At 72.9% G+C, this 55294-nt stretch carries 53 protein-coding genes (2 of these 53 only partly in view); 16 read left to right on the top strand and 37 right to left on the bottom strand.

Going from position 1 to position 55294, the window contains the following annotated elements; all coding sequences use genetic code 11:
- Positions 1-1046, top strand: the 3' portion of a protein-coding gene (locus tag R2D22_RS20955; RefSeq protein WP_318105851.1) for a citrate synthase 2. 55 nt of this gene lie to the left of the window's left edge; only the last 1046 of its 1101 coding nucleotides appear in the window; the start codon falls outside the window, past its left edge; it ends in the stop codon at positions 1044-1046.
- On the opposite strand, the gene R2D22_RS20950 is transcribed toward R2D22_RS20955, so the two are convergent.
- The 13 genes from R2D22_RS20950 to R2D22_RS20890 all read right to left on the bottom strand — a co-directional run bounded on the left by R2D22_RS20950 (position 1025) and on the right by R2D22_RS20890 (position 15140).
- Positions 1025-2065, bottom strand: a complete 1041-nt coding sequence (locus R2D22_RS20950; RefSeq protein WP_318105849.1) for an isopenicillin N synthase family dioxygenase — start codon at positions 2063-2065, stop codon at positions 1025-1027. The genes R2D22_RS20955 and R2D22_RS20950 overlap by 22 nt on opposite strands.
- 258 nt (positions 2066-2323) lie before the next feature.
- Entirely contained in the window at positions 2324-2602 is a 279-nt protein-coding gene (locus R2D22_RS20945) for a DUF6422 family protein (RefSeq protein ID WP_318105847.1), read from the bottom strand.
- Positions 2603-2613: 11 nt separating this feature from the next.
- Positions 2614-3669 (bottom strand): hypothetical protein, encoded by a 1056-nt coding sequence (locus R2D22_RS20940; RefSeq protein ID WP_318105845.1) that lies wholly within the window; start codon positions 3667-3669, stop codon positions 2614-2616.
- Positions 3670-3764: 95 nt separating this feature from the next.
- Positions 3765-4343, bottom strand: coding sequence for a TetR/AcrR family transcriptional regulator (locus tag R2D22_RS20935; RefSeq protein ID WP_318105843.1), 579 nt, complete (start codon positions 4341-4343; stop codon positions 3765-3767).
- On the bottom strand, positions 4331-5038 hold the full coding sequence (locus R2D22_RS20930; RefSeq protein ID WP_318105841.1) for an enoyl-CoA hydratase family protein: 708 nt from the start codon (positions 5036-5038) through the stop codon (positions 4331-4333). Before R2D22_RS20930 ends, R2D22_RS20935 begins: the two co-directional genes overlap by 13 nt.
- Before the next feature lie 16 nt (positions 5039-5054).
- A complete protein-coding gene (locus tag R2D22_RS20925) occupies positions 5055-6629 on the bottom strand; it encodes a 4-coumarate--CoA ligase family protein (protein WP_318105839.1) in 1575 nt (524 codons plus the stop codon).
- 61 nt (positions 6630-6690) lie between these two features.
- A complete protein-coding gene (locus R2D22_RS20920) occupies positions 6691-7827 on the bottom strand; it encodes an acyl-CoA dehydrogenase family protein (RefSeq protein ID WP_318105838.1) in 1137 nt (378 codons plus the stop codon).
- Positions 7824-9734 carry an ATP-binding protein gene (locus R2D22_RS20915; protein WP_318105836.1) on the bottom strand — a complete coding sequence of 637 codons (1911 nt, stop codon included), beginning with the start codon at positions 9732-9734 and terminating at the stop codon, positions 7824-7826. Before R2D22_RS20915 ends, R2D22_RS20920 begins: the two co-directional genes overlap by 4 nt.
- 11 nt (positions 9735-9745) lie before the next feature.
- On the bottom strand, positions 9746-11344 hold the full coding sequence (locus R2D22_RS20910; protein ID WP_318105834.1) for an acyl-CoA carboxylase subunit beta: 1599 nt from the start codon (positions 11342-11344) through the stop codon (positions 9746-9748).
- On the bottom strand, positions 11341-13017 hold the full coding sequence (locus R2D22_RS20905) for an acyclic terpene utilization AtuA family protein (RefSeq protein WP_318105831.1): 1677 nt from the start codon (positions 13015-13017) through the stop codon (positions 11341-11343). The genes R2D22_RS20910 and R2D22_RS20905 overlap by 4 nt, the downstream gene beginning before the upstream one ends.
- Before the next feature lie 251 nt (positions 13018-13268).
- On the bottom strand, positions 13269-14057 hold the full coding sequence (locus R2D22_RS20900) for a TIGR03084 family metal-binding protein (RefSeq protein ID WP_318105829.1): 789 nt from the start codon (positions 14055-14057) through the stop codon (positions 13269-13271).
- Between the two features lie 95 nt (positions 14058-14152).
- The gene (locus R2D22_RS20895) at positions 14153-14335 is read right to left on the bottom strand and encodes a DUF1272 domain-containing protein (RefSeq protein WP_318105827.1); all 183 of its coding nucleotides are present in this window, start codon (positions 14333-14335) and stop codon (positions 14153-14155) included.
- A 181-nt stretch (positions 14336-14516) separates the two neighbouring features.
- Positions 14517-15140, bottom strand: a complete 624-nt coding sequence (locus R2D22_RS20890) for a TetR/AcrR family transcriptional regulator (RefSeq protein WP_318109892.1) — start codon at positions 15138-15140, stop codon at positions 14517-14519.
- Between the two features lie 105 nt (positions 15141-15245).
- Here R2D22_RS20890 and R2D22_RS20885 point away from each other — a divergent pair, with 105 nt between their 5' ends.
- Entirely contained in the window at positions 15246-15674 is a 429-nt protein-coding gene (locus R2D22_RS20885; protein WP_318105825.1) for a VOC family protein, read from the top strand.
- A 40-nt stretch (positions 15675-15714) separates the two neighbouring features.
- Here the strand turns inward: R2D22_RS20885 and R2D22_RS20880 are convergent, their stop codons facing one another.
- The gene (locus R2D22_RS20880; RefSeq protein WP_318105824.1) at positions 15715-16653 is read right to left on the bottom strand and encodes an EamA family transporter; all 939 of its coding nucleotides are present in this window, start codon (positions 16651-16653) and stop codon (positions 15715-15717) included.
- 153 nt (positions 16654-16806) lie between these two features.
- Between R2D22_RS20880 and R2D22_RS20875 the strand changes: the two genes are divergently transcribed.
- Positions 16807-17664 carry a LysR family transcriptional regulator gene (locus R2D22_RS20875; protein WP_318105822.1) on the top strand — a complete coding sequence of 286 codons (858 nt, stop codon included), beginning with the start codon at positions 16807-16809 and terminating at the stop codon, positions 17662-17664.
- Here R2D22_RS20875 and R2D22_RS20870 read toward each other — a convergent pair.
- Positions 17648-20431 (bottom strand): FAD-binding and (Fe-S)-binding domain-containing protein, encoded by a 2784-nt coding sequence (locus R2D22_RS20870; RefSeq protein ID WP_318105820.1) that lies wholly within the window; start codon positions 20429-20431, stop codon positions 17648-17650. The two genes, R2D22_RS20875 and R2D22_RS20870, sit on opposite strands and share 17 nt — an antisense overlap.
- Positions 20432-20482: 51 nt before the next feature.
- Here R2D22_RS20870 and serC point away from each other — a divergent pair, with 51 nt between their 5' ends.
- Complete coding sequence (gene serC, locus R2D22_RS20865; protein WP_318105818.1) at positions 20483-21601, top strand: phosphoserine transaminase; 1119 nt, start codon at positions 20483-20485, stop codon at positions 21599-21601.
- Positions 21602-21672: 71 nt separating this feature from the next.
- Here serC and R2D22_RS20860 read toward each other — a convergent pair whose 3' ends face one another.
- Positions 21673-22491 carry an ABC transporter permease gene (locus R2D22_RS20860; protein WP_318105815.1) on the bottom strand — a complete coding sequence of 273 codons (819 nt, stop codon included), beginning with the start codon at positions 22489-22491 and terminating at the stop codon, positions 21673-21675.
- Entirely contained in the window at positions 22488-23477 is a 990-nt protein-coding gene (locus R2D22_RS20855) for an ATP-binding cassette domain-containing protein (RefSeq protein WP_318105812.1), read from the bottom strand. The genes R2D22_RS20860 and R2D22_RS20855 overlap by 4 nt, the downstream gene beginning before the upstream one ends.
- Before the next feature lie 77 nt (positions 23478-23554).
- On the opposite strand from R2D22_RS20855, the gene R2D22_RS20850 reads away from it, so the two are divergent.
- A complete protein-coding gene (locus tag R2D22_RS20850; RefSeq protein WP_318105809.1) occupies positions 23555-24313 on the top strand; it encodes a TetR/AcrR family transcriptional regulator in 759 nt (252 codons plus the stop codon).
- On the opposite strand, the gene R2D22_RS20845 is transcribed toward R2D22_RS20850, so the two are convergent.
- The 3 genes from R2D22_RS20845 to R2D22_RS20835 form a co-directional block, all read right to left on the bottom strand.
- The gene (locus R2D22_RS20845; protein WP_318105806.1) at positions 24285-25283 is read right to left on the bottom strand and encodes a YncE family protein; all 999 of its coding nucleotides are present in this window, start codon (positions 25281-25283) and stop codon (positions 24285-24287) included. The genes R2D22_RS20850 and R2D22_RS20845 overlap by 29 nt on opposite strands.
- A gap of 92 nt (positions 25284-25375) precedes the next feature.
- Positions 25376-25945: an RICIN domain-containing protein gene (locus tag R2D22_RS20840; protein ID WP_318105804.1), complete on the bottom strand. Its 570-nt coding sequence runs from the start codon at positions 25943-25945 to the stop codon at positions 25376-25378.
- A gap of 69 nt (positions 25946-26014) precedes the next feature.
- The gene (locus tag R2D22_RS20835; protein WP_318105803.1) at positions 26015-27049 is read right to left on the bottom strand and encodes an AraC-like ligand-binding domain-containing protein; all 1035 of its coding nucleotides are present in this window, start codon (positions 27047-27049) and stop codon (positions 26015-26017) included.
- Between the two features lie 147 nt (positions 27050-27196).
- Between R2D22_RS20835 and R2D22_RS20830 the strand changes: the two genes are divergently transcribed.
- Complete coding sequence (locus tag R2D22_RS20830; protein ID WP_318105800.1) at positions 27197-27886, top strand: GDSL-type esterase/lipase family protein; 690 nt, start codon at positions 27197-27199, stop codon at positions 27884-27886.
- Between the two features lie 31 nt (positions 27887-27917).
- Here R2D22_RS20830 and R2D22_RS20825 read toward each other — a convergent pair whose 3' ends face one another.
- Genes R2D22_RS20825 through R2D22_RS20810 form a run of 4 tightly spaced genes read right to left on the bottom strand, consistent with a single transcriptional unit; the run spans position 27918 to position 31517 of the window.
- A complete protein-coding gene (locus R2D22_RS20825) occupies positions 27918-29093 on the bottom strand; it encodes an ABC transporter permease (protein WP_411977155.1) in 1176 nt (391 codons plus the stop codon).
- Between the two features lie 26 nt (positions 29094-29119).
- Entirely contained in the window at positions 29120-29875 is a 756-nt protein-coding gene (locus tag R2D22_RS20820; RefSeq protein WP_318105795.1) for an ABC transporter ATP-binding protein, read from the bottom strand.
- Entirely contained in the window at positions 29872-30969 is a 1098-nt protein-coding gene (locus tag R2D22_RS20815) for a peptidoglycan-binding domain-containing protein (protein WP_318105793.1), read from the bottom strand. The genes R2D22_RS20820 and R2D22_RS20815 overlap by 4 nt, the downstream gene beginning before the upstream one ends.
- The gene (locus tag R2D22_RS20810) at positions 30966-31517 is read right to left on the bottom strand and encodes a hypothetical protein (RefSeq protein ID WP_318105790.1); all 552 of its coding nucleotides are present in this window, start codon (positions 31515-31517) and stop codon (positions 30966-30968) included. The genes R2D22_RS20815 and R2D22_RS20810 overlap by 4 nt, the downstream gene beginning before the upstream one ends.
- A 208-nt stretch (positions 31518-31725) precedes the next feature.
- Here R2D22_RS20810 and R2D22_RS20805 point away from each other — a divergent pair, with 208 nt between their 5' ends.
- Both R2D22_RS20805 and R2D22_RS20800 read left to right on the top strand, forming a co-directional pair.
- Positions 31726-32382: a response regulator transcription factor gene (locus R2D22_RS20805; RefSeq protein ID WP_318109890.1), complete on the top strand. Its 657-nt coding sequence runs from the start codon at positions 31726-31728 to the stop codon at positions 32380-32382.
- Positions 32379-33554 carry a sensor histidine kinase gene (locus R2D22_RS20800; RefSeq protein WP_318105788.1) on the top strand — a complete coding sequence of 392 codons (1176 nt, stop codon included), beginning with the start codon at positions 32379-32381 and terminating at the stop codon, positions 33552-33554. Before R2D22_RS20805 ends, R2D22_RS20800 begins: the two co-directional genes overlap by 4 nt.
- Here R2D22_RS20800 and R2D22_RS20795 read toward each other — a convergent pair.
- Both R2D22_RS20795 and R2D22_RS20790 read right to left on the bottom strand, forming a co-directional pair.
- Positions 33551-34003, bottom strand: coding sequence for a GNAT family N-acetyltransferase (locus R2D22_RS20795; protein WP_318105787.1), 453 nt, complete (start codon positions 34001-34003; stop codon positions 33551-33553). The two genes, R2D22_RS20800 and R2D22_RS20795, sit on opposite strands and share 4 nt — an antisense overlap.
- Before the next feature lie 32 nt (positions 34004-34035).
- Positions 34036-34446 carry a carboxymuconolactone decarboxylase family protein gene (locus tag R2D22_RS20790; RefSeq protein WP_318105784.1) on the bottom strand — a complete coding sequence of 137 codons (411 nt, stop codon included), beginning with the start codon at positions 34444-34446 and terminating at the stop codon, positions 34036-34038.
- Positions 34447-34481: 35 nt separating this feature from the next.
- Between R2D22_RS20790 and R2D22_RS20785 the strand changes: the two genes are divergently transcribed.
- The gene (locus tag R2D22_RS20785; protein ID WP_318105782.1) at positions 34482-35000 is read left to right on the top strand and encodes a MarR family winged helix-turn-helix transcriptional regulator; all 519 of its coding nucleotides are present in this window, start codon (positions 34482-34484) and stop codon (positions 34998-35000) included.
- A 54-nt stretch (positions 35001-35054) separates the two neighbouring features.
- On the opposite strand, the gene R2D22_RS20780 is transcribed toward R2D22_RS20785, so the two are convergent.
- Entirely contained in the window at positions 35055-36071 is a 1017-nt protein-coding gene (locus R2D22_RS20780) for an SGNH/GDSL hydrolase family protein (RefSeq protein ID WP_318105780.1), read from the bottom strand.
- 242 nt (positions 36072-36313) lie between these two features.
- Between R2D22_RS20780 and R2D22_RS20775 the strand changes: the two genes are divergently transcribed.
- Positions 36314-38140 carry a S8 family peptidase gene (locus R2D22_RS20775; RefSeq protein ID WP_318105778.1) on the top strand — a complete coding sequence of 609 codons (1827 nt, stop codon included), beginning with the start codon at positions 36314-36316 and terminating at the stop codon, positions 38138-38140.
- A gap of 74 nt (positions 38141-38214) precedes the next feature.
- Here the strand turns inward: R2D22_RS20775 and R2D22_RS20770 are convergent, their stop codons facing one another.
- Together R2D22_RS20770 and thpR are read right to left on the bottom strand one after the other, a co-directional pair.
- Entirely contained in the window at positions 38215-39207 is a 993-nt protein-coding gene (locus R2D22_RS20770; protein ID WP_318105776.1) for an aldo/keto reductase, read from the bottom strand.
- A gap of 145 nt (positions 39208-39352) precedes the next feature.
- Positions 39353-39982 (bottom strand): RNA 2',3'-cyclic phosphodiesterase, encoded by a 630-nt coding sequence (gene thpR, locus R2D22_RS20765; RefSeq protein ID WP_318105773.1) that lies wholly within the window; start codon positions 39980-39982, stop codon positions 39353-39355.
- Positions 39983-39991: 9 nt separating this feature from the next.
- Here thpR and R2D22_RS20760 point away from each other — a divergent pair, with 9 nt between their 5' ends.
- Positions 39992-40522 (top strand): GNAT family N-acetyltransferase, encoded by a 531-nt coding sequence (locus R2D22_RS20760; RefSeq protein WP_318105770.1) that lies wholly within the window; start codon positions 39992-39994, stop codon positions 40520-40522.
- A 57-nt stretch (positions 40523-40579) separates the two neighbouring features.
- Here the strand turns inward: R2D22_RS20760 and R2D22_RS20755 are convergent, their stop codons facing one another.
- Positions 40580-41935: an MFS transporter gene (locus R2D22_RS20755; RefSeq protein WP_318105767.1), complete on the bottom strand. Its 1356-nt coding sequence runs from the start codon at positions 41933-41935 to the stop codon at positions 40580-40582.
- A gap of 28 nt (positions 41936-41963) precedes the next feature.
- Positions 41964-42407, bottom strand: a complete 444-nt coding sequence (locus R2D22_RS20750) for a MarR family winged helix-turn-helix transcriptional regulator (RefSeq protein WP_318105764.1) — start codon at positions 42405-42407, stop codon at positions 41964-41966.
- A 121-nt stretch (positions 42408-42528) separates the two neighbouring features.
- Between R2D22_RS20750 and R2D22_RS20745 the strand changes: the two genes are divergently transcribed.
- Positions 42529-42759, top strand: a complete 231-nt coding sequence (locus R2D22_RS20745) for a ribbon-helix-helix protein, CopG family (protein WP_318105762.1) — start codon at positions 42529-42531, stop codon at positions 42757-42759.
- Here the strand turns inward: R2D22_RS20745 and R2D22_RS20740 are convergent.
- Positions 42752-44215: an NCS2 family permease gene (locus R2D22_RS20740; RefSeq protein WP_318105760.1), complete on the bottom strand. Its 1464-nt coding sequence runs from the start codon at positions 44213-44215 to the stop codon at positions 42752-42754. The two genes, R2D22_RS20745 and R2D22_RS20740, sit on opposite strands and share 8 nt — an antisense overlap.
- A gap of 141 nt (positions 44216-44356) precedes the next feature.
- Between R2D22_RS20740 and R2D22_RS20735 the strand changes: the two genes are divergently transcribed.
- Positions 44357-44635, top strand: coding sequence for a DUF2530 domain-containing protein (locus R2D22_RS20735; protein WP_318105758.1), 279 nt, complete (start codon positions 44357-44359; stop codon positions 44633-44635).
- Positions 44636-44722: 87 nt separating this feature from the next.
- Positions 44723-47194 (top strand): HAD-IC family P-type ATPase, encoded by a 2472-nt coding sequence (locus tag R2D22_RS20730; RefSeq protein ID WP_318105756.1) that lies wholly within the window; start codon positions 44723-44725, stop codon positions 47192-47194.
- On the opposite strand, the gene R2D22_RS20725 is transcribed toward R2D22_RS20730, so the two are convergent.
- The 3 genes from R2D22_RS20725 to R2D22_RS20715 all read right to left on the bottom strand — a co-directional run bounded on the left by R2D22_RS20725 (position 47191) and on the right by R2D22_RS20715 (position 49240).
- Positions 47191-47688 carry a DUF6114 domain-containing protein gene (locus tag R2D22_RS20725; protein WP_318105755.1) on the bottom strand — a complete coding sequence of 166 codons (498 nt, stop codon included), beginning with the start codon at positions 47686-47688 and terminating at the stop codon, positions 47191-47193. The genes R2D22_RS20730 and R2D22_RS20725 overlap by 4 nt on opposite strands.
- A 2-nt stretch (positions 47689-47690) precedes the next feature.
- A complete protein-coding gene (locus R2D22_RS20720; protein ID WP_318105752.1) occupies positions 47691-48326 on the bottom strand; it encodes a DUF6230 family protein in 636 nt (211 codons plus the stop codon).
- A gap of 182 nt (positions 48327-48508) precedes the next feature.
- Positions 48509-49240 carry a TetR/AcrR family transcriptional regulator gene (locus R2D22_RS20715; RefSeq protein ID WP_318105751.1) on the bottom strand — a complete coding sequence of 244 codons (732 nt, stop codon included), beginning with the start codon at positions 49238-49240 and terminating at the stop codon, positions 48509-48511.
- 340 nt (positions 49241-49580) lie between these two features.
- Between R2D22_RS20715 and R2D22_RS20710 the strand changes: the two genes are divergently transcribed.
- Entirely contained in the window at positions 49581-50249 is a 669-nt protein-coding gene (locus R2D22_RS20710) for a Tat pathway signal sequence domain protein (RefSeq protein ID WP_318105750.1), read from the top strand.
- A gap of 29 nt (positions 50250-50278) precedes the next feature.
- Here R2D22_RS20710 and R2D22_RS20705 read toward each other — a convergent pair whose 3' ends face one another.
- Both R2D22_RS20705 and R2D22_RS20700 read right to left on the bottom strand, forming a co-directional pair.
- Entirely contained in the window at positions 50279-53482 is a 3204-nt protein-coding gene (locus R2D22_RS20705) for a sacsin N-terminal ATP-binding-like domain-containing protein (RefSeq protein ID WP_318105748.1), read from the bottom strand.
- Positions 53483-53647: 165 nt separating this feature from the next.
- Positions 53648-54577: a DUF3027 domain-containing protein gene (locus tag R2D22_RS20700; RefSeq protein ID WP_318105745.1), complete on the bottom strand. Its 930-nt coding sequence runs from the start codon at positions 54575-54577 to the stop codon at positions 53648-53650.
- Positions 54578-54932: 355 nt separating this feature from the next.
- On the opposite strand from R2D22_RS20700, the gene R2D22_RS20695 reads away from it, so the two are divergent.
- Positions 54933-55294: the 5' end (the start) of an MFS transporter gene (locus tag R2D22_RS20695; RefSeq protein ID WP_318105742.1), read on the top strand. The gene runs 1009 nt beyond the window's last position; 362 of the gene's 1371 nt are visible here — the first part of the coding sequence; its start codon is at positions 54933-54935; its stop codon lies beyond the right edge, outside the window.

Genomic DNA, 55294 nt, shown 5'->3' with positions numbered 1-55294 from the left:
CCGAACCGGACAAGGAGGGCGGCGCGCTCCGGTACCGCGGCGTCGACATCGAGGACCTGGTCGGTCATGTCTCGTTCGGCAACGTCTGGGGCCTGCTCGTCGACGGCGCGTTCAACCCCGGCCTGCCGCCGGCCGAGCCGTTCCCGATCCCGGTGCACTCCGGTGACATCCGGGTCGACGTGCAGTCCGCACTGGCCATGCTCGCCCCCGTCTGGGGCCTGCAGCCGCTGCTCGACATCACCCCCGAGCGGGCCCGCGACGACCTCGCCCGCGCGGCCGTCATGGCGCTGTCGTACGTCGCCCAGTCCGCCCGCGGTCAGGGCCTGCCGATGGTCCCGCAGAGCGAGATCGACAAAGCCGAGTCCGTCGTCGAGCGGTTCATGATCCGCTGGCGCGGCGAGCCGGACCCGAAGCACGTCAAGGCCGTCGACGCGTACTGGACGTCGGCCGCCGAGCACGGCATGAACGCCTCCACGTTCACCGCCCGCGTCATCGCCTCCACCGGCGCCGACGTCGCCGCGGCGCTGTCCGGCGCGGTGGGCGCCATGTCCGGTCCGCTGCACGGCGGCGCCCCGTCCCGCGTCCTCGGCATGATCGAGGAGATCGAGCGGACCGGCGACGCCACCGCGTACGTGAAGAAGGCCCTGGACAAGGGCGAGCGCCTGATGGGCTTCGGCCACCGCGTCTACCGCGCCGAGGACCCCCGCGCCCGCGTGCTGCGCCGCACCGCCAAGGAGCTGGCCGCGCCGCGCTTCGAGGTCGCCGAGGCGCTGGAGAAGGCCGCCCTGGAGGAGCTGCACAACCGCCGCCCGGACCGCGTCCTGGCGACGAACGTGGAGTTCTGGGCGGCGATCATGCTGGACTTCGCCGAGGTGCCGGCGCACATGTTCACCTCGATGTTCACCTGCGCCCGTACGGCCGGCTGGTCGGCGCACATCCTGGAGCAGAAGCGCACCGGCCGCCTGGTCCGCCCGTCCGCGACGTACATCGGCCCAGGCCGCCGCAGCCCTCAGGAGATCGAGGGCTACGCCGACATCGCCGGCTGAGTCTCCTGCAGGAGCAGGTCGGCGTGGTGGCGGGCGGCGACCAGCGGGTGGGCGCGCAGCTTGCCCTTCAGCTCATTGCGGCCGTACTCGGCGAACAGCGGGTTCGCCGGGTCGGCCGTGATGCCGGGGGCGTCCGAGGCGTACGGGAACGGCACCGGAGCGATCCGGGCGTCGAGCCGCGGGTTGTAGAAGAACGGCACGGAGAACCGCTCGGTCGCCCCGGGCGGGGACACCACGCGGTGGCTGGTCGCGACCAGGTAGCCGTTGGTGGCGACCTCGAGGAGCTCGCCGAGGTTCACGACGAACGCGCCGGGCAGCGGCGGCACGTCGTGGAACTTCCCGTCCTCGCGCAGCACCTGGAGCCCGCCGACCTGGTCCTGGAGCAGCAGGGTGAGGAAGCCGTAGTCCTTGTGGACGCCGACGCCCTGGTCGTCGCCGTCGCCCGAGCTGCCCGGGTAGCGCACCATCTTCAGGTGCGGATGTGCCTGGTCGCCGAAGATGTCGTCGTAGAACCGCGGCGGTGCGCCGATCGCGGCGAGCAGTTCGTGCAGCAGCCGTTCGGCGACCGCGCTGAGCCGGTCGATCCAGTTCAGGGCGGCGGTGCGCAGCTCGGGGAGCGCGGCGGGCCACTGGTTCGGGCCCTGCAGCCACCAGTACGCGGGCTCGCCGGGGCCGGGGACGTGCGCGGCGCGCTCGGCGCCTATGTCGAGCTGGTCGCGCCAGTCGCGGGAGCCGCCGGTGCGCTCGTCGCCGATCCGGGTGTAGCCGCGGAAGTGCGGCGAGTTCACGTTGTCGAGGGCGAGCCGGGCGGGCTCCGGCAGCGCGAAGAAGGCCCGCATGGCGTGCTGCAGCGCCTCGGTCTCGGCCTCGGTCACGCCGTGTCCGGTGAGCTGGAAGAAGCCGACCTGGTGCGCGGCGCTGTGCAGCTGCGCGTGCAGCAGCCGACGGGCCTGCGGTCCGCGGTCGGCGGCGGAGAGGTCGATGATGGGGAGCTGCGCGTACGACTGGGTGTGCGTCATGGTTGCATCCGCGGGGTGTACGGGTCCCGGGGCGGCCGCTACGGGGTGGGGCGGGGGCTCCGGGTGCCAGGTGGTGAAAGGGGCTCCGAGATCAGACGGAGCGCCGACAGCCCATGGCCGTGACGCGGACGAAGTCCACGTGGCGGCGGCGTACGAGCGAAAGCATGGACCCAGCGTACTGCGGCCCGCCCGAAACGCGTGTGGCGCGCGTCACGACCAGCTCCCCGCCCCTTCCGGACAGCCGGGCGGACCTTCCCCTCAGGACCCGAGGTGGTCGGACGACGCATGCCCGCACGGACCGCTCGAGCCCCCTTCGGGGCCGACGACGTTGTTCGTGCAAGCCCCGCCGTCGCCCGCGTAGTCCGAACACGCACACTCGGCGCAGGGGCTGCTGAACCAGCCGTCGGGAAGATCCACGCTCGACTCTCTCAGCATCGCCGCGCCCTCCTGCCGGGCGCTGATGACCACGAACGCGGCCTTGTTCAGGACAACGGACTGTTCGTCGGTGAGGTCTTGCCGACGCTGATGGGCAGACATGCGCTCACTCCTCATCCCGTACCCCGCGCGTACTTGAGGGCGCCCCCGCTCACATAGGCGAGGTGGGCCGTGCCGGACCCGTCGTACGCCAGGGACGGCCAGGCGGCCGGCGCCGTGTCGACGGTCTGCACTTCCCATGTGTCGTTCGCCGTGCGCACGGCGAAGCGCAGCCCGCTGTGCTCGTACGCGACCCGTAGGGCGTGGGTGGGGGTGGCCGCCGTCGAGGGCCTGGCGCCGCGCGGCACGTCGGCCGCCACGACCTCCTTGCGGGGCGGTGGTTCGTCCCGGTCGCGGATCCACACGGTGACGCACTTGTTCGTGACGTCGTAGTAGCCGACGGCATCGCGCCCGACGAGCCCAGGGGCCATGGAAGCGCACTCACCCAGGCCCGTGCCGTCGCCGACGACGTTCTTCTCCCAGGCGAACTCGCCCTGGACGGCGAGTTTGAGGCGCTGGAACTCGCCTGCACGGTCGTCGAAGTAGGCGATGCTGATCGTCTCGTCGGCGTCGAACACCAGCGACGTGTACAGACCGGCGTCGTGCGGGGAGTCGGGGTTGTCGACTTCCTTCACATGCCCCTTCCACGTCACGTGCCCGTCGTCGTCGGGAACCTTCGCCGCGTATCCCAACCCGGTGTGGAACATGTCGTGGTAGGCGAGGTGTGGGGTGTCCTTGAGGCCGCTGCCGAAGCGGTCGGGGTGCAGGCCCAGCGAGATGTGGCGGGCGCCGCGCGGATGGATCCCGCCCTGGGTCGGGACCTCCTCGAAGGACCACGCGCCGTTCCGGACACCGTAGATCAGGTGGTCGTCGCCGAGATCCCGGTAAGCGATGTGGGGGTTTCCCTGGGAGTCGAGGGCCAGGCAAACCCTGTCGTCGTCGCCTCCCGCGTCGTTGCCGGCCGGCAGGGTCTCACGGACCCATCCGGCCGCCTCCTTGCGGGCGTACTTGATACGGCCCGTGGAGTCGGTGTACACGATGTGCGGCACACCGGTCCTGCTGAGTGCCAAGGTGAGCTGTCCTCTCACCGAGGCGGGGTCCACCGTTTCCTTCTGGAACGTGACAGCCATATGTCCCACGCTAAGCCCGGGCATCCCCGCGCGCCCGCCGAAGCGTCGCCGGGCGCAGACACCGGGCCACGAGCGTGTCGCGTCTCCTGCAGTGCTTATCCCAGCGCCTCGTCGACCAGCGTGGCCCACTGGGCCACCACCCTGGCCCGGCGGGCCGAGTCGTCGGTGAGGAGGGTGGCGAGCCCCAGGCCGCGGGCCATGTCGAGGAGGCCCTGGACGGTCTCGCGGACACCGGGGACGGACTCGTCGGCGCCGAGGAGTCCGACGGCGATGCGGTGGGACTCGCGGCCGACCCGGGCCTCGAGCTCGGTGACCCGGGCCCGGAGCTGGTCCTCGTTGGAGGCGGCGACCCACAGGTGGAGCGCGGCCCGGAACAGCGGGCCGGTGTACAGGTCCACGACGGCGGCGACGACCTCGCGGCGGTCCCGCGCGGCCACGGACTTCAGGGCCTGCGAGCGTTCCTCGGCGACGTACTCGACGGCCGCGGTGAACAGGTCCTCGCGGGTCGGGAAGTGGTGCTGGGCCGCGCCGCGCGAGACCCCGGCCCGCTCGGCGACGACCGAGACCGTGGAGCCCGCCCAGCCGTACTCGGCCAGGCAGGCCACCGCGGCCTCCAGGAGCCGCTGCCGGGTGGCGCGGCTCCTGTCCTGCTTGGGTGCGGTCACAGCCGCCATTCGGGGTCCCGTCGTTCGAACAACGCCGTCATGCCCTCGCGCGCCTCCGCGGAGGCGAACAGCGTCGCCGATCGCTGGACGAGATCTTCCGCGTCGCGCTCGAAAGCCTCCAGGACTCTAGCCGTGAGCAGTCGTTTCGCCTCCCGCAGCCCCTGCGGCGAGGCTCCCCGCAGGCCGTCGAGGACGGCCTCCAGGTCGGTGTCGGGGGCGGTCACCAGGCCCATCGCGACCGCCTCCGCCAGACCGAACCGCTCTCCGGTCAGGTAGTACCGGGAGGCCGCCCGCGGCTCCAGCTTCGGCAGCAGCGTCAGCGAGATCACCGCGGGCGCCACCCCGATCCGGACCTCCGTGAGCGCGAAGTCCGACCGCTCCGACGCGACGACCACGTCGCACGCGCCGAGCAGCCCGAGCCCGCCGGCCCGTACGTGTCCGTCGACGACGCCGACCACCGGCTTCGGCAGCTCCACGATCTGCCGCATCAACTCCACGTAGGCGTACGGGCTGGGCGGCGCCTTCAGGTCCGCGCCCGCGCTGAACGTGTTGCCGGTGTGGGTCAGCACCACCGCCCGCACGGCCGGGTCCTTCGCGCACGCCTTCAGGCCGTCCGCGAGCCCGGCGACCAGGGCCGCCGAGAGCGCGTTGCGGTTGGCCGGCGAGTCCAGGGTCAGCGTGGCGATGCCGCGCTCCAGCTTCATGCGCGCTCCCTCGGTGTCATTCGCGCTCCCTCAGTTCACGGCGGAGGATCTTCCCGGACGCCGCCTTCGGCACCGCGTCGATGAACTCCACCCGACGGACCTTCTTGTACGGGGATACCTGCCCGGCCACGAACGCGATCACGTCCGCCTCGGACAGCCCGTCGGCGCCCGGCTGCCGCACCACGTACGCCTTCGGGACCTCGTTGCCGTCCTCGTCCGGCACCCCGATCACCGCCGCGTCCGCGACGCCCTCGTGGGTGAGCAGCAGCGCCTCCAGCTCGGCCGGGGCGACCTGGAAGCCCTTGTACTTGATGAGTTCCTTGACCCGGTCGACGACGTACAGCCAGCCGTCCTCGTCGACCCGGCCGATGTCGCCGGTGTGCAGCCAGCCGTCCTCGTCGATCATCGCGGCGGTGGCGTCGGGCCGGCCGAAGTAGCCCTTCATGACCTGCGGGCCGCGGATGGCGACCTCGCCCTCCTCCCCCGCGGCGGCGTCCTTCGAAGGGTCGTCGAGGGACAGGATGCGCATCTCGGTGGAGGGCAGCAGCTTGCCGACCGTGCCCGGTGGCGGGTTCTCGGCGGTCAGCGGGACGACGTGGGTGCCGGGCGACAGCTCGGTCATCCCGTACGCCTGCCGGACCGGCAGCCCGAGCCGCGCCGCGCACGCCTCGGCGAGCGACGCGTCGAGCGGGGCGGCGGCGCTGACGATGTACTCCAGCGACGACAGGTCGTACTGCGCGACGGCCGGGTGCTTGGCGAGCGCGAGGACGATCGGCGGGGCGACGTACAGGCCGTGGATGCGGTGCTCCTGGATCGCCCCGAGGAACTGGTCGAGGTCGAAGCGGGGCAGCACGACGACGGTGGCGCCCTTGCGCAGCGGGGCGTTCATGAGGGCGGTGAGCCCGTAGATGTGGAAGAACGGCAGGACGGCGAGGATCCGGTGGCCCGGGTCCATCGTGATGAACGGTTCGAGCTGGGCCAGGTTGGTGCCGATGGAACGGTGGGTCAGCATCACGCCCTTGGGCACTCCGGTGGTGCCGGAGGAGTACGGCAGCGCGGCGATGTCCTCGGCCGGGTCGATCGCGATCTGCGGGTCGGGCGCGGTGGAGGCCAGGAAGGACTGCAGCGACCGGTGGTCGTCCGAGGTGTCGCAGACGAATATCTCCTGGACGCCGCCCGCGATCTCGGCCGCCCGGCGGGCCGTCTCCGCGAGCGGTGAGACGGTGACGATCCAGCGGGCGGAGGAGTCCCGCAGCTGCTTGCCGAACTCCTCCGCCGTGGCCAGCGGGTGGATCGTGGTGACGGACGCGCCGGCCCGGGTCGCCGCGTAGAACGCGATCGGGAACAGCACGGTGTTGGGGCTGTGCAGCGCGAGCACGTCGCCCTTGCGGACGCCCGCCTCGGCGAGACCGGCGGCGACCCGCCGGTGGAACGCGTCGACCTGGGCGTACGTGAGGGTGAGCGCCCCGGGCCCGCCGGACCCGTCGATCAGCGCCGGGGCGTCGCCGCGCCCGGCGGCCTCGCCGAGGACCGCGTCGTGGATCGGGAGGGACAGGGCCGGAACGTCCGCGTACTCGCTGTTGAACACCATGCGTGCCCCCTGGGAGTGGGATGAGTGGCGCCGGAACTCGTGGGCGTCAGAATCCCCCCTGTCAGTACGACTTGGGGAGACCCAGGGACTGGTGGGACACGAAGTTCAGGATCATCTCCCGGCTGACCGGCGCGATCCGGGCGACGCGGGCGGCCGTGATCAGGCGGGCGAGGCCGAACTCCTTGGTGAGGCCGTTGCCGCCGAGGGTGTGCACGGCCTGGTCGACTGCCTTCACGCAGGCCTCGGCGGCGGCGTACTTGGCCATGTTGGCGGCCTCGCCCGCGCCCATGTCGTCGCCCGCGTCGTACAGCGCGGCGGCCTTCTGCATCATCAGCCGGGCCAGCTCGAGCTCGATGTGGGCCTGGGCGAGCGGGTGCGCGACGGCCTGGTGGGCGCCGATCGGGGACTTCCAGACCTGGCGCTCCTTGGCGTACTTCACGGCCTGCGCGAGCGCGTAGCGGCCCATGCCGATCGCGAACGCGGCGGTCATGATGCGCTCCGGGTTGAGCCCGGCGAAGAGCTGGAGCAACCCGGCGTCCTCGTCGCCGACGAGGGCGTCGGCGGGCAGGTGGACGTCGTCGAGGGTCAGCTCGAACTGCTTCTCCTCGGCGCGGAGTTCCATCTCGATGTGGCGGCGCCCGAACCCGGGGGTGTCGCGCGGCACGATGAAGAGGCAGGCCTTGAGGTTGCCGGTGCGGGCGTCCGACGTGCGGCCCACGATCAGGGTCGCGTCGGCGATGTCGACGCCGGAGACGAACACCTTGCGGCCGTTCAGGACCCAGCCGTCCTCGGTGCGGGTGGCGGTGGTGGTGATGCGGTGCGAGTTGGAGCCGGCGTCGGGCTCGGTGATGCCGAAGGCCATGGTGCGGGAGCCGTCGGCGAGGCCGGGGAGCCATTCCCGCTTCTGCTCCTCGGTGCCGAAGCGGGAGATGACCGTGCCGCAGATGGCGGGCGAGACGACCATCATCAGCAGCGGCGCGCCGGCGGCGCCGGCCTCCTCCAGGACGATGGACAGTTCGGCCATGCCGCCGCCCCCGCCGCCGTACTCCTCGGGCAAATTCACCCCGAGGTAGCCGAGCTTGCCGGCCTCCGCCCACAGGGTGGCCCGGTCGAAGCCGGGACCGTGGCGGTGGCCGAGCGCGGAGACGGCGGCGCGGAGCGCGGTGTGCTCGGGGCTCTCGATGAGGCTGCTGGTCACTGCTGTTCCTCCTGTACGACGGCGAGCAGGGCACCGACCTCGACCTGGCGGCCGGGGACGGCGTGGAGCGCGGTGAGCGTGCCGGAGGCGGGTGAAGCGATGCGGTGCTCCATCTTCATGGCCTCCAGCCAGAGCAGGGGCTGCCCGGCGGTGACCCGGTCGCCGGGCGCGAGGCCGTCGGCGACGCGGACGACGGTGCCGGGCATGGGCGCGAGGAGCGACCCGGGTTCCCGCTGGTCGGCGGGGTCGGTGAAGCGGGGGCGGGCGGCGAGCCGGTGCGGGCCGACGTGGACGGTGCCGTCCGGGTACATGGCGACGTCGAAGTCCCTTACGACGCCGTCGACTTCGAGCCGGACCCGGTCGGGAGCGGCGGCGACGACGCGTACGCCCTCGGGCGCGGTGACGACGGGCCCCCGGCGCCCGTGCCGGTACCGCACCTCGTGCTCCCCGTAGGCCTTCACCTGGTCCTGCGAGGCGAGGTTCCGCCACCCGCCGCCGAACCGCCCGGCGTTGCGCGCCGCGTCGGAGAGCGCCGCGGCGACGGCGGCGTACACGGCGCCGCCCCGGGGGCGGGTCAGCGCGTCCAGGTTCCGCCCGTAGAACCCCGTACCGAGCCGGGCGGGGTCCCGGAACTCCGGGTGCCGCAGCGAGGTGACGAGCAGGTCCCGGTTGGTGACGGGACCGTGCACGGCGGCCCGGTCGAGCACGTGCGCCAGCTTCCGCACGGCCTCGTCCCGCGTGGCCGCGTGCACGACGATCTTCGCGAGCATGGCGTCGTAGTGCACGGGGATGACGTCCCCGGAGGCGTAACCGGTGTCGACGCGGACGACCACCCCTTGTGGGTGCGTTCCGCTCAAGGGCCCCGCGTCACCACGTCCAGGGAACTCCAGGCGGTGCAGGACCCCGGTCTGGGGCGTCCACCCGGAGGCGGGGTCCTCCGCGTAGAGCCGGGCCTCGATCGCGTGGCCGCTCGGCAGCGGCGGATCGGCGGGCAGCGGCGTGCCTTCCGCGACCGCCAGCTGCAACGCGACGAGGTCGACCCCGTACACCTCCTCCGTCACCGGGTGCTCCACCTGAAGCCGCGTGTTCATCTCCAGGAAGTGCGCGCGGCCGTCCGCGACCAGGAACTCCACCGTGCCCGCGCCCACGTACCCGACCGCCTTCGCGGCCGTCGCGGAGCGCTCGTACAACTCGTCGACGAGCGCGGCCGGCAGGCCGGGCGCGGGGGCCTCCTCGATGACCTTCTGGTGACGCCGCTGGAGCGAGCAGTCGCGGGTGCCGAGCGTCCAGACCGTGCCGTGCGCGTCGGCGAGGACCTGCACCTCCACGTGCCGGCCGTCCTCCACGTACGGCTCGACGAACACCTCGCCGTCCCCGAACGCGCTCGCCGCCTCCGCCGAGGCGGCGGCCAGCTCGCCCCTCAGCGCGTCCAGGTCGCGGACGATCCGCATCCCGCGCCCGCCGCCGCCCGCCGCCGCCTTCACCAGGACCGGCAGGTCCGCGTCCGTCACGTCGCCGGCCGCCAGCGGCGCGATGCCCATCAGTTCCTTCGCCCGGGTCTTCGAGGCCATCGCCTCGATCGCCTCCGGCGGCGGCCCGATCCACACCAGGCCCGCGTCCCGCACGGCCCGTGCGAAGTCCGCGTTCTCGGAGAGGAATCCGTACCCCGGGTGCACCGCGTCCGCGCCGGCCGCGAGCGCCGCGGCGACCACCAGGTCGCCGCGCAGGTACGTGTCCGCGGACGCCGCCCCCGGCAGCCGTACCGACGCGTCGGCCTCGCGTACGTGCAGGGCGTCCGCGTCCGCGTCGGAGTACACGGCGACGGTCGCGATGCCCAGCTCGCGGCAGGTCCGGAAGACCCGGCAGGCGATCTCGCCGCGGTTCGCGACAAGGACAGTGGAGATCATCGGAGCAGCCCTCACATTCGGAAGACGCCGAAGCCGCCGCGCGCGCCCTCGACCGGTGCCGTGTGGATCGCGGACAGGCACAGCCCGAGGACCGTGCGGGTGTCGCGGGGGTCGATCACGCCGTCGTCGTACAGCCGCCCGGACAGGAACATCGGCAGCGACTCGGACTCGATCTGCGCCTCGACCATCGCGCGCAGCCCGGCGTCCGCCTCGTCGTCGTACGGCTGCCCCTTCGCTGCGGCCGAGGCGCGCGCGACGATCGACAGCACGCCGGCGAGCTGCTGCGGGCCCATGACGGCGGACTTGGCGCTCGGCCAGGCGAACAGGAACCGCGGGTCGTAGGCCCGACCGCACATGCCGTAGTGCCCGGCGCCGTACGACGCGCCCATCAGCACCGACAGATGCGGGACCTTCGAGTTCGACACCGCGTTGATCATCATCGCGCCGTGCTTGATGATGCCGCCCTGCTCGTACTCCTTGCCGACCATGTAGCCGGTGGTGTTGTGCAGGAAGAGCAGCGGGATGTCGCGCTGGTTGGCGAGCTGGATGAACTGGGCCGCCTTCTGCGACTCGGCGCTGAACAGCACGCCCTGAGCGTTGGCGAGGATGCCGACGGGGTAGCCGTGCAGCGACGCCCAGCCGGTGACCAGGCTCGGCCCGTACAGCGGCTTGAACTCGTCGAAGTCCGAGCCGTCGACGATCCGGGCGATGACCTCGCGCGGGTCGAACGGGGTCTTCAGGTCGCCGGGCACGATGCCGAGGAGTTCGTCCTCGTCGTACTTGGGCGGAGCGGATGCGAGGGGATCCGGGTGCGCCTTGCGGTGGTTGAGCCGGGCGACGATCCGGCGGGCCTGGCGCAGCGCGTCCGCCTCGTCGACGGCGTAGTGGTCGGCGAGGCCCGAGACGCGCGCGTGCATCTCCGCGCCGCCGAGCGACTCGTCGTCGCTCTCCTCGCCGGTCGCCATCTTCACCAGCGGCGGACCGCCGAGGAAGACCTTCGACCGCTCCTTGATCATCACGGTGTGGTCGGACATGCCGGGCACGTACGCGCCGCCCGCCGTGGAGTTGCCGAAGACGACCGCGATGGTCGGGATGCCGGCCGCCGAGAGCCGGGTGATGTCCCGGAACAGCCCGCCGCCCGGGATGAAGATCTCCTTCTGGGACGGCAGGTCAGCGCCGCCGGACTCGACGAGCGCGATGCACGGCAGCCGGTTCGCGTACGCGATCTCGTTGGCCCGCAGCGCCTTCTTCAGCGTCCACGGGTTCGAGGCCCCGCCGCGCACGGTCGGGTCGTTGGCGGTGATCAGACACTCGACGCCCTCGACGACGCCGATGCCGGTGACGATCGACGCGCCGACCGGGTAGTCGCTGCCCCAGGCGGCGAGCGGCGACAGCTCCAGGAACGGCGTGTCCGGGTCGATCAGCAGCTCGATCCGCTCGCGGGCGAGCATCTTGCCGCGCTTGCGGTGCCGTTCGGTGTACTTCTCACCGCCGCCCGCGAGCGCCGTGGCGTGCTCGGTGTCGAGCGCGGCGAGCTTGTCCAGCATGGCGGCGCGGTGCGCGGCGTAGTCGGGTCCGGCCGTGTCGAGGGCCGAGGCGAGCACGGTCACAGGAGGTCCTCCGGTACGTCGAGGGCGCGGGAACGGAGCCATTCGCCGAGCGCCTTGGCCTGGGGGTCGAAGCGGGCCTGCGAGGCGACGCCCTGGCCGAGCAGCCCGGCGACGGTGAAGTTGACCGCGCGCAGGTTCGGCAGGAGGTGGCGTACGACGGTCAGCTCCGCGGTCTCCGGCAGGAGTGCGCGGAACCGGTCCTCGGTGAGGGTGTGCGCGAGCCAGCGCCAGGCCGCGTCGGTCCGCACCCAGACGCCGACGTTCGCGTCGCCGCCCTTGTCGCCGCTGCGGGCTCCGGCGACGAGGCCGAGCGGCACCCGCCGGGTCGGCCCTGCGGGCTGGGGTTCGGGCAGGTCGGGCGTGGGGACGGGCTCCAGCTCGCGGGTGTGCGCCGGTACGGGGATCGGCTGCCGGGTCCCGTCGGGCAGCACGGCCGTGTGCGCGACGTCCGCGGCCGGTACGTACACGGCCTCGAAGACCCCGTACGGCGCGCCCTTCCCCGGCGGGGCGGTGACGTGGAAGCCGGGGTAGCTGGCGAGCGCCAGCTCGATCGCCGCGCCGGACAGCGAGCGCCCGACGGCCTCGGGGTCCTGGTCGCGCACGACGAGCCGGAGCAGGGCGCTGGCGGTCTCCTCGGTGTCCGCGTCGGGCCGGTCGGTCCGGGCGAGTTCCCATCGGACGTCCGCCGGGCGGGACTTGGCGCGGCCGAAGGCGTCCTCGACCTGGTCCTGCACCAACTGTGCCTTGGCCTCGACGTCGAGACCGGTGAGCACGAAGACGACCTCGTTGCGGAAGCCGCCGAGCCGGGTGCGGCCGGCCTTGAGTGCGGGTGGCGGGGCCTCGCCGCGCACTCCGTCGATCCGAACCCGGTCGGGGCCGTCCTGGGTGAGCCGTACGGTGTCGAGCCGGGCGGTCACGTCGGGCCCCGCGTACCGGGCGCCGGCCGTCTCGTACAGCAGCTGCGCGGTGACGGTGCCGACGTCGACGAGGCCGCCGGTGCCGGGCTGCTTGGTGATCACGCAGCTGCCGTCCTCGTGCAGCTCGGCGACGGGGAAGCCGGGGCGCCTGACGTCGTGCCCGGTGAAGAAGGAGTAGTTGCCGCCGGTGGCCTGCGTACCGCACTCCAGCACGTGCCCGGCGACGACCGCGCCGGCCAGCCGGTCGTACTCCTCCGGGCCCCAGCCGAAGTGCCACTGCGCGGGCCCGGTGACGAGCGCGGCGTCGGTGACCCGGCCGGTGACGACGACGTCCGCGCCGGCGGCGAGGCATGCGGCGATCCCGGCGCCGCCGAGGTAGGCGTTCGCGGTCAGCACCCCGTCCCCGGCGGGGAGCTGGTCGCCCTCGACATGGGCGACGCGGGTGGGCAGGCCGAGCCGCTCGGCGAGGGCGCGCAGCGCGTCGGCGAGCCCGGCGGGGTTGAGCCCGCCGGCGTTGGTGACGATGCGGACGCCGCGCTCGTGGGCGAGGCCGAGCCCCTCCTCCATCTGCCGGAGGAAGGTCTTCGCGTAGCCGGTGGCCGGGTCCTTCAGGCGGTCGCGGCCGAGGATGAGCATGGTCAACTCGGCGAGGTAGTCGCCGGTGAGGACGTCGAGCTCGCCACCGGTGAGCAACTCGCGAACGGCGTCGAAGCGGTCGCCGTAGAAGCCGGAGGCGTTGCCGATGCGGAGGGCCATCAGGGGGTGCCTTTCGGATCAGGCCGGATCAGGGAGCGGCGTCTGGTGCACTGCGCTCGCTGCGCTCGCTCCGTCTCGGCTCCCTGATTCGTCCTTCGGATGCCGAGCGCGATCGCAAGGCGGAGGAGGGAGCCGACGCGGAGCGTCGGCGACTGACGACAACGCGGCGTGGGGGTGCCGCCCGTGCCCGAAGGGCTACGGGGGAGTGCGTGCCAGGCGCCGCGAGCCCGGCATGATCCGGAAGGCACCCCCTAGCCCTCCTTGGGTGTGCGGCCGGGGCCGGCGGGACCGGCGAAGGCCTGCGCGATGTCGAGCCACTGCTCGGCGTCGCCGCCGTGCGCGACGAGGGCGGTGTCGGCGCGGTGCACCCGCTGGGTGACGAGGAGGCAGAAGTCGAGGGCGGGCCCGGTGATCCGCTGGGCGGCGTCCTCGGGTCCGTACGCCCACTGCTCGCCGTCGGGGCCGGTCAGCTCGATGCGGAACGGCGCGGCAGGCGGGGTGAGGCCGCGGACGAGGTACGCGTAGTCGCGGGCGCGCAGGCCGATCCAGGCGACGTGGCGGAGCCGGGCGGTGGGGCGGCGGACGACGCCGAGGGCGTCGGCGATGTCCTGGCCGTGCGCCCAGGTCTCCATCAGGCGCGCGGTGCCCATGGACAGGGCGCTCATCGGCGGCCCGTACCAGGGGAAACGGCTGCCGGGCGGGGCCGCGCGCAGCACGTCCTGGAGCCGCTCGCGGACCTCGCGCCACTGGGCGAGGAGTTCGGCGGGCGGGAGGGCGGCGCCCTCCTCGGCCCCCTGGTCGACGAAGCCGCCGGGGTCGGCGAGCGCCTTCTCCGTCTCGGCGGCGAAGGCGTCGGCGTCGGTGGCGGCGAGCAGGGCGGCCCGGTCGGTCCAGGCGAGGTGGGCGATCTGGTGAGCGATCGTCCAGCCCGGGGCGGGGGTGGGCGTGGCCCATCCGGCGTCGTCCAGCGTGGCGACGAGCCGGTCGACCTCCTCGCTCTCGCTGCGCAGATCGTCGAGGACGACGGCAGGGTCGGACACGGTGCGCTCCCCTCGGCAGGGTGGGACACGGGCGTGTGCCGAGGAGCATGGCAGCGCGGCGAGAAACAATCAAGCATGCTTGCTTTATTGACTGGTCAGGTCGTGGCGCGGCGCGGCCGGGGCACGAGCTCGCCACCGCAGTTGGGGCACACGTCGTCCATGGCCTCGCTGCAGGCCACGCAGAAGGTGCACTCGTACGTGCAGATCCGGGCGGGGCCGTCGGCGGGCAGGGTCGTCTTCTCGCAGCGTTCGCAGATCTCGCGCATTTCCAGAGCCATGGCTCGATCCTGGCCGTGCGCGGCCCGCAGGACAGCCCGCATCCGGGCCGAAGATCGCCAGGATCGGGCCGGGACGGGGAGCCCGGGCCCTGCGGGGATCCGGACCCGGGCAGGAGCCCCCGGGCCCTGGCAGGGACCCCGTGACCTGCCAGGTACCCCGAGCGCTCAGGGCCTCGGACGCTCAGGACATCGGACGCTCAGGGTCCTCTCGGCGGATACCGGCCAGCAGGCCGTCCAGGGCGCTCACCGTGAGCTCCAGCGCCTCGGGCGTCCCGCTTCGGGCCAGCCACAGCGCTGCCTCGTTCATCGCCCCCGACAGCAGGCGCGCGAGCGGCTCGACCGGCTGCTCGGCGACGATCCCGGCCTCGATCAGGGCCGTCAGGGCCTCGGTCAGATGCCGGGCCGAGGACTCCTCGTCCATGGCGCGCCACTTGTCCCACCCCAGTACGGTCGGCGCGTCGACCAGCACGATCCGCCGTACGGCCGGGTCGGAGCCGGCCGCCAGAAAGGCCCGGCAGCCGGCGCGCAGCTGCTCCCAGGGATCGTCGTACACCTCCGCGGCCGCCGCGACCCGCTCGCCCAGGTCACGCTGGACCTCGGCGACGACGGCCTCGAAGAGCCCCGCCTTGCTCTCGAAGTGGTGATAGGCGGCGCCCTTGGTGACCCCGACGGCCCGGGCCACCTCGGCCAGGACCACGCCGTGGTACCCGTCGCCGGCGAACCTCCGCCGCCCTTCGGCCACCAGCGCCCGCCGGGTCGCCGCCCGCTGCTCCGCCCTGCTGCCCGCCGCCCGCTCGTCCGGCATCGCCACGCACCGCCCTTCCCATTTCACATACCCCGGGTATGCTAGCCGTACGGTTCACATACCCCAGGTATGCGAAATGGTTCGCACGTACCGAGGAGTCATGTCATGAAGTCCGAGCTCGACAGCTTCTACCCCGTCATCTGCACCCGCGACGTCGCCGCGGCGCGCGACTTCTACACCCGCCACCTCGGCTTCACGGCGACCTTCCAGGCCGACTGGTACGTGAGCCTGCGCCGCCCCGACGCGCCTCACTACGAGCTCGCGCTGCTCGACCACCGCCACCCGACCCTCCCGGAGGGGTACCGCAATCCGACCCGGGGCGGCCTCCTGCTCAACTTCGAGGTGCCGGACGTGGACGCGGAGCACCGTCGGCTGGTCGGCGAGGCGGGACTGCCCGAAGTCCTCCCGCTGCGCACCGAGGACTTCGGGCAGCGGCACTTCATCGTCGGCGCCCCGGACGGGGTGCTCATCGACGTGATCACCACCACCCCGCCGACCGACGAGTACGCCGGTCAGTACACCTCCACCCAGTAGCCCCGTCCGCCGACCGACCCTGCTGCGGCGGCGCGGCCGCCTACTTCGCCGGGGCGCGGACCGACTTCACCTGCGTGCGGACCGCGCCGATGCTGGCGGCGATGACCAGGGCGATCGCGAGCGCGTCGGTCCCGGACAGCGCCTGGCTCAGGACGAGGAAGCCGGCGGTGGCCGCGATGGCCGGTTCGAGGCTCATCAGGACGGCGAAGGTGGGCGCGGGCAGCCGGCGCAGGGCGAGGAGTTCGAGGGTGTACGGAAGTACGGACGACATCAGCGCGACGGCGAGGCCGAGACCGATCGTCGAGGGGACGAGGAGCTTGTCACCGGCCTCGGCGATGCCGAACGGCAGGCTCAGGACGGCGCCGAAGGCCATGGCCAGGGCCAGGCCGTCGGCCTGCGGGAAGCGCCGTCCGGTACGGGCGCTGAAGACGATGTACGCCGCCCACATCGCGCCCGCCGCGAGGGCGAAGGCCGCGCCGAGCGGATCGAGCCGGTCGAATCCGCCGCCGCCGAGCAGGACGACGCCGCCGAGGGCGAGCCCGGCCCAGAGGAGGTTGACGAGGCGGCGCGAGGCGATCACGGAGAGGGCGAGCGGTCCGAGCACCTCCAGGGTCACCGCGGCGCCCAGCGGGATCCGGTCGGCGGCCTGGTAGAAGAGCATGTTCATCCCGGCCATGGCGGTGCCGAAGGCGACCACGGTGCCCCAGTCTGCGCGGCCGTAGCCGCGGACCTTGGGCCGGCAGACGATCAGCAGGACGGCGGCGGCGAGGATGAGCCGCAGCGTGACGACACCCAGCGCGCCGGCGCGCGGCATCAGCAGCACGGCGACGGCGGACCCGAACTGCACGGACAGTCCACCGGCGACGACGAGCGCGACGGGCCCGAGCCGGGTGGCCCTCGTCGGGGCGGCGACCGCTCCCGGCGCGGCGGCGGCTTCGGGTACGGAGACGGCGGCGATGTCCTTGACCGGGCTGTCCACCGGCTCACTCCTTGCATGGCGCACGAGACGAGTCCACTCAATTGGACCTCAAGTCCAGAATAGTGAACCTGTCAACAGTTCTTCCGGATTCACGCTACGACCCCCCGCGCGCCGGGTGAAATGCCGATTGGGCTGCGATTATGCTCCGTACGCATGAGCATCGAGCTCCGTCACCTGCGCTGCTTCCTCGCCATCGCCGAGGAGGGCAACCTGACCAGGGCGGCCGCCCGGATGCACCTGACCCAGCCCGCCGTCTCGCGGACGCTGGCCGCCCTGGAGAAGCACCTCGGCGCGCGGCTCGTCGACCGCTCCACGCACCACTTCGCGCTCACGCCGGAGGGCCGCGCCTTCCACGACCGGGCCGCCACGGCCGTCGCGGCCTTCGACGCGGCGGCGGACCCGGAGCGGCTGCGGCACCGCCCGCTGCGGCTCGGCCACGCTTGGTCGGCGTTCGGGCCGTACACCACCCCGCTGCTCCGGCGTTGGCAGCGCGAGCACCCCCGGACCCCGCTCGAACTCCTCCGCATCGACGACCGCACCGCCGGTCTGACCCGCGGCGAGGTCGACGCGGCGCTGCTGCGCGGTCCGGTGGACACCCCGGGCCTGGCCACGGTGCAACTCGCGACCGAGCCGCGGATCGCAGCGGTCCCGGCGGACAGCCCGCTGGCCGCCCGGGAGACGCTGACGCTCGCGGACCTGGCGCCGGAGACCGCGATCCTCAACCCCGTGTCGGGCACCACCACCCTCGACCTCTGGCCGCCGGACGCCCGCCCCTCGGCGACCGTGACGGTCGCCAACACCGACGACTGGCTCACCGCGATCGCCGCCGGCCGCGGCATCGGGGTATCGGCGGCCTCCACCGCCGAGATGCACCCCCACCCCGACGTCACCTACCGCCCCCTCCCCGACGCCCCGCCCGTCCCCGTCCTCCTCGCCTGGCGCGACGCCGCACCCCACCCGGCGACGGAGGCCCTGGTGGCCCTGGCCCGGGAGATCAGCGGGACGGGATGACATCTCCCGGCAGCGCCTCCGCCAGGACCTCCGCGAGGTGTCGGGCGCGGCGGGCCGTCAGGTGGGCCAGTTGGGTGCGGCAGGAGTAGCCGTCGGCCAGCAGGACCGCGTCCTCGGCCGCCTCGCGGACCGCCGGGAGGAGTTGGTCCTCGGCGCAGGCGACCGAGACCCCGTAGTGGCCGGGCTCGAAGCCGAAGTTGCCGGCCAGGCCGCAACAGCCGCCGCTCAAGTCGCCCGACAGGCCCGCTCGTGCGCGCAGTCGCCGGTCCGCCGCGTCACCCAGGACCGCGTGCTGGTGACAGTGGGTCTGGCCCACGGCCTGCAGGTCGAGGCGCGGCGGCTCCCAGTCCGGCGCGAACTCCTCCAGCGTCTCCGCGAACGTCCGTACCGACGCGGCCAGTTGCGCCGCCCGCGCATCCTCCGGCAGCAGTTCCGGGAGGTCCGTACGGAGGGTCGCCGCGCACGACGGCTCCAGGACCACGACCGGCCGCCCGAGCGCCCCGGCCATCGTGTCCAGTGTCCGGCGCATCACCTTCCGCGCCCGGTCGAGCTGCCCCGTCGAGACGTACGGCAGGCCACAGCACACCCGTCCCGGCGGCAGCCCCGCCTCGATCCCGGCCGCGTCGAGGACCCGTACCGCCGCCTCGCCCACCTCCGGCGCCAGGTGGTTCGTGAAGGTGTCCGGCCACAGGAGGACGTCGCCGCCGGTCCGCCGCCGCCCGAACCGCGACACGAAACTCCGCGCAGCCACGCGCGGCAGCTCCCGCTCCGGCGTCACCCCGGCCAGCCGCGCCGCGAACGGCAGCCGCGCCCCGGCCGCCACCAGCCACCGGCCCCGTGCCAGCCACTCCGGCAGACGGCCCACCGTCCAGTGCGAGCGCGGCCGCCGCCACGGCCGGCCCGCGTAGTAGCCCGCCGTGAACTCCGCCTTGTACGCGGCCATGTCCACGCCCACCGGGCAGTCGCTCCGGCAGCCCTTGCACGACAGGCACAGGTCCAACGCCTCCCGGACCTCCTCCGAGCGCGCCCCTTCCGTGATCACCTCGCCGAGCGCCATCTCGTGCAGCAGCCGCGCCCGGCCGCGCGTCGAGTGCCGCTCCTCCCCCGTCGCCCGGTACGAAGGGCACATCAACCCCGGGCCCGAACTCGGGCCCTCCACCCGGCACTTCGCGACCCCCACGCACCGCGCGACCTCCCGGCCCGGGCCCACCACCGGCAGTCCCGCGAACCGCAGCCCCTCGTCGAGCCGCCCCGGCCGCACCAGCATCCCGGGGTTCAGACCCCCGGCCGGGTCCCACAGGTCCTTCACCTCGCCGAAGAGCCCGACCAGCTCCGCCCCGTACATCCTCGGCAGCAGCTCCGCCCGCGCGACCCCGTCCCCGTGCTCCCCCGACAGCGACCCGCCGTGCGCGACCACCAGGTCCGCCACCTCCTCCGAGAACCGGCGGAAGTCCCGTACCCCCTGCCCCGTGAACAGGTCGAAGTCGATGCGGACATGGATGCAGCCGTCGCCGAAGTGCCCGTACGGCGCCCCGCGCAGGCCGTGCTCGGCCAGCAGGGCCCGGAAGTCCCGCAGGTAGGCGCCCAGTCGGGCCGGCGGCACCGCGCAGTCCTCCCAGCCGGGCCAGGCCTCCGTCCCGTCCGGCATCCGCGTCGCCGTGCCCGCCGCGTCCTCCCGGATCCGCCAGAGCGCCCGCTGCCCGGCCGGGTCCGTCACCACGGCCGCGTCCAGCGCGTCCGCGGCCCGGACCAGCGCCCCCGCCGCGTCCCGGCCGTCCACCTCGCAGAACAGCCACGCCCCGCCCCGCGGGAGCCCTTCGACGCCCCGTACGAGGTCCGCAGCCATGCCCTCCACGGTCAGCGGCGCGCACTCCAGCAGCCCCGCCGCCGCGTCCGCCGCCGCGCTCTCGTCCGCGTACCCGAGCACCACGAGGACCGGCGCGGCCGGCAGCGGCACCAGCCGCACCGTCGCCTCCGTCACCACCCCGAGCGTGCCCTCGCTGCCGCAGAACGACCGGGCCACGTCCGCGCCCCGCTCCGGCAGCAGCGCGTCCAGCGCGTACCCGGAGATCCGGCGCGGCAGCCCGGCCGGGTAGCCGGTCCGCAGCGCCGCCAGGTTCCGCCCCACCAGCTCCCGCAGCCCGGCCGGCGCGCCCCGCCAGTCCCGGCCGAGCCGCAGGCGCTCGCCCCCGTACGTGAGGACGTCGAGCCCCGTCAGGTTGTCGGCGGTCGTGCCCCAGGCAACCGAGTGCGCCCCGCAGGCGTTGTTGCCGATCATGCCGCCGAGCGTGCAGCGGCTGTGCGTGGACGGGTCCGGCCCGAAGGTCAGGCCGTACGGGCGGGCCGCCTCCCGCAGCCGGTCGAGCACGACCCCGGGCTGGACGACGGCCGTCCGCGCCTCCGGGTCGACGGACACGATCGTGCGCAGGTGGCGGGTGAGGTCGAGCACGACGCCGGTCCCGGTCGCCTGCCCGGCGATCGACGTGCCGCCGCCGCGCGCCACGACCGGCACCCCGTGCGTGCGGCAGACGTCGAGCACCGCCGCGACGTCGTCCGCGTCGCGCGGCGCGACCACGCCCAGCGGGACCCGGCGGTAGTTGGACGCGTCCATCGTGGTCAGGGCCCGGGCGGTGGTGGAGAAGTCGACCTCGCCGGAAACCGCCTCCCGCAGCGTGTCCCGCAGCGCCCCGGAGCTCGCCCCGCGCTTCGCCCCGCTCCTCGCTTCGTCGTTTCGCACGAGCTCAGCATGTCTCAGTGGTCGTCTCATCCGGCGGACATCGTTCAGCCGCGACCCTTCCGACCGGATACGCTCCGCCTCGTGGCTGAGATCCAGATTCCCGCTGACATGAAGCCCGCCGACGGCCGTTTCGGCGCGGGCCCCTCCAAGGTGCGTACGGAGGCGCTGGACGCCCTGGCCGCCACGGGCACCTCCCTCCTCGGCACGTCCCACCGCCAGGCTCCGGTGAAGAACCTGGTCGGCGAGGTGCGTGCCGGCATCCGCGACCTCTTCTCGCTGCCCGAGGGCTACGAGGTGATCCTGGGCAACGGCGGCTCCACCGCCTTCTGGGACGTCGCGACCCACGGCCTGATCGAGAACAAGTCGCAGCACCTGACCTTCGGCGAGTTCTCCTCCAAGTTCGCGAAGGCCGCGAAGCTGGCCCCGTGGCTGGCCGAGCCGACCGTGATCTCCTCGGAGCCGGGCACCCACCCGGAGCCGCAGGCCGAGGCGGGCGTCGACGTCTACGCGTACACCCACAACGAGACCTCCACCGGTGTCGCCGCCCCGCTGAAGCGGGTCGCGGGAGCCGACGAGGGCGCGCTGGTCCTGGTCGACGCGACCTCCGGCGCCGGTGGTCTGCCGGTCGACATCACCGAAACCGACGTCTACTACTTCGCCCCGCAGAAGTCCTTCGCCGCCGAGGGCGGCCTGTGGCTCGCGGCCTTCTCGCCGGCCGCCCTGGAGCGCGCGAAGAAGATCCACGAGTCCGGCCGGCACATCCCCGAGTTCTTCTCGCTGCCGACCGCGATCGACAACTCGCTGAAGAACCAGACGTACAACACCCCGGCGCTCTCCACCCTCTTCCTGCTCAACGAGCAGCTGAAGTGGATCAACGGCCAGGGCGGTCTGGACTGGGCCGTCGCCCGCACCGGCGCGTCCTCGCAGGCGCTGTACGGCTGGGCCGAGGAGTCCAAGTACGCGACCCCGTTCGTCACCGACCCGGCGAAGCGCTCGCAGGTCATCGGCACGATCGACTTCGCGGACGAGATCGACGCGGCGGCGATCGCCAAGGCGCTGCGCGCCAACGGCATCGTGGACACCGAGCCGTACCGCAAGCTGGGCCGGAACCAGCTGCGCATCGCGATGTTCCCGGCGATCGACCCGGCGGACGTCCAGGCGCTGACGGCCTGCATCGACTACGTCATCGAGAAGCTGTAAGCAGGAGTAGTACGACGAAGGGCCCGGCATCGGACATGGTCGATGCCGGGCCCTTCGCGCTGACCGGCCGTCTAACGGCTGAGCCTCTGGAACCGCCGCACCGCCAGCGGCAGGAAGACCGCCGTGAGTACCAGCGGCCAGACGAAGGCCATCAGGACCGCGTGCTGCTCCACCCACGTGCCGCCGCCCGCGCCCGGGTTGCCGAAGAGTTCTCGGGTGGCGGCGACGGTCGAGGAGATCGGGTTCCAGGCGGCGACGGGGGCCAGCCAGCCCGGCATCAGTGACGGGGCCACGTACACGCTGGAGATCATCGTGACCGGGAAGATCACCGCGTAGAGCGCGCCGGCCGCCTCCGTGTTCGGCACCACGAGCCCGCACCACACGCCGACCCAGATCAGGCTGAAGCGCAGGAGCAGCAGCAGGCCGAAGCCGAGCAGCGTGCCGCCGACGCCACCGTCGGAGGTCCAGCCGATCGCGAGCGCGGTGGCGGCGAGGATGGCGAGTTCGGCGGACGCGATCAGCAGGTCGGACAGGCCCCGGCCGGTGGTGACGGCGGAGGGTGCCATCGGCATGGACCGGAACCGGTCCATGACTCCCCTGCCCGCGTCGGAGACGACGGCCGTCGCGGTGTTCATCAGGCCGAAGGTCATCGTCATGGTGAACATGCCGGGCATCAGGAAGTCCTTGTAGTCCCCGCCGCCGGGCACCCGCATCGCGCTGCCGAAGACGAATCCGTAGAGCAGGACGGAGACGATGGGGAAGCCGAGCTGCCAGACGATGGCGACGGGCTTCCGCCGGTAGTTGAGCAGGGTGCGCCGGACGAGGGTCAGGCTGTCGGCCACGGCCCAGTGGGCCCGGCCGCGCACGACGGTGGGGTGGGTGGCGGTCATGCGGCGTCCGCTCCTTCGGTGCTGCTGTGGTGGCCGGTCAGGCTCAGGAACACGTCGTCCAGGCTGGGGCGGCGCAGCCCGATGTCCTCGACGGGGATGCGCTCGTCCTGGAGGGCGCGGGCGACCTCGGTCAGGGCGGCGACGCGGTCGGCGACGGGGGCGTGGACGCGCCGCCCCGGTTCGTCGAGGCCGGGTTCGCCGTCCGCGACCCGGGCCACGATCTTGCGGGCGGCGGCGAGGTCCGCGGGTTCGGTGACGACGACCTCGACGCGGTCGCCACCGACCCGGTTCTTCAGCCCCTCGGGAGTGTCGTCGGCGATGGCGCGGCCCCGGTCCATGACGGTGATGCGGGATGCGAGCCGGTCGGCCTCGTCGAGGTACTGGGTGGTGAGCAGCACGGTCGTGCCGCCGGCGACGAGGGAGCGGACGCTGTCCCAGACCTCGCCGCGGCCGCGGGGGTCGAGGCCGGTGGTCGGCTCGTCGAGGAAGAGGACGTCGGGCGCGAGGATCATCGAGGCGGCCAGGTCGAGCCGGCGGCGCATGCCGCCGCTGTAGCCGCCGGCGCCCTGGTCGGCGGCCTCGGTGAGCGCGAAGCGGTCGAGGAGTTCGGCGGCGCGGGCGCGGGCGCGCCGACCGTCCAGGTGGAAGAGCCGGCCGAAGAGTTCGAGGTTCTGGCGGCCGGTGAGGCCCTCGTCGACGGCGGCGTACTGGCCGGTGAGGCCGATCCGGGCGCGTACGGCGCGGGGGTCGCGGCGCACGTCGAGCCCGGCGACTTCGGCCCGGCCGCCGTCGGCCCCGAGGAGCGTGGCCAGGATCCGTACCGCGGTGGTCTTGCCGGCGCCGTTGGGGCCGAGCAGGCCGTGGACGGTGCCGCGGCGGACGGCGAGGTCGAAGCCGTCGAGGGCGTCCGCGGTGCCGGTCTTGCCCTTGCCCCTGCCCTTGTACCGCTTGCGCAGGCCCTCGGCGAGGACCGCGTGTTCATGCATGGGAGCCTCCACTCAGCGAAACTGAGTACACCGTACCCGATTAAGAGTACGGTGTACTCAGTTTTAGAGTGAGGGCCATGGCCATGAAGGAGACGACGACCAGCAGCCTCGACCTCCTGTGGGGCACGGGCGAGCGCCCCAGCCGCGGCCCCAAGCCGGGGCTGACCCTCGACCGGATCGTCACCACGGCCATCGGCCTCGCGGACGCGGAGGGGCTGGACGCCCTGTCGATGCGGCGGGTCTCGGCCGAGCTGGGCGTCGGGACGATGTCGCTGTACCGGTACGTCCCCGGCAAGACGGAGCTGCTCGACCTGATGCTCGACAAGGTCCGGGGCGAGTCCTTCGAGAACGGGACCGGGCCGGAGCCCGCGCACTGGCGCGAGGCCGTCGAGCGCTTGGCCCGCGAGCACCTCGCCCTCTACCGGGCGCACCCCTGGCTGATGAAGGTCAACGAGACCCGCTCCGTGCTCGGACCGAACACTCTGCGCGGCCTCGAACTCTGCCTGGCCGGGCTGACCGGACCGCGCGGCATGGGCCTGAGCGACCCGGAGACCATCTCCGTCATCATCACCGTGCAGAGCTTCGTGACGGGCATCGCGCGGATCGAGCTGCAGACCGCGGAGGCCGTTCGGGAGACCGGCGTCAGCGACGACGACTTCTGGCGGGCGCAGGCGCCGTTCCTGGAACGCGCCATGGCCTCGGGCGAGTTCCCGCTGATGGCGGGGCTGGCCGACGACACCTTCGCGCAGGGCGTCGACCAGTTCGCCTTCGGCCTGGAACGGCTCCTGGACGGGTTCGAGGTCCTGGTCAGTCGCCGCGGCGCAGCAGGCGCTTGAAGCCGACGACCGCGGCGGTCGCGACGGCGAGGACGACGACCCCGAGGCCGAAGTTCCCCTTCTCGCCGTCCTGTCCGCCGGCGTCCGCGCCCCCGCCCTTCGGCGGGGCGGACGTGGCCGGGGACTTCGGGCCGCCGGAGCCGTCCGGCCGGTCCCCGAGGTCCACCCGCAGCACCTTGCTGCCCGTGCCCTCGGAGCCGAACATCGCCGCCGAGCCGTCGAGCGTGTACGACGCCGACTCCGCCTGCCCCTGGAAGGGCGCGCCGACGGAGCGGTCCTCGCCGGGGCGACCGTCCTTCCACTCGTACGCGCGGGCCATCAGATACCCGCGCAGCAGGAGTTCCTTCCCGTCGGGCGAGAACGCGCCGTCGGTCACCCAGGGCACCTCGGCGATCCGCCGGAAGGTGTTCGTCCCCTTCGTCGAGAGCTTCGCCGGGCCCTCGTACAGCCCGCCGCCGTCCTCCTTCTTGCTGGCGATATAGACCCGTCCGGTCTTCGGATGGACCATCAGCGCCTCGGCGTTGCGCGGCCCGTCGGCGTACTTCACGTCGTACTGCGTGGCCCGGACCGTCTGGTCCTTCAGCGTCTTCGGCTCGGGGAAGCGGTAGATCCAGACGTGGTCCCAGGAGCCGTCGAGGTTGTCGCCGATGTCGCCGACGTAGACGTTCCCGTCCGGGCCGACCGAGATCGCCTCCATGTCACGGGGCGTGCCGACACCGCTCAGCGTGATCGTGGCGACCGTCTTCCCGGTGCGGGAGTCGACGGCGAAGACGCGCGGCTGGTCCTGGTCGTTGTGCGTCCAGTACACGCCGGGATGGGCGCGGCTGGCGGCGAGCCCGCTGGACTCGGTGATGCGGGTGTCCTGGAGCGTGAAGTCCTGGTCCGGGCCCGTCTCCTCGGCCCCGGCGGGGGCGGCGGCCGTGAACAGGACGAGGGCCGCGGCACCGGAGACGCAGAGAAGCGATCGCATGCCCTCAAGCGTGCCACGGGGGCCGGAAAAGCCGCCCGCCGGACGCTCTGGGCGCCCGGGGGACGGCTTCAGGTGTTCGGAACGGGGCGCGGTCAGACGCACCACTTCTGGTTGCTGCCGTGCCAGGAGGGATACACGGTCATCTGGGCGCCCCACCGGCCGCCGCTGGAGTCGTCCACGGCGTGTCCGGTGTAGGGGTTGACGAAGAAGGTTCCGGACCCGGAGAAGCTCCCGGGGCAGTCATCGCTGTTCTCCGGCAGCCACACCTGGTTCCACCCGCTGTTGCATTCCCACAGGATCAGCCCTGCGCCCGGGGACGTGCTTTCGCCGGAGATGTCCAGGCACTTGTTGGTGAGCGCGAGGCGGAGCGTCGGCCTGCCGAAACGGTCCTCGTCGATGCTCCACTTCTGGTTGGCCGCCGCGTAGTTGCACTCCCACTGGATGACAGCCGTTCCGTTGGAGGTGCCTCCGCCGGACGCGTCCAGACAGAGACCGCTTGCCTGGTTCTTGTAGTTCCATCCCGGATGCTCACCGGCAGACGCGGATCCGGCGCTCGTGAAGAGGCTGGTACCGGCCAGGACCATTGCGGCGGCGCCGAGGGCCGCGGTGCGGACCCGCGCGGCGGGACCGGACTTGCGCGTGAACGAGAGGTTCTTGAACACGATCTTCCTTGCTGTCGGCGTACACGGCGACAGGGCCCCGGGCCCTGCCGCCGCATGTCGTCACGGAAGCTACGGCGCCGCGCGGCGTGCGGGTGTGCGAGGCGTGCGGGCCTCCTCGACATCCCGTGCAGCGGTGGCAGCACAAAGCGCCTGGCGGCGGTACTCCGTGGGCGTCATGCCGTACGCCTCGCGGAACGCGCGGCTGAAGACCGTTCCGCTGGTGAAACCCCAGCGAACGGCGATGGCCTGCACCGCGTGCCCGCGCAGTTCCGGGCGGGCGAGGTCGGCGAGGCAGCGTTCGAGCCGGCGCGCGCGGATGGTCGCCGCGACGCTCGTCTCCTCCTCCTGGAACAGGGCGTACAGGGTGCGCAGCGAGATGTGGTGCCGCTCGGCGATCGCCCTGGGGGTCAGCTCCGGGTCGCCCAGGTTGTGGTCGATGAAGGCGTCGATCCGCTCCGCGAGCGCCAAGGGGCGGGCCTCGGGCGGCTCTTCGTCGAGGACGCCGATCCGCTCCGCGAGGCAGGACGCCGTCAGTTCGAGCGCAAGGGCGCCGAGCCGGTCCCGGTCCCGGGGCCGGCATTCGGGGCCGTGGTCGCGCATCGCCGCCAGGAAGCGGGTCAGGATCGCCGCCATGCCGGCGCCCGCCGGAATCCGCTGGGCGACGACCCGGTCCACCCGGTCGGCCCGCAGGGGCAGTTCCGCTCGGGGCACCTGCAGGACGAGGGCCTCGGCGATTCCGCCGTCCCGGGCGGCGACCGCGTGCTGCGGACGCGAGGTGTCCATCACCACCAGGTCGCCGGCGACGGACCCCGACTCGTGGCCCGCCTGCGCGACCTCCATGCGACCGCCGGTCACCCAGCCCACGTGGTACTGCTCCGGGTCGCCGCGCCTGATGAGGGCCGCGGTGCGCCGCGTCCGCAGCGGCGAGTACGCGAACCTGGACAACTGCACCGGGCCGAGGTCGAGGACGGCGACCTCCGCCTCGAAGTCCGCCGCGGAGTCGCACCCGACGGCCATGGGCGCCAGCGCGGCGCCCAGCATCTCGGCGAACCACTCGAATCTGTCCGCCGACGGCAGCGCCGCGGCGGAAACCCCCTGCCACATTTCCTCATGCCCCCGTATGTCCCCCGACAACGAGCACCATTCTGCTCTGTACATGATCAAAAGTCGGGGCGGCGCGCGCGGGCGCCCCGCGGGCCCGTGGCCGGGATCACGTCGCAGGTGGCCCGCCCGGTCCGGGATGATGGCGGGATGCGTTTCATGTTCGTCGGCGACAGCTGCACCATCGGACGCGCCGGCGACTACACGTGGCGCTACCGGATGTGGCAGCACCTCGAGGCCGCGATGCCCGGAGGCCACGAGATCGTGGGCCCGCGCACCGAGCTGTACGACTCCGGTGCCGACGCGCCGCTCTCGCACCTGTACGCCGCCCCGGACTTCCCCGCCGAGGCCCGCCGGCACCTGGCCGGCTGGGGCGAGGGGTGGCTCCACATGGCGCCGGTGATCGGCGGAGCGGTGACGGAGACGGGGGCGGACGTGCTGCTCGTCTCCCTCGGTCTGATCGACCTCGGTTTCTACACGGACAGCGACCAGACGGCGGAGAACGTCCGCGCGTTCGTGGCGGCGGCCCGCGCCGCGAACCCGCACATCCGGATGGTCCTGATGCCGGTCATCCCCAACGTCCGCGCCGAGTCCGACGCCCCGTTCGCCGCCCAGTGCGACCGCTTCAACGAGCTGCTCGCGAAGGCGGTCGCCGACCTGGACACGGCCGCGTCGCCGCTGTTGCTGCTCTCGCGCCCGGCGACGTACGACATCCACACGGACACGTACGACGGCACCCACCCCGGCCCCACCGGCGAGCACAAAATCGCCGAGGCCTTCGCGACGGCGATGCACCAGGCCTGGGGCGTGGGCGCCGCGTACGCCGCCGCGCCGCACTAGGCACGGCCGGGGTGGCGGCCCCGCGCGCCCGTCACGGCGCGGCCAGGGCCTCCGTCGGCGAGAGCCGGGACGCGCGGACGGCCGGATAGAGGCCGGCCAGGGTACCGATGGCCAGGGTGGCGGCGACGCCGCCCAGGACGGCCCAGGCGGGTATCACCGCGGGCCAGCCCTGCGAGACGGCGTACCCGGTGGTCACCGCCGCCCCGAGGAGTGCGCCGCCCGCCCCGCCCAGGGCGGACAGCAGCAGGGATTCGGCGAGGAACTGGGTGCGGATCTGTCCCCGGGTGGCGCCGAGGGAGCGGCGCAGGCCGATCTCGGCCCGGCGTTCCAGGACCGAGATCACCATCGTGTTGGCCACGCCGACGCCGCCGACGAGCAGGGCCACCGCGCCGAGACCGAGGAGAAGACCGGTGAAGGCCTTGCTCGCGGCCTGCTTGGCAGCCAGGGCGTCGGAGGGACGGGAGACCTTGACCTCGTTCGGCGCCTGCGGGTTCGCGGTGGCACCGAGGACGGACCTGACCGCTTCGACGTCGGCGTCCGCGCTGCGCACGTAGACGCGGGTGGGCCGGCCGTCGAAGCCCAGGACGGCCTCCGCGGCCGACCAGCCGACCAGGGCCGCGGAGTCCAGTTCCGGGGCGAGGGCGACCGGTTCGAGGATCCCGATGACGCTGAACCACCGCCCGCCGATCAGCACGCGGGTGTCCGCTCGGGCGTCGCCGATCCCCAGGCGCTCGGCGGCCTCGGCGCCGAGCACGGCCGCCGGATACCTGCCGGTGGCCGCGTTGAGCCAGGTGCCGCTGCGCAGCGCGGCCCCCGTGGCGTCGGGCAGGCCGGTCCGTGCGGCGTAGGCGGTGATGCCGCCGTTGTCCGTCTCGGGGATCCGTCCGGTGCGGAAGACGTCGGCGTCGGGGACCTTGCCGATGGCCGAGGTGGAGGTCACCGGCCGGATGCGGGAGATCATCCCTTCCGCGGTGGCCGGGAGCCGGGCCGTGCCGCCGGTCAGGGTGTCGCCCGGGGCCACGGTGAGCAGGTTCGTCCCGAGGGTGGCGAGGGCGCGGTCGAGCTCGGCGCGGGAGGACGAGGAGACCCCGACCACGGCGACCATCGCGGCGATGCCGATGGCGATGCCCAGGGCGGAGAGCACGGCCCGCATCGGGCGGGTGCGCAGACCCGCCGCGCCGACCCGGACCACGTCGCCGGACCTCATCCGGGCGGGCCGCAGGACGTCGGCGGTCACCGGTGCACCTCCGGTGCGCGGACTTCCGGGGCCGGGACTTCTGGGGCCGGGACGTCCGATGGCGGGACCTCCGGTGCCGGGAGCTCCGGTCGGCGCACGTCGTCGGTGACCCTGCCGTCGCGCATGTGCACCTGCCGGGGCAGCGAGGCGGCGAGTTCCCGGTCGTGGGTGATGACCACGACCGTGGTGCCGGAAGAGTGGAGTCCGCGCAGCAGCCCCATCACCGTCCGCCCCGACACCGAGTCCAGCGCGCCGGTCGGCTCGTCGGCGAGCAGCAGCGCCGGGTCGCCGGCCACCGCGCGGGCGATGGCCACGCGCTGACGCTCGCCGCCGGACAGCTGGTGCGGGCGGTGGTCCAGGCGGTGGCCGAGTCCGACGCGGTCGAGCACCGCCGCCGCGCGCCGCCGGCGCTCGGCGGGCCGCAGCCCGCAGTACAGAAGCCCTCCGGCCACGTTGTCCAGGGCCGAGGTGCCGGCGGCGAGATGGAACTGCTGGAAGACGAAGCCGATCCGGGAGGCGCGCAGGGCGGACAGCTCGGCGTCGGACAGCGCGCCGACGTCGTGGCCGTCGACCTGGACGCGCCCCGAGGTGGGACGGTCCAGGGTGCCGAGCAGGTTCAGCATGGTGGACTTGCCGGACCCGGAGGGACCCACGATGGCCGCGAGCTCCCCGCGGCCGACGGAAAGGGTGACCCCGTCGAGGGCGGTCACCCCTCCGGCGTACGTCTTGGACACATCGGTCAGGGTGATCACTTGGGCACCCCCACCTGGGCGCCGCGGGAGATGCCCCGGCCGGAGATCTCCACCCGGCCGCCGGCGAACAGCCCCGTGGTGACGGGGACGTACCTCGAGGTCGCGCCCTCCACCAGCTCCACCCCGAAGCCGCCCTCGGCGAGCACGAGCAGCGCGGAGACCGGCACGGTGAGGACGTTCTCGCGGGTGTCCGCCGTGAACACCACGTGGACCCCGGCCTCGTCGTACGCACGGACGGCCGCCACGGCCCTGGCATCCGTGAACCCGACCACCACCTTGATCTTCGTCTCCGCCTTCTTCTGCCCTTCGGCGGGTGTGGACACGGTGGAGACCTCGGTGACGGTGCCCCGGGCCACGGCTCCGTCCGGGAGAGTGACGTCGACCGGGCGACCCTTCTTGGCCAACCGCCGGTCGGAGGTCTCCAGTTCCGCCGTGACGGCCTTGGCGGTCCCGGTGTACGACAGCACCCGCTGGCCCGGCCCGGTCTGACCCCCCGGTTCGGCCTCCAGGCCGGCGACACGTACCGAGCCGGGGGTGAAGACGACCCGCCCGAGCTCCACGGTCCCGGTCTTCTTCAGACCGAGGTCGGCCTGCCACCGCCGGACGGCCTTCGCCGTGCCCTCGGTGTACTCCTCGTCGGACGTGAACCCGGTGTAGCCGAGCGCGCGGAGGTTCTCCTCCAACTGCCTGACGTCCGGCCCCTCGGAGCCCTTCGCCAGGGCGCGGTACGCGGGGAGCGATCCGTACAGGACGACCACGGGCCCGTTGTCCACCGCGTACAGGGCCTTGCCGCGGGTGATCTCGACGCCCGGCTCGGGCAGCCGGGTGAGCGTGCCGGGCAGCCGGCCGACCACGGTCCGCTCCGTACCGAAACCGAGCTGGGCGTCGACACTCCTGCTGTCCTCGAGGGTCTGCCGGAGCACCTCGGCCGTCGCCGGGGGCAGCCGGTCCGCCGTCCCTTCGCCCGCCCGGCCGCCGTCGTGCGGGGCCAGGAAGGCCACCGCGCCCGCGCCGGCCGCGACCAGGGCGAGGACGGCGGCCGTCGCCCTCGCGGCGCGCCGCCTGGGGGACACACTGATGTGATCGGCCGTCACTTGGCGCTCTCCGGCTTCTGGTTGTCGCCCTGGGGGCCGCACTTCTTCCAGGCGTTCTCGAAGTCCGGGTCCTCGGCCTGCGCGGGGCCGATGTCGATGCCCTGGCCCTCCTTGGGGTCGGCGAAGTCCGCCACGCCGTTCTCGCGCATGCACCGGGCGAGGTCCAGCATGGCCTTGCGGTCCTTGCCGTCGTTCTGGTCGGCGGGCGCCGGCGGCGCGAACGAACGGCAGGCCTCGAGCGCCTTGTCGGCCTTCTCCCTGTTCGAGCCGTCGATGGAGAGCCCGATGCCCTGGCCGGGCTTGGGGTCCGCCACGTCCAGGCCCTGCTTCCGCAGACACTGCGCGTACTTCACGTTCATCTCGTCGCGGCTCTGGCCGGGAGCGGCGGCGTTGCTCGTCGGACCCTTGCTGCCGCCGTTCGCGGAGGCCGACCCGGTGCCTTCCTCCCCCGACGTGCACGCGGTGAGCGCCAGGGCGAGGGCGGCGAGAGGCAGGGCCGCGAGCAGGGCGGGGGTACGGGTGCGGGTACGGGTACGGCTACGAGGCATGTGAGGCATCTCCTTCTCCTCGACGAGGGCCGGCGGGTGCCGGCCGACGGAAGGGATGCAACCCCCGATGCCGTTGCCTCACTGTTTCCTCGTCGCGCTCCTCGTCCCGTTCCTCGTCGCGTTCCTCGTCGTCGACGAGGGCCCTTTACGGGAAGGAAACGGGTCCTCGGCGAGCATGGGCGGCGGCCCCGAGGGAAGGACGGCACGGATGCGGCTCCTGGTGGCGGAGGACGAGCGGCTGCTCGCCGACGCGATCGCGGAATGGCTCCGCCAGGAGACCCACGCGGTCGACGTCGCGTACGACGGCGCCGCGGCGCTGGAGCGGACCGACGTCAACGACTACGACGTGATCATCCTGGATCGCGACCTTCCCCGCGTGCACGGTGACGAGGTCTGCGCCCGCGTCGTCGCGTCCGGCAGCCAGGCACGGCTGCTGATGCTGACCGCGGCCGGTGACGTCAGGGACCGGGTCGCCGGGCTGTCCCTCGGCGCCGACGACTACCTCACCAAACCCTTCGCCTTCCCCGAGCTCGCCGCCCGGGTCCTCGCTCTCGGCCGGCGCTCCCGCCCCGCCGCGCCGCCGGTGCTCCGCCGCCGCGGCATCGCTCTGGACCCTGCGCGCCGCGAGGTGTTCCGGGACCAGCGCTACGTACCGCTGGCGAAGAAGGAGTTCGCGGTCCTGACGGAGCTGCTGCGGGCCGACGGCGCGGTGGTCTCCTCCGAGCAGTTGCTGGAGAAGGCGTGGGACGAGCACACCGACCCGTTCACCGGGGCCGTGCGCCTCACCGTCCTCAAGCTCCGCCGCAAGCTCGGCGACCCGCCCGTCATCGAGACGGTCACGGGTGTGGGGTACCGGATCCCATGAGGAAGCGCCGCATCACCCTGCGCGCCCGGCTCACCCTGCTCTACGCCGGCCTGTTCTTCGCCGCCGGCATCGTGCTGCTCGGCGTCACGTACGTCCTGTTCGCCCAACAGCTCGACCGGGGCGGGGACCTCAGCGTCCACACCGATTCCGGAGGCGCCTCGACCTCACGGCAGGACTCCCTGCCCGACGACCTCAACTGGGTGGCGAGTGAGCAGAAGCGGCTGCACGACGCCGCCACCGCCTCGCTCGTCACCCAGGGCGGTATCGCGCTGGCCCTCGTCGGAGGCGTGGCGGCGGGCTTCGGCTGGCTCATCGCCGGCCGGGTACTGGCCCCTCTGCACCGGGTCACCGACACCGCCCGCCGGATCGCCTGCGCACCGGCCGCCGACCGCGGCCTGCACGAGCGCATCGCGCTCCACGGTCGCGACGACGAGGTGAAGGACCTCGCCGACAGCTTCGACCTCATGGTCGACCGGCTCGACCGCTCCTTCGACGGACAGCGGCGCTTCGTCGCCAACGCCTCGCACGAACTGCGCACTCCGCTGACCGTGGGCCGCGCCCTGGTCGAACTCGCCATGCACCGCGGGACCGCCTCCGCGGACGTGAAACAGCTCGGCGCGGACCTCCTGGAGATCAACGAGCGGCACGAGCGGCTCATCGGCGGCCTGCTGCTGCTCGCCGGCTCGGAGAACCACGTGCCCGAGCGGCAGCCCGTCGACCTCGCGGACGTGGTCGCCCATGTGGCCGCCCAGAGCGCCCCCGAGGCCGAGCGGGCCGGGATCGCCGTGCACGAGGAGGCCGGCCCGGCCCCCACTGCCGGAGACGCCCTGCTTCTCGAACGGCTCGTCCAGAACCTCGTGGAGAACGGCCTCCGGCACAACACCGGTGCCGGCACCGGCGGGTGGGTACGGGTCACCAGCCGGACCCGCGAGGACGGCCTGGCCGAGATCGAAGTGAGCAACACCGGCCCCGACGTGCCGCCCTACGAGGTCCCCGCCCTGTTCGAACCGTTCCGCCGCCTCGCCACGGAGCGCCTCGTCACCGCCAAGGGGGCGGGTCTCGGCCTCTCCATCGTCCGCTCGGTGGCCCTCGCGCACGGCGGCACCGTCACGGCCCGCCCCCGCTCCGACGGGGGCCTCACGGTCACCGTGACCCTGCCGCCGGACCGCTAGGACTTCCCGGTCAGCCGCAGGTCGATCCAGAGCGCGTCGTCCCCCGGCAGGACGTACCGGTCGTACTCGGCGAAGCCGTGCTTCTCGGCGAACCGCAGCCCGTCCTCGTTGGCGGCGAGCACGACGGTCTCGACCGCCTCGGCCCCCAGCTCCCGCGCCTGGGTCAGCCCGCGCGCGTACAGCTCCGCGCCGAGGCCGCGACGGCGGTGCTCGGGAAGGACGCGGGCGATGACGGTGGCGGTCGGGACCTCGGCGCCGGGGGCGGGCGGCCGGACGGTCGTGCAGCCGACGAGCACGTCACCGAGGTAGGCGACCTCCAGCCGGTTGCGGCCCGCCCGTTCGCGGACCTCGTCGAGGGAGAGGGCGGCGGGCGGGACGATCACGTTGTGGACGTGCCGCCAGTCCGCGAGGGCGGCGTCGGTGCTCGGCACCTCGTAGCGCAGCTGCATCGGAGCAGCCAACCTCTCCGCCCGACGGTCCGTCAACAGCGGTTGAGGCGGTTGGCGAAGGTGGAGATGGTGTACGTGCCGACGCCGAGGCAGACCTCCAGGGCGTTCTGGCGGGTGTAGCCGTGGGCGTAGAACGCCTCCAGCTCCGCGTCGCTCACGGCGCCGGTGGCGGCGAGCACCTGGAAGGTGAACGCGCGGACGGCGGCGAGGCGTTCGGGGTCCGGTGCCGGGCCGAGGGCGGCGAGCTTGGCCTCGTGCATGTCGACGCACAGGTGGCACTGGTTGCGCGCGGCGACGGTCAGAATGACGGTCTCGCGGGAGTGCGGGTCGAGGGTGGTGGAATCGAAGATCTCGGTGAGCTTCAGGAAGCCGTCGAGGGTGTGCGGGGACTCCTTCAGACGGGCGACGGCGTCGGCGGTCCGGGTGGTCAGGTCGAGAGACAAGGCAGCTCCAGGGTGCGAGAGGTAGAATCGACAACATGGTTGACCAGTTCGACGAGAGAAAAGTAAACCAGGTTGTCGATGAGGGCAAGGGATATGAGCTGCCACTGCTCCTCTTCGCCGGGTTCCGCACGCTCATCGACCGGCTCAACACCCGCCTGGCCGCCGAGGGCCACCCGGAACTCCGCCCCGCGCACGGCTTCGCCATGCAGGCCGTCGCCGCCGGCGGGCCGGCCGGCGCCACCGCCAGCGACATCGGACGGCGGCTCGGCGTCTCCAAGCAGGCCGCCGGCAAGACCGTCGACCGGCTCCTCGCCGTCGGCTACGCCGAGCGCGCCGACGACCCCGCCGACGCTCGCCGCAAACTCGTCCGCCTCACCCCGCACGGCCTCGACGCCCTCGCCCGCCACGCCGCGATCTTCGACGAACTCCGGGCGGAGTGGGCGGCGGTGCTCGGCGCGGAGCGCGTACGCGACCTGGAGACGGCCCTGAAGACCGTCGTTCCGCCGGAGACCGCGTACCGCCTCGACGCGACGAGCTGGCTGGGCGGCGCGTAACCGCCGACGCGACCAGGCCGCGACCGGCGGATCCCGCCCGGCCGCGCGTCGGCGTCAGGACGGGGCCAGCCCGTACACCGCCGTGGCGATCGACTGCGCGACCGCGTCGCCGTTCGCATCGCGGCCCGTCTCGTTCGGGTGCAGGAACCACGGGAGCCGCTGGTGCAGCAGCGTCGCTCCGGAGGGCTCGAGCAGTCCGCCGATCGCCCGGTCCGTTCCGTCGCAGGCCGTCGCCGCACCCGTCGCCGCGTACAGGTCGACGAAGTGCGCGCCGGCGGTCCGCGCCCGCGCGGCCATCAGGGAGTTGAGCCGGGCCTGGACCTGCTCGTCCAGGAAGCCCCAGGCCGTCTTCGGGACGTCCGCGAGCGGTCGCCCGCCGCCGTCCGGGAGCGCCGCCCGGCAGCGCGTCACGTCCTCCGGCACCAGCCGCGGGGGGCCGACCAGCACCACCTTCGCCGACGGCGACTCGCTGCCGATCTCCGAGAAGAGCTTCTCCAGGTCCTTGTCCGCCTGCTCGAAGCGCTTCGTCAGCCAGCCCGCGCCGGCGCCCTTCGTGAAGTACGCGGCGCAGTCCGCCGCCGGGGACTCCGGGTCCACCGCCTCGTCCGGCAGCAGCGCGCCGTCCCTCCCGCGCAGCCGGGCCGAGCACTGCTTGAGGATCCGGCCCAGGCCCACGGTGTGCGCACCGAGACCGGCCACCACCAGCCGGGTGTCCTTGGTCAGCGCCCGCTTCTGCGGCGGCGCGGGCGTCACTCCGTCACCCAGGTCCTGTTCCTCCCAGACGTGGTGCAGCGCGGCCCCGGCGCAGGAGACGTCGGCCGTGACGTCCAGCAGGACCGACTGGTCGGCGAGCTGATCCTCGATCACGTCCGGCAGGTTCTCGGCCGCCCGTACGCACGGCAGCCGGCTCTCGTCGAGCGGCGCGATGCCGTAACCGGCGACCGCCCCGTCGCCGAGGAACACCGTGGGAACGGGTTCCCCGGCGGACGAGGCCGGGGTGGTGGGGGTGAGGGCGACCAGCAGGGCGGCGGTCACCGTGCACAGGCTCCGGGAAGTCGTCACGCTCCGCATTCAAACGGAGCCGGCGGTCACATGACGTGGCGACGGCGCCGCACTCACCCGAACGAACCCCCGCATCCCGGACGAACGGCCCGGCGACTCGACGCCGCGTCAGATCAACTCTGTGTAACGCAAAGGGACTTGCCCGACAGAACTCTTCCTTCCGCCCGGCATCGTCTGGGATCTTGCGTCCACCCCACACATCACACGGTCCGGCGGGTGCCACCAGCGCCGCCGGGCCATCGGAGGACGCATTGTTTTCCCACATATCCCGCCGGCTGAGACTTCCGGCCGTGACGGCCGTCGCCCTCGGGGCGACCATGGCCCTCGCCGGACCCGTCGGACTCGCCCACGCGGTGCCGAACGACACCCCTGAGCCTTCGTCCGCCTCCGCGCGCACGACGGAGTCGACCGCCACGGCGCAGGCCAAGGCGGCGACGACCGCCTGGGCCGCGGGCACCCGGTCCTACCTGGTGATCGCCACCCCCGGCGACACCTCCGCCGTGCGCACCGCGATCGCGAACAACGGCGGCTCCGTCTTCGCGTCGTACGACGCGATCGGCGTGGTCGTGGCCCACTCCGCCTCGGCCGGCTTCGCCGCGACGATGCGCACCGTGAGCGGTGTCCAGCAGGTCGGCGCGACCCGCACCTCCGACGTCCCGGCGGACGCGTACAACCCGGCGCTGCCCGCCAACCCGACGCAGTCGCCGACGACGCTGACCGAGTCCAACCGCTGGGACATGACCCAGATCAAGGCCGACCAGGCGTGGGCCGTCACCACGGGCTCCCCCACCGTCAAGGTCGGTGTCCTCGACACCGGCGTCGACGACCAGCACCAGGACATCGCGCCCAACTTCAACGCCGCCGACTCCGTCTCCTGCGCCTACGGGAAGCCGGACACCCGGGCGGGCGCGTGGCGGGACATCGACACCCACGGCACGCACGTCGCGGGCACCATCGCGGCGGCCAAGAACGGCAAGGGCGTCATCGGCGTCGCGCCGGGCGTGAAGATCTCGTCGGTCCGCATCGCGGAGCAGCCGAGCGGTCTGTTCTACGCGGAGAACACGATCTGCGGCTTCGTCTGGGCCGGTGACCACGGCTTCAAGGTCACCAACAACAGCTATTACACCGACCCGTGGCAGTTCAACTGCCCGGACAACGTCGACCAGGCCGCCATCATCGAGGGCGTGCGGCGCGCGCAGGCGTACGCCGAGGGCAAGGGTTCGCTGCAGGTCGCCGCGGCCGGCAACTCGAACTACGACCTGGCGAACAAGACCACGGACTCCGAGAGCCCCAACGACTCGACGCCGGTCACCCGCACGATCACGAACGCCTGCATCGACATCCCGACCGAACTGCCGGGCGTCGTCACCGTCGCGGCCATGGGCAACGGCAACGTGAAGGCCTCGTACTCCAACTTCGGCAACGGCGTCATCGACGTCGCCGCCCCCGGCGGCGACGGCTCGTACGGCGTCTACTCGACGCTGCCGGGCGGCAAGTACGGGAACAAGAACGGCACGTCGATGGCCTCGCCGCACGTGGCGGGCGTCGCGGCGCTCCTCGCGAGCGCCAACCCGACGTTCACCCCGGCCGACCTCCGCGACCGGCTCACCTCGCAGGCGGGTGACACCGCCTGCCCGTCCGACAGCCGCTGCACGGGCACCACGGCGAAGAACGGCTTCTTCGGCGACGGCCAGGTCGACGCCCTGAAGGCGGTCGGCGGCAGCACCCCGCCGCCCGGCGCGTACTTCGAGAACCTCGCCGACGTCGCCATCGCCGACAACGCGACGGTCGAGAGCCCGATCACGGTCAGCGGGCGGACGGGCAACGCGCCGGCCACCCTGAAGGTGGGCGTCGACATCAAGCACACCTACATCGGTGACCTGAAGGTCGACCTGGTGGCCCCCGACGGCACCGTCTACACGCTGCACAACCGGACCGGCAGCGGCACGGACAACATCGTCCAGACCTACACCGTCAACGCCTCCGCCGAGGTCGCGAACGGCGTCTGGAAGCTGCGCGTGAACGACAACGCCGCGCAGGACGTCGGGAAGATCGACGCCTGGAACCTGACCTTCTAGGTTCTGGGTTCCGGCCTCAGCCGTCCCCGGTCCGGCGCCGCTCACGGAGCGACGCCGGACCGGCACGGCCTCGATCACCAGGCGAACGCCTCCGGGGACGGGCCCGGGCCGGGGAAGATCTCGTCCAGCCCGGTCAGTACCTCCTCCGACAGCTCCAGCTCGACCGCCCGCAGCGCGGACTCCAACTGCTCCGGCGTCCGCGGGCCGACGATCGGGCCGGTGACGCCGGGCCGGGTGAGCAGCCAGGCCAGAGCCGCCTCGCCCGGCTCCAGACCGTGCTTGTCGAGCAGGTCCTCGTACGCCTGCACCTGCGCCCGTACGGACGTGACGGCGAGCGCGTCCGCGGAGCGACCCGAGGCGCTCCGGCCGCTCCGGCCTTCCTTCTTGAGGACCCCGCCCAGCAGGCCCCCGTGCAGCGGGGACCAGGGGATGACACCGAGCCCGTACTCCTCGGCGGCCGGGATGACCTCCATCTCGGCGCGCCGCTCGGCGAGGTTGTAGAGGCACTGCTCGCTGACCAGGCCGACCATGCCGCGGCGGGCGGCGGCCTCGTTCGCCTGGGCGATCTTGTAGCCGGGGAAGTTGGACGAGCCGGCGTAGAGGATCTTGCCCTGCTGGATCAGGACGTCGATGGCCTGCCAGATCTCCTCGAACGGGGTCCGGCGGTCGATGTGGTGGAACTGGTAGAGGTCGATGTGGTCGGTGCGGAGCCGCTTGAGGCTGGCGTCGACGGCGCGCCGGATGTTCACGGCCGAGAGCTTGTCGTGGTTGGGCCAGCGCTCGCCGTCACCGCCGCCCATGTTCCCGTACACCTTGGTGGCGATCACCGTCTTGTCGCGGCGGCCGCCGCCCTGGGCGAACCAGGAGCCGATGATCTCCTCGGTGCGGCCCTTGTCCTCGCCCCATCCGTAGACGTTGGCGGTGTCGAAGAAGTTGACGCCCGCGTCGAGCGCGGCGTCCATGATGGCGTGGCTGGTGGGTTCGTCCGTCTGCGGGCCGAAGTTCATCGTGCCGAGGACGAGTCGGCTGACCTTGAGTCCCGTGCGTCCGAGCTGCGTGTACTTCATGGGGCTCAAGCCAACTGCCTGGAGTTCACTCCAGGCAAGGGGGCGGCTACTGCCCGGTCACCGTGGCCACCGCGATGATCGCGAACATCAGTACGAGCACACCGGCCATGATCCGGTTCCTGGTCTTCGGGTCCACCTCACGAGGTTAACCCGCCGCCTCGGGCGCCCCCGCCGAGGGGCCCTCCGAAGACCGGCCTTCCGGAGACCGGCCCTCCAGCGGCCAGGCGCCGACCGTCTCGTACCGGGGGCGCTCGCCCGGTGTCCCGCCGGCGGGAAGGTTGCTGCGGATGAGGACCAGCTCGGCGACCTGCCAGCGGGCGCCCTCGAAGTCCTCCAGGCCGGCCACGAAGGGGCGCAGGTCCGTGTCGCCGCCGGTGCGGGAACGGGCGATCGTGAGGTGGGCCTGGTAGCGGCGGTGCTCGTCCATCGGGACGCCGGCGCGGCGGGCCGCGGCGTCGGCCCGCTCGGCGAGCAGCCGCATCTCGTCGATCCCGCCGGCCGCACCGACCCACAGCGCGCGCCGCCCGAAGTGGCCGCCGCCGTGCAGCCGGAGCGGGAAGGGCGCGGTGCGGTGCGCGGCGCGGGCGAGGCGGGCGTGCAGGTCAGGGAGGACGGCCTCGTCGACCTCGCCCATGAAGGCGAGCGTGAAGTGCCACCCGGGCCGGCCGGTCCAGCGCAGCCCGTCGGCGCCTGGGACACGGTGCAGCCGGTCGACGGCACCGCTGAGCTCGGCGAGCTGCTGAGGGGGCGGCACGACGGCAGCGAAAAGCCTCATACCAAGAGCATGGCAGCGACTAGCCTCGGCCGGATGGAGATCAAGGTCAGGAAGGGCGGGGCGGACGACGTCCCCGCGATACTCGCGATGCTGGACAGCGCGGTGGTCTGGCTGAACGGCAAGGGGATCACCCAGCAGTGGGGCACGGAGCCGTGGTCCACGAGCGCGAAGGCGGTGGCGCTGGTCGAGAAGATCGTGGCCGAGGGCACGCCGTGGATCGCCGAGATCGACGGGGAGCCCGCGGGCACGGTGACGCTGACCCCGCACCCCGCGCCGTACGTCGCCCCGGCGGACGAGCCGGAGGTCTACGTCCACCTCCTCGTCACCGACTCCCGCTTCCACGGCCGCGGGGTCGGCGCGGCGCTGCTGGCCCACTCGGTGGCGGAGACCCGCCGCCAGGGCCTGTCCCTCCTCCGCGTGGACTGCTTCGCCGGCAGCGAGGGCCGGCTGGTCGCCTTCTACGAGTCCCAGGGTTTCACCCGGACGGAGTCCTTCACGGTCGGCGAGTGGCCGGGGCAGGTCCTGGAACAGCGGGTCTGAGGACGGACCGGGCCCCACGCCGCGACGGCGTGGGGCCCGAGGGCTTTCACAGGCGCCTCACGCCGCGTGCTCCAGCGCGACCCGGCGTTCCACGAAGAGGACTCTCGGGTGGCCGTGGTGCCAGCGGACGCTCAGCCTCAGGCCGCCGGCCCGCGCGAGGACGAGGCCGACGACCGCCGCCGCGACCAACGAGACCACGCCGCCCGTCGCGAAGCCGATCCGCGCGCCGTACGCGTCCGTGAGCCAGCCGACGATCGGCGCGCCGATCGGGGTGCCGCCGGCGAAGACCATCATGTAGAGGCTCATGACCCGGCCCCGCATCACCGGGTCCGTGGCCAGCTGCACCGCCGAGTTCGCCGTGACGTTGACCGTCAGACCGAACATCCCGATCGGTACCAGCAGCACCGCGAACAGCCAGAACCCCGGCGACACCGCCGCCGCGATCTCCAGCAGCCCGAACACCACCGCGGCGCCGACCAGCATCCGCAGCCGCGTGCTGCCGCGCCGGGCCGCGAGCAGCGCACCGGCCAGCGAGCCGGCCGCCATCAGCGTGTTGAGCAGGCCGTACGTACCCGCGCCGACGTGGAAGACGTCGTCGGCGAAGGCGGTCAGCCAGATCGGGAAGTTGAAGCCGAAGGTGCCGACGAAGCCGACGAGGACGATCGGCCAGATCAGCTCGGGCCGGCCGGCCACGTACCGCAGCCCTTCCCGCAGCTGCCCCTTGCCTCGCGGTGCGCGCTCCACCCTGTGGAGCTCGGACGGCCGCATCATCAGCAGTCCGGTGAGCGGGGCGAGGAAGAACAGGCCGTTGAGCAGGAACGCCCAGCCGCTGCCCACGGACGCGATCAGCAGACCGGCGACCGCCGGGCCGATCAGCCGGGCGGACTGGAAGTTCGCCGAGTTGAGGGAGACCGCGTTGCGCAACTGGTCCGGTCCGACCATCTCGGAGACGAAGGACTGCCGGGTCGGGTTGTCGACCACGGTGACCATGCCGAGCAGGAACGCGACCAGGTACACGTGCCAGACCTGGATGTGCCCGGAGAGCGTGAGCACGGCGAGCGCGAGCCCGCACAGGCCGAGCGCGCCCTGGCTGAAGAGGAGGAGCCGCCGCTTCGGGTAGCGGTCGGCGATGACGCCGCCGTACAGGCCGAACAGCAGCATCGGCAGGAACTGCAGCGCCGTCGTGATGCCGACGGCGGCGGAGGAGCCGGTCAGGGTCAGCACCAGCCAGTCCTGGGTGATGCGGGCCATCCAGGTACCGGTGTTGGAGACGATGGCTCCGGTGAAGAAGAGCCGGTAGTTGCGGATCCGGAGCGAGGAGAACGTGCCTCCGCCGGTCCCGCCCGAGGGGCTGGGGGTGTCGTCGTCGGGTTTGTGGACGGGTGCGGAGTCTGCTCCGGGTCCCGTACTCAAAGTGCGTCGCCTCCTCGGCTTCGTCGGTCTAGAGGTGTGCGAGCTTCTCCAGGACCGGGGCGGCCGCGCGCAGCTTGGCCCAGTCGTCCTCGTCCAGGCCCTCAGCGAGGGCGGCCAGCCAGACGTTCCGCTTGCGGCGGCTCTCTTCGAGCATGGCCTCGGCCACCTCGGTCGGGCTGACCACCTTCTGCCGGCGGTCGTCGGGATGCGGCTCCAGCCGGACCAGGCCCTTGGACTCCAGGAGCGCCACGATGCGGGTCATCGACGGCGGCTGGACGTGCTCCTTGCGAGCCAGCTCGCCGGGGGTCGCCGAGCCGCAGACGGAGAGGGTGCCGAGCACCGACATCTCGGTCGGGCTCAGCGATTCGTCGACGCGCTGGTGTTTCAGACGTCGGCTCAGCCGCATCACCGCGGACCGCAGCGCGTTCACGGCCGCGACGTCGTCGGCGGTGCCGTGGGACAGGTCAGGCATGTTCTTTAGCATAACTCATTACTCAGCCTAAAGACCACTCGGTTGAATGTGTCACCCAAATGAGTGAGACGGATCCAGAAAGTGACGCACCGGCCCGCCCCGTGGCGCGACCCTGACACGCATGGGATCGACAGTGCTCAGCCTGCGCATAGACGGTGAGCTGCTCGACCGGCTCCGGGGGCATGCCGCCAAACGCGGAATGAGCGTCCAGGACTATGTCCTTCGGACGCTCATTCGCGACGACTTCGACGAGCGGTTCAAGGCCGCCGTGGACGAGACCGAGAAGTTCTACGGCCCGACGCCGACGAACACAGAGGCCACCGCGGCCACCGAGGCCACGACGATCACGTGAGGCCCAGGGCGGGCATCGCGTAGTAGAAGACGAAGACGGCGGACACGACGTACATGGCCACCGGGACCTCGCGGCCCCGGCCGGCCGCGAGCCGCAGCACGGTGAAGGCGATGAAGCCGATGCCGATGCCGTTCGTGATCGAGTACGTGAACGGCATCATCACCATCGCCAGGAACGCCGGCACCGCGATGGTGAAGTCGCTCCAGTCGATGTCCTTGACCGACCCGGCCAGGATCAGGAAGCCCACCGCGAGCAGCGCGGGCGTGGCCGCTTGGGACGGCACCATCGTGGCGAGCGGCGTGAGGAACAGCGCGACCGAGAACAGGGCGCCGGTGACCACCGACGCCAGGCCCGTACGGGCACCCTCGCCGACACCGGCCGTGGACTCCACGAAGCAGGTGGTGGCCGAGGAGGAGGTGGCACCGCCGGAGGCGACGGCCAGGCCGTCCACCAGCAGGACCTTGTTGATGCCGGGGAAGTTGCCGTCCTTGTCCATCAGCTTGGCCTCGTCGCCGACGCCGAGGATCGTGCCCATCGCGTCGAAGAAGCAGGACAGCAGCACGGTGAAGACGAAGAGGCAGCCGGTCAGCAGGCCGACCTTGTCGAAGCCGCCGAACAGGCTGACCTCGCCGAACAGGCCGAAGTCGGGGGTGGCGACGGGGTTGCCGGGCCAGGTCGGGGTCGTCAGACCCCAGGAGGGCACGTCGGCCACCGCGTTGACGACCATCGCGACGATCGTCATCACCACGATGGAGATGAGGATCGCGCCGGGGACCTTGCGGATGATCAACGCGAGGGTGAGCAGGGCGCCCAGGACGAAGACGAGCACCGGCCAGCCGGTGAGGTGACCGTCGCCGCCGAGCTGCAGCGGGACGGTGGTGTGGGCGGCGTCCGGGATGCGGGAGACGAAACCGGAGTCGACCAGGCCGATCAGCATGATGAACAGGCCGATGCCGATCGCGATGCCCTTGCGCAGGCCGACCGGTACGGCGTTCATGACGCGCTCGCGCAGACCGGTCGCGACCAGCAGCATCACGACGATGCCGGCCAGCACGACCATGCCCATGGCGTCCGGCCAGGACATCCGCGGGGCGAGTTGGAGGGCGACGACGGTGTTGACGCCGAGGCCGGCCGCCAGGGCGATCGGCACGTTGCCGATGACGCCCATGAGCAGCGTGGTGAAGGCCGCGGTGAACACCGTCGCGGTGACGAGCTGGCCACCGTCGAGCTGGTGCCCGTACATGTCCTTGGCGCTGCCGAGGATGATCGGGTTCAGCACGATGATGTAGGCCATCGCGAAGAAGGTCGCGAAGCCGCCGCGGACCTCGCGGGCGACGGTGGAGCCGCGCTCGGAGATCTTGAAGAAGCGGTCGATTCCGGACTGCGGCGCCTGGGGCTTCTCGGACGGCGCGGGCGGCTCGGGGGTGGTGGCCGTGGCGGTGGCCGTGGTGCTCATGGTTCCTCTTCGGGAGTCGTCCGTTGGCGGTTCGTACGAAGGACACCCGCCTGAGGCAAACCGTTTCAGTATGAACACATAATCGGAAGAGCGTCTATCTCCGCGCGTAGACCCCCTGGGGGGTCGGCCTAGACTGGGCCCATGGCGAAGTGGACCCCCAAGCACGAGGCGCCGGAGCCCCTGGAGGGGCCCGTCGTCGCGACCATCACCGGCGGCACGATCCTGTGGTTCGTCCTGTTCCTGGTGCAGGTCCCCTTCTACGGCTGGTTCGACGACCGGGACGCCACCTGGTGGATCTGGACCTGCCTGGCCGGCGCCGGCCTCGGCCTCATCGGCATCTGGTACGTCCGCAAGAGGGACGCGGCCATCAAGCGCGCGGAGGCGGAGCGGGCCGCCGGAACGGCCACCCCGGCCTCGTAGCACCACGGGACGATTTCGGTCCTACCCCGGTCTGATGTTCGGCTTCTCGGCGGGTGAACCGGCGATTCCGGCCGTACCGTCGAGAACATGACGCAGCGGTCGAAGATCGACACGGACGGCGGCGGGCCCGCACGGCCCGGCGACGCGGAGACGCGGCCCCGCGTCGTCCACCGGGCCGCCGGGCTCACGTCGGCCGAGGTCGCCGAGCGCGTCGCGCGCGGCGACGTCAACGACGTACCGGTGCGCAGCAGCCGCTCCACCGCCGACATCGTCCGCGGCAACGTCTTCACCCGGTTCAACGCGATCATCGGCGTGCTGTGGGTGATCATGCTCTTCGTCGCGCCCATCCAGGACAGCCTCTTCGGCTTCGTGATCATCGCCAACACCGGCATCGGCATCATCCAGGAACTGCGCGCGAAGAAGACGCTCGACGGGCTCGCCGTCATCGGCGAGGCGAAACCCACGGTCCGGCGCGACGGCGTGGCCGCCGAGGTGTCCACGTCCGCGATCGTGCTCGACGACCTGATCGAACTCGGACCCGGCGACAAGATCGTCGTGGACGGCGAGGTCGCCGAGGCGGACGGCCTGGAGGTCGACGAGTCCCTGCTCACCGGCGAGGCCGACCCCGTCCTGAAGAAACCCGGAGACCGGATGATGTCGGGCTCCTTCGTGGTCGCCGGCGGCGGCGCGTTCACCGCCACCAAGGTGGGACGCGAGGCGTACGCGGCGCAGCTCGCCGAGGAGGCCAGCCGGTTCACCCTGGTCCACTCCGAGCTGCGCTCGGGCATCTCCACGATCCTCAAGTACGTGACGTGGATGATGGTCCCCACCGCGATCGGGCTCATCATCAGCCAGCTGGTGGTCAAGGACAACGACTTCAAGGAGTCGATCGCCCGCACCGTCGGCGGGATCGTCCCGATGATCCCCGAGGGTCTCGTGCTGCTCACCTCGGTCGCCTTCGCGATCGGCGTGATCCGGCTCGGCCGCAAACAGTGCCTCGTGCAGGAGCTGCCCGCCATCGAGGGCCTGGCCCGGGTCGACGTGGTCTGTCTGGACAAGACGGGCACGCTGACCGAGGGCGGCATGGACGTCACCGAGCTGCGGGTGCTCGGCTCCGCCGCCGAAGGCGATGTCACGGGCGGAGGCGGAGCGAAGCGGAGCGGCGTGGACGAGGCGTACATACGGAAGGTGCTCGGCTCGCTGGGCGAGTCCGACCCCCGGCCGAACGCCTCGCTGCAGGCCATCATCGACGCCTACCCGGACAGCGAGGAGTGGCGCTGCACGGAGTCGCTGCCGTTCTCCTCCGCCCGCAAGTACAGCGGGGCCGCCTTCAGCGAGGGCGACGGGGAGACCTCCACGTGGCTGCTCGGCGCGCCCGACGTGCTGCTCCCGGCCGGGGATCCGACGCTCAAGGAGACCGACCACCTCAACGAGCGGGGCCTGCGGGTCCTGCTGCTCGCCCGCGCCACCGCCGAGCTGGACTCACCCGGGGTCGCCGAGGGCGCCCGCCCCACCGCCCTGGTCGTCCTCGAACAGCGGCTGCGGCCGGACGCCGCCGACACCCTCGCGTACTTCGCCGACCAGAAGGTCGCCGCGAAGGTCATCTCCGGCGACAACGCGGTCTCCGTCGGCGCGGTCGCCGGCAAGCTCGGCCTGCCCGGCGCGGCCGGCACGGTCGACGCCCGCACGCTGCCCGTCGATCGGGACGCGATGGCGAAGGAGCTCGACGACAACGCGGTCTTCGGCCGGGTCACCCCGCAGCAGAAGCGGGACATGGTCGGCGCGCTGCAGTCCCGCGGCCACACGGTCGCGATGACCGGGGACGGCGTCAACGACGTCCTCGCCCTGAAGGACGCCGACATCGGCGTCTCGATGGGCTCGGGATCCGAGGCGACCCGGGCCGTCGCCCAGATCGTGCTGCTGAACAACAGCTTCGCCACACTGCCGTCGGTGGTCGCCGAGGGCCGCCGGGTCATCGGCAACATCACCCGGGTCGCCACGCTGTTCCTGGTGAAGACGGTGTACTCGGTCCTGCTCGCGATCCTGGTGGTCTGCTCCCAGGTCGAGTACCCCTTCCTGCCCCGGCACCTGACGCTGCTGTCCACGCTCACCATCGGCGTCCCGGCCTTCTTCCTGGCCCTCGCCCCCAACAAGGAGCGCGCCAAGCCGCACTTCGTGCGCCGGGTCATGCGGTACGCGATCCCCGGCGGCATCGTCGCCGCGGCGGCCACGTTCACCACGTACCTCATCGCCCGCTCCTACTACAGCGGCACGGGCGCGCTCGACGCCGAGACGAGCGCGGCGACGCTGACGCTGTTCCTGGTCTGCATGTGGGTGCTGGCGATCATCGCCCGGCCGTACACCTGGTGGCGGATCGCCCTGGTCGCGGCCATGGGCGGCGCCTTCCTGCTGGTCCTCGTGGTGCCCTGGCTGCAGGACTTCTTCGCCCTGAAGCTGGTGGGCGTCACGATGCCGTGGACGGCCGTGGCCATCGCCGCCGCGGGCGCGGCGGTGCTGGAGGTCAGCTGGCGGTGGGTGGACCGGAGATTCCCCGCCTAACCGCTGCGCCCCGGACGGAGCCGGCGGCGCAGCGCGCCGGGCGTGCGGGGCGGCTGGTCGGGCGCCCAGCCGAAGGCCAGGGAGCTGCCGACGACGCCGAGCAGCAGCCCGACGAGGAAGCCGCCGAGGTTGGAGGTCACCCAGCTCGCCAGCGACGCCAGCACGGCGCAGATCGAGTAGAAGAGCCGCTGGCTCGGATTGACGATGATCAGCAGCCCGCACACGATCATGATCACCGGCATGACGTAGCCGATCAGGCTGTCGGCGCCCGCCGTGAGGATCACGGAGACGCTGGCCCGCTGGGTGAGCAGGATCTCGCCGCCGCCCAGGGCGACGGCGAGACCCGCACCGAACGGGCGGCGGTGCCGCCAGCCGCGGAACGTCCGCCAGGGATGCCTGCGGCCGTCCGAGGCGGGGCCGGCGGTGGTGCCGGTGGTTTCCGCGGTGGCTTCGGTGGTGTCGGTCTCCGCCGGCCCGTCGGTGCCCTGCGCCATGGTCAGCAGCCCTCCGAGGCGAAGCGCATGCGCAGGTCGGGGAGGGTGAACCGGACCGCGGTCGTGGCGTAGTTGGTCTGCCGGACGTTCTTGATCGAGACGGTGTCGGCCTGCTGGCCGAAGCTGCCCAGCGGGCCCTTCACCGGGGGCTTCTCGAAGGTGCTGGCGTCGCCGCCGATCTCGATGTTGTCGAAGTCGGCGCGCTTGCCGGAGATCTCGGTGGAGTCGGTGGTCAGGCCCGACGCCTTGACCGGGGTGCCCTTGTTGCCGGCCGTGATCTGGAGGAACGTGCCGCCGAGTTCGACGCTCTGGCACAGGTTGGTGAGCTGCGCCTCGCGGATCGCGGTCACGATGACCAGCACCTGCCCGCCGGTGTCACCGGCGTTGGGGCTCCCCTCGGCCATGTTGTCGAGGGCCCCGAACTGGCCGAAGCCGCGGCCCTCCAGGGTGTCGGCGGCCACCGTGAACGGCATGCCGGAAATGGCGAACTGGGCGGCGAGCGCGCCCTGCGCGGTGGCGACGACGAGGCCGGCGGCGATCACGAAGGCCGGTAAGCCCATGTACGCGGCGCGGCGGTAGCGGACCCGTCCCCGGCGCTCGGGGGCTCTGGGGCCCTTGGGGTCTTCGGACAGAGCCATGAGGTGCTCCTGACATGATGAGGAAACAGACCTGCGCGGCGTGTCCTGGCGCGGACGACCGGCTCCCCCGACTCGCCTGGGTCTTCCTCAGCTCGTGCCTCGTGCCTCGTTGCCGTGATGCGTCGTGCGTCGTGCAAAGGCAGTCGTGCCGCAGGGAACCGGTTCGGAACGTACGCCCGTTATTACTCGCGAGTCAATTGGTGTGCAGAAACCGCTTGTCGGCCGATCTCCCCGGCGAAGTCGACCTGCACGAACGGCGCCAGAACGACGTGCACGAGGCTGTCGAGCAGCCCCGGGAGATCCCCCGAACGCCCCTCGTCGACCGCGCGGTGCACCGCCGCGTGGACGGCGCCGACCACCGTGTCCACCAGCTCGCTCCGGTCCACCCCGGCCGGCCCCGGCGGGGCGTCGGCGAAGAACCGGCGAAAACTGGCCAGAAGTTCGGCCCGCGCCCGGCGCCCCGCCGGACCCACGCACTCGATCTCGACCACCATGACGGCGAACGCCGGGTTCTGCGCGAGCAGCGACAGCAGCACCCGCAGCCCGGCCCGTACGGCGGTGGGCCAGGCGGCCGCCCCGCCCCCGGCGTCGTACGCCTGTTCCATGGCCCGTACGACGATCCGCGTGCCCCCGAGGTACGCGGCGATCACCGCGTCCTCCTTGCCGGAGAACAGCTCGTAGAAGACCGGACGGGTCACTCCGGCGGCCCGGCAGATGTCGCTGATCCGGGCGCCCGCGTATCCGTTCGCGGCGACCGTGCGGGCCACCCCGTCCAACAGCCGCTCGCGCTGCCGGGAGGCCACCTGCTCCGGCGTCAGCCGGCGCGGCCCGGGCCGCAGCGAGCGCTCCGGCTCCCGGCCGGTGCGGGTCCCGGGCAGTACGAGTCCGTCCTCGGCGCCGCGCACGACGTTCATCGGCCACGTCCTCCCGGGGTGTTGACGACACCCGCTCGACAGGATTACAACCCTCGTGGGTTTTCCTCTCGGTGCGCTGCTGAGCCGCACGGCACCGAGTATTACGCTCCGACCCGTTTCGCAACACCGCCGCCGGGACATCCGTGGCGCCGGACCCGTTCCGGCGGCGACACGCACGGCACGAGCCGCACGCCCTCATCGCGTACCGCCGCACTTCTTCACGCCCCCGGTCGCTCCGCCGCGCCCGGGTGGCGGTCCCGTACGCAACACGGATCCCCCGGTACCCACGCGTACCGCCGCGTTACGTCACGTCACCCCACTCCGAAGGAAGGCAACTCCCATGCGCAAGTGTGCCCTTCTCACCACGACCGGCCTCGCCGTCGCCGCGACCCTGACCGCCGGCCTGACCGCCACCGCCCACGCGACCGCCGCCGCGGGCAACGTCCTGACCACCGGCAGCGCCGGTGGCACGGCCGTCGCCGTCGGCGACGTCCTGTCGGCGGCCCTCGCCACCGGCACCCAGGCGAAGATCTCCACCACCTCGGGCGGCAGCACCGGCATCACCTGCAACGCCTCGGCCTTCACCGCCACGGTCAACACCAACCCGGCCGCCCCTGGCACGGCGACCGAGACGGTGACCGCGCACACGTTAAGCACCTGCACCACCAACATCGTCGGCGCGACGGGTGTCCAGAGCATCACCGTCAACAACCTGCCGTACGCCGCGTCCGTGACGTCCGGCGGCAGCCTCAACGTGACGGCCGGTGCCACCGGCCCGATCCAGACCACCCTGAAGATCAACACGATCCTCGGCCTGACCACCTGCGTCTACCGCTCCACCGGCCTGACCGCCACACCCGACAACACGGGCAACTCGCTGACCTTCACCAACCAGCTCTTCACCAAGTACAGCGGCCCGGGCACCTGCCCCGCCAACGGCTGGTTCACCGCCAAGTACGCCCCCGTCAAGGACACCACCCAGGGCGGCGCGGCGGTCTTCGTGAACTGACCGCCGCACCGTAAGCAGCCGTCAGCCGATCAGTCGAACCACCTGTCCCGGGCGAGCTCCGCCGTCCGGGACGGGTCTTCCAGGAGCGCGGCCACCTCGAAGCGGCGGGGCCACTGGCCCGCGGACCAGGCCAGGCCCGCCGCGACGCCCTCCAGGGTGGCGGCGTGGATCGCGCCGTCGGGGGTTTGACGCCAGTCCAACTCCACGCCACCGGCGCGGAGTTCCTCGTGCTCGATGTACGAGGCGGGAGTGCCGGGGCCGAGGAGGGCGTGGACGGAGGGCGGGACCTCGTGTTCCTCGCCCACCGTCGTGACCTCCGCCTCGACCGCCTCGCTCAGGCGCCGGACCTGGAACAGCTCCGCCAGGTCCGCCGCGCGGGACGGGGCCACCGGGAGGAGCGGCAGGCCGGCCGTGAGCGGGAGCAGGTCGGGTGCGTCGGCGACCAGCGCGTCGGCGGCGTCCACCACGCGCAGCTCGCCGTCCACGACCGCGCGCAGCTCGTCCGGGAGCGTGACCTGGTCCGGGTCCATGTCCGTCAGGGCCGTGTAGAGCGCGTGCAGCTGCGCGCCGCCGACCTCGCGGTCCGGGTCGGCGAGCCGGGCAAGCAGCTCGGCCGCGCCGCCCGGTTCGTCGAGCAGCGCCGCCACCGACGTACGTACACCGAGGGCCCGCAGCACCTGCTCGTCCTCGAAGCCGGTCGCGTCGGCGGAGTCGTACAGGCCGATCAGCAGCGGGTCCGTACCCGCGGCGCGCAAGCCCGCCGGGCGGCGGCCGTCCAGGACCGGGTGGTCGCGCAGCCACCAGGCCGTGTACGAGCGGACCGTCTCCGTCGTGCCGTCCGGCAGCAGCACCCGCACCGGCTGGGTCAGCGCGTCCCGCAGCGGCGGCTGCGCGAGGAGCGCAAGGGCCTTCGGCCAGGCGTCGTCGTCGACCAGGTCCAGGTCCCGTACCGCGACGATCTCCGTCGCCACCGGCGGGACGGGCGTGTCGTCGAGGCGGTCCAGGACGTCCTCGCACCAGACGTCGACCGCGTCGAGCAGCCCGGCGTCGTCCGGCTCGGGGAAGTCGCTCTCGCGCGGCTCCAGTTCGTCCGGGTCGAGGACGAGATCGGTGGTGCGGACGAGCGCGAAGTTCGCCAGCACCCCGCAGGCGGCGAGCGGCTGCGCGCCCCAGCGGGCCGCCAGTTCCGCGTCCACGAAGGCGAGTTCGCCCTCCCGCATGACGGCGGCGAAGGGGCTGCCGGGCAGTACCAGTTCACCGGCCGGCGCGAGTTCGCCGTCCTCGTCGGGCAGCGCCAGCGCGCCGAGCCACGGCTCGTCGCCGGGATCCAGTTCGGCCTCCCGTACGAGAGCGAGCACGATCTCGGCCAACTCGTCGGCGTCCGGGGTGTCCGCGTCCTCGTCCCAGATCTCCCCGGCGTCGAGCGAGCCGGCCACCACCGCCTTCACCTGCGGGGTCGTCAGGATCGCCCGGGGCGTGGCCGGCAGCGCGCCCAGCTTCTCCAGGAGCGGGTGGGCGGCGTCCGGGTGGGCGACCTTCAGGCCGAGCCGGGTCAGGTCGGCCGGGGTGTGCTCCTCGGGCAGGAGGAGGTGCCGGGGGCCGATGGTGGTCCGGGTGCGGGTGACGGGCTCGCCGTCCTCGACCGGAGCCCCGAACGCCTCGGCGTCCCGCAGGACTTCCGGAGCCTGCGCCTTCTCGGCGCTCGCGAGCGGCACCGGCAGGCCCGTCAGCCGGTCCGGGTCGACCCCGGCCAGCGAGTCGTACAGCCGCCACCACCACGACGGCGCCCGGTCCACCCCCGCGAGCCGGTCCACGGCCTCGGTCAGCGGCACCCGGCCGACGCCGAGGGCGCGCAGCTCGGCGCGCCGCTCCAGGCCGGCCGGCAGCAGCGTCGGGAACACCTCCGCCAGGACCCGTACGGTCTCGGCGCCCGCGCCCTCGACGACCTCAGCCTCCACCGGGCGCAGCGCGGGCATCTCCTCCGACGGCGCGGCGGGCGCGAGGAACGCGACCCGCGGCAGCCGCTCCAGGATCGCGGCGCGCAGTGCCCCGTCCAGGCCGCCCTGGCCGATCGGCCCCGGCACGAGGTCGATCGTGCCCACGCCCACCGGCTGCCAGTCGCCGAGCAGTTCGGCGTACGCCTCGGCGGCGCGCGCGACGACGTAGTCGGTCAACGGGCCGGGGGCGGGGTGCCGGCGGGCGGTGTCCAGCGGCAGCGAGGCGATCAGCAGGGCCGGGATGCCGAGGGGTTCGTCGGTGGGCGTCGGCGCGTGGACGACGGGCGCGGTGCCCGGGTACTGCGGGGCGCCGTCGCCGTCCACGGGGACGGCCCAGGTCACCGACCAGTGCGGGCGCAGCCGCTCCTCGACGGGACGGTCGGCGAGCAGGGTCCGGTCGAGCGGGCCGCCGTGGCTGACGGTCCGCCAGCGGCGGGGGCCGGAGAGGGAGCCGGAGTCGTCGATGTGGACATAGCCGTCGCGCTCGGAGCGGCGCAGGGTCCGGACGCCGTCCGGGGTCTCGACGACGACCTCGGCGAGGCCGGGCAGGGTGAGCAGCAGGGCGTCGTCGATGCCGGAGAGCAGGCGTTCGGCGAGGTCGACGGCGGCGGAGTCGCGCAGCGGAAGGACGACGACGGTGTCGTACCCGTCCGGCGCGGTGCCCTCGGCGGGCAGCGGCAGCCGCAGCAACGGTACGTGGCCGTCGCGGCGGCGCAGCTCGTCGCCCAGGCCGGGGCTGTGCCGGGCCGCGTCGGCGGCCAGCTCGCGGGCCTCGGCGAGGGACCAGCGCACGCCGCCGTGCCGGCCGAGGACGGCGGGCTCGTCGCTGACCGCGAGGACGGCGGCGAAGCCGACGCCGAAGCGGCCGACGGCGCCGGTGTCGTTCTCCCGCTTGGCGGAGGCCCGCAGCGTGGACAGCGACTCGACGCCGGTCGCGTCGAGCGGCGCGCCGGTGTTCGCGGCGGCGAGCAGGGCGGGGGCGTCGGGGCTCGCCGGGTGCAGGGTGAGGCGGAGCCGGCCGGTGACGCCGGCGCGGCCGGCGGCGTCGGCGGCGTTCTGGGCCAGTTCGACGACGAGGCGGTCGCGGTAGCCGCCGAGGACGAGGTCCTCCTCGGCGTTCGCGTCCTCCCGGAACCGCGCCGGGCTGGCCCCCCAGGCGTCGAGCACGCCCCGCCGCAGCCGTGCGGTACCGAAGGGATCGGCTCCGTCGGTGGTCGTCCTGACGCTGACGCTCACGTCTGACTCCTCGTGTACGGCGGGGGTTGGACCGGGGGCCCTGAAGGTACCGCGCGCGGCCACGGCGAAAGCCGCCGCCACCCACCACCGCGCGGGCATTCGTCCCGCTGGGGCGATGGGGGTCCCCAGCGGAACGATTGCCCACAACGTGGGACGCCGTGGCTCCTACGAGTGGCCCAGGTCTTCTGGGGAGCCGTCCGCTTCCGGGACCGAGCCGGAGTCTCTGGCCGGGCGGAGGGGGAACTCGTCCGCGGCCATCGAGTCGAGGACCGGCGCCGCCGGGCGGGGCGGCTTCGGCATGACCGCGGCCTCGGAGTGCCCGCCGCAGCCGTACGACAGGGACACCACCCGGCCGTCCGCCGGGGAAAATTCGTTCGCGCACACGCCGAAGGCCTGCCGCAGCGACCCCGCCAGCGGCACCAGGAACGCGCACGACTCGCAGGACGCCGGCGCCGCCTGCGCCATCGGCGTCTTCGCGCCGAACGCCTCGTCCCAGCGGTCCGCCGCCACGTGCAGCCCGTACCGCGACAGGACCCGCGCCCGCCGCATCCCGAGCTCCTCCGCGACCGACGCGATCGCGCCGCGCGACGGCGTACGGGAGGTGATCTCCGCGTCCTCCGCGTCGAGGTGGTCGGCCATCTCCTCCGAGACCGCGGAGTTCGGCGGCGGCGCGTCCTCGCCGCTGAACCCGGGCTCCAGGCGCAGGTCGTCCGCCTCCGTCGGCAGCAGGTCCCCGGGCCCCATGTCGCCCGGCCGCAGCCGCTCGCTCCACGGCACCCACTCCGGCGCGAGCAGCGCGTCGGAACCCGGCAGCAGGACGGTTTCGTCGAGTGTGACGTTCTTCGCCCGGGACGCGCGGGTCACGGTGACCGCCCACCGCCAGCCCCGGTACCCGGGCTCCTCGCACGCGAAGTAGTGCGTGACGACCCGGTCACCCTCCGCGACGACCCCGACGTGCTCCCCGACGATGCCGGGCGCCGCGAGCTCCTCCGCCGACTCCCTGGCGAGGTCTACCGCCTCCGCGCACAGTCGGTCCGGGGTACGCGTGGCTCGCGGGGTACGGCTTCGCGTCGTCGCAGCACTCGCAGCACTCACAGGTCTCGCTTCTCTCCTACGCCGTCTCACGGGTGCGCCGGCCGAGGAGCGAGCAGCGACGATCGATGTACGGGCGGCGGGCGGAGCGGACCAGGGGGCCGCATCGACGTCCGCGCCCGACGTTTCTCGTGAGTCTCGCGAGTCTCGGGCACACCTACCGACATCCATTCTGCGGGATGCCGAAGAGGCGCGCGGCCGAGAGCTTCCGCCGGTGGCGCGCTACGCACGCTACCCCCTTCGCAGCCCGCCGCCCACCTGCCCGTCCCAAGTGGCCCCGATCGCGGCCCCGGCGGACGGGGTGCGGAAAGGAGTGTGGCAAGGGGTGTGGAGCCGGGCTGTGGGGCACGATGAGGGGGTGGCAGCCGCGAGGTCGTCGACGGGATCGTTCGACCGGGCCGGGCCGTTCCGCCGGGCGGGCCGGAAACTCGGCCGCGCCCTGCACCTGCCGTTCACCGGTACGGCGAAAGGAATCCGCCGGGCCACGCACGCGCACGGCGCGGGCGAGTCGGGCCTCGGCAAGCTGATCGAGCTGCACGCCGTGAACGGCGCCGGCGACATGATGATCACCGTGGCCCTCGCGTCCACGGTGTTCTTCTCGGTGCCGACCGACGAGGCCCGCGGCCGTGTCGCGCTCTACCTGGCCGTCACGATGGCCCCCTTCACCCTCCTCGCCCCTGTCATCGGCCCGCTCCTCGACCACCTCCCGCACGGCCGTAG

The sequence above is a fragment of the Streptomyces sp. HUAS YS2 genome (assembly GCF_033343995.1).
GTDB lineage: Bacteria > Actinomycetota > Actinomycetes > Streptomycetales > Streptomycetaceae > Streptomyces > Streptomyces solicathayae.
This window is presented reverse-complemented; position numbering and strand designations above follow the sequence as displayed.

Bases quoted from the DNA above. Each gene is read 5' to 3' on its own strand.
- R2D22_RS20925 (WP_318105839.1), bottom strand. From the start codon at position 6,629: ATGGTGTTCAACAGCGAGTACGCGGACGTTCCGGCCCTGTCCCTCCCG.
- R2D22_RS20930 (WP_318105841.1), bottom strand. From the start codon at position 5,038: ATGAAGCTGGAGCGCGGCATCGCCACGCTGACCCTGGACTCGCCGGCC.
- R2D22_RS20890 (WP_318109892.1), bottom strand. From the start codon at position 15,140: ATGCCGGACGAGCGGGCGGCGGGCAGCAGGGCGGAGCAGCGGGCGGCG.
- R2D22_RS20835 (WP_318105803.1), bottom strand. From the start codon at position 27,049: ATGTGGCAGGGGGTTTCCGCCGCGGCGCTGCCGTCGGCGGACAGATTC.
- R2D22_RS20740 (WP_318105760.1), bottom strand. From the start codon at position 44,215: ATGAGCACCACGGCCACCGCCACGGCCACCACCCCCGAGCCGCCCGCG.
- R2D22_RS20845 (WP_318105806.1), bottom strand. From the start codon at position 25,283: ATGCGATCGCTTCTCTGCGTCTCCGGTGCCGCGGCCCTCGTCCTGTTC.
- R2D22_RS20830 (WP_318105800.1), top strand. From the start codon at position 27,197: ATGCGTTTCATGTTCGTCGGCGACAGCTGCACCATCGGACGCGCCGGC.
- R2D22_RS20850 (WP_318105809.1), top strand. From the start codon at position 23,555: ATGGCCATGAAGGAGACGACGACCAGCAGCCTCGACCTCCTGTGGGGC.
- R2D22_RS20825 (WP_411977155.1), bottom strand. From the start codon at position 29,093: ATGAGGTCCGGCGACGTGGTCCGGGTCGGCGCGGCGGGTCTGCGCACC.
- R2D22_RS20855 (WP_318105812.1), bottom strand. From the start codon at position 23,477: ATGCATGAACACGCGGTCCTCGCCGAGGGCCTGCGCAAGCGGTACAAG.
- R2D22_RS20935 (WP_318105843.1), bottom strand. From the start codon at position 4,343: ATGGCGGCTGTGACCGCACCCAAGCAGGACAGGAGCCGCGCCACCCGG.
- R2D22_RS20810 (WP_318105790.1), bottom strand. From the start codon at position 31,517: ATGCCTCGTAGCCGTACCCGTACCCGCACCCGTACCCCCGCCCTGCTC.
- R2D22_RS20945 (WP_318105847.1), bottom strand. From the start codon at position 2,602: ATGTCTGCCCATCAGCGTCGGCAAGACCTCACCGACGAACAGTCCGTT.
- R2D22_RS20785 (WP_318105782.1), top strand. From the start codon at position 34,482: ATGGTTGACCAGTTCGACGAGAGAAAAGTAAACCAGGTTGTCGATGAG.
- R2D22_RS20750 (WP_318105764.1), bottom strand. From the start codon at position 42,407: ATGCCTGACCTGTCCCACGGCACCGCCGACGACGTCGCGGCCGTGAAC.
- R2D22_RS20735 (WP_318105758.1), top strand. From the start codon at position 44,357: ATGGCGAAGTGGACCCCCAAGCACGAGGCGCCGGAGCCCCTGGAGGGG.
- R2D22_RS20795 (WP_318105787.1), bottom strand. From the start codon at position 34,003: ATGCAGCTGCGCTACGAGGTGCCGAGCACCGACGCCGCCCTCGCGGAC.
- R2D22_RS20720 (WP_318105752.1), bottom strand. From the start codon at position 48,326: ATGGCTCTGTCCGAAGACCCCAAGGGCCCCAGAGCCCCCGAGCGCCGG.
- R2D22_RS20915 (WP_318105836.1), bottom strand. From the start codon at position 9,734: ATGATCTCCACTGTCCTTGTCGCGAACCGCGGCGAGATCGCCTGCCGG.
- R2D22_RS20780 (WP_318105780.1), bottom strand. From the start codon at position 36,071: ATGCGGAGCGTGACGACTTCCCGGAGCCTGTGCACGGTGACCGCCGCC.
- thpR (WP_318105773.1), bottom strand. From the start codon at position 39,982: ATGAGGCTTTTCGCTGCCGTCGTGCCGCCCCCTCAGCAGCTCGCCGAG.
- R2D22_RS20725 (WP_318105755.1), bottom strand. From the start codon at position 47,688: ATGGCGCAGGGCACCGACGGGCCGGCGGAGACCGACACCACCGAAGCC.
- R2D22_RS20730 (WP_318105756.1), top strand. From the start codon at position 44,723: ATGACGCAGCGGTCGAAGATCGACACGGACGGCGGCGGGCCCGCACGG.
- R2D22_RS20770 (WP_318105776.1), bottom strand. From the start codon at position 39,207: ATGAAGTACACGCAGCTCGGACGCACGGGACTCAAGGTCAGCCGACTC.
- R2D22_RS20895 (WP_318105827.1), bottom strand. From the start codon at position 14,335: ATGGCTCTGGAAATGCGCGAGATCTGCGAACGCTGCGAGAAGACGACC.
- R2D22_RS20860 (WP_318105815.1), bottom strand. From the start codon at position 22,491: ATGACCGCCACCCACCCCACCGTCGTGCGCGGCCGGGCCCACTGGGCC.
- R2D22_RS20940 (WP_318105845.1), bottom strand. From the start codon at position 3,669: ATGGCTGTCACGTTCCAGAAGGAAACGGTGGACCCCGCCTCGGTGAGA.
- R2D22_RS20760 (WP_318105770.1), top strand. From the start codon at position 39,992: ATGGCAGCGACTAGCCTCGGCCGGATGGAGATCAAGGTCAGGAAGGGC.
- R2D22_RS20800 (WP_318105788.1), top strand. From the start codon at position 32,379: ATGAGGAAGCGCCGCATCACCCTGCGCGCCCGGCTCACCCTGCTCTAC.
- R2D22_RS20905 (WP_318105831.1), bottom strand. From the start codon at position 13,017: ATGGCCCTCCGCATCGGCAACGCCTCCGGCTTCTACGGCGACCGCTTC.
- R2D22_RS20715 (WP_318105751.1), bottom strand. From the start codon at position 49,240: ATGAACGTCGTGCGCGGCGCCGAGGACGGACTCGTACTGCCCGGGACC.
- R2D22_RS20875 (WP_318105822.1), top strand. From the start codon at position 16,807: ATGAGCATCGAGCTCCGTCACCTGCGCTGCTTCCTCGCCATCGCCGAG.
- R2D22_RS20745 (WP_318105762.1), top strand. From the start codon at position 42,529: ATGGGATCGACAGTGCTCAGCCTGCGCATAGACGGTGAGCTGCTCGAC.
- R2D22_RS20805 (WP_318109890.1), top strand. From the start codon at position 31,726: ATGCGGCTCCTGGTGGCGGAGGACGAGCGGCTGCTCGCCGACGCGATC.
- R2D22_RS20950 (WP_318105849.1), bottom strand. From the start codon at position 2,065: ATGACGCACACCCAGTCGTACGCGCAGCTCCCCATCATCGACCTCTCC.
- R2D22_RS20885 (WP_318105825.1), top strand. From the start codon at position 15,246: ATGAAGTCCGAGCTCGACAGCTTCTACCCCGTCATCTGCACCCGCGAC.
- R2D22_RS20710 (WP_318105750.1), top strand. From the start codon at position 49,581: ATGCGCAAGTGTGCCCTTCTCACCACGACCGGCCTCGCCGTCGCCGCG.
- R2D22_RS20870 (WP_318105820.1), bottom strand. From the start codon at position 20,431: ATGAGACGACCACTGAGACATGCTGAGCTCGTGCGAAACGACGAAGCG.